General features: G+C 47.0%; 59 protein-coding genes (1 of these 59 only partly in view). 41 read left to right on the forward strand and 18 right to left on the reverse strand.

All coding sequences use genetic code 11. The features are described from left to right. The 3 genes from recC to recD form a co-directional block, all read left to right on the forward strand. Positions 1-2,147 carry the 3' portion of an exodeoxyribonuclease V subunit gamma gene (recC, locus tag LY387_RS03670; protein WP_234495358.1) on the forward strand. It extends 1,348 nt beyond the left edge of the window, so only the last 2,147 of its 3,495 coding nucleotides appear in the window; its start codon lies off the left edge, out of view; the stop codon is at positions 2,145-2,147. Positions 2,148-2,359: 212 nt separating this feature from the next. After that, positions 2,360-6,028 carry an exodeoxyribonuclease V subunit beta gene (gene recB / locus LY387_RS03675; RefSeq protein ID WP_234495359.1) on the forward strand — a complete coding sequence of 1,223 codons (3,669 nt, stop codon included), beginning with the start codon at positions 2,360-2,362 and terminating at the stop codon, positions 6,026-6,028. After that, positions 6,028-8,190, forward strand: a complete 2,163-nt coding sequence (gene recD / locus LY387_RS03680; RefSeq protein ID WP_234495360.1) for an exodeoxyribonuclease V subunit alpha — start codon at positions 6,028-6,030, stop codon at positions 8,188-8,190. Before recB ends, recD begins: the two co-directional genes overlap by 1 nt. 53 nt (positions 8,191-8,243) lie before the next feature. Here the strand turns inward: recD and LY387_RS03685 are convergent, their stop codons facing one another. Next, positions 8,244-8,423 (reverse strand): hypothetical protein, encoded by a 180-nt coding sequence (locus LY387_RS03685; protein ID WP_128649996.1) that lies wholly within the window; start codon positions 8,421-8,423, stop codon positions 8,244-8,246. Positions 8,424-8,636: 213 nt separating this feature from the next. After that, positions 8,637-9,974 carry an amino-acid N-acetyltransferase gene (gene argA, locus LY387_RS03690; RefSeq protein WP_042477546.1) on the reverse strand — a complete coding sequence of 446 codons (1,338 nt, stop codon included), beginning with the start codon at positions 9,972-9,974 and terminating at the stop codon, positions 8,637-8,639. Between the two features lie 145 nt (positions 9,975-10,119). Here argA and LY387_RS03695 point away from each other — a divergent pair, with 145 nt between their 5' ends. From LY387_RS03695 to csdE, 4 genes are all read left to right on the forward strand, one after another. Then, positions 10,120-10,575, forward strand: coding sequence for a DUF2850 domain-containing protein (locus LY387_RS03695; RefSeq protein WP_234495361.1), 456 nt, complete (start codon positions 10,120-10,122; stop codon positions 10,573-10,575). A 70-nt stretch (positions 10,576-10,645) separates the two neighbouring features. Beyond that, complete coding sequence (gene mltA, locus LY387_RS03700; RefSeq protein WP_234495362.1) at positions 10,646-11,770, forward strand: murein transglycosylase A; 1,125 nt, start codon at positions 10,646-10,648, stop codon at positions 11,768-11,770. A gap of 90 nt (positions 11,771-11,860) precedes the next feature. Next, on the forward strand, positions 11,861-12,673 hold the full coding sequence (gene tcdA / locus LY387_RS03705; protein WP_128649994.1) for a tRNA cyclic N6-threonylcarbamoyladenosine(37) synthase TcdA: 813 nt from the start codon (positions 11,861-11,863) through the stop codon (positions 12,671-12,673). Positions 12,674-12,682: 9 nt separating this feature from the next. Continuing rightward, entirely contained in the window at positions 12,683-13,111 is a 429-nt protein-coding gene (csdE, locus tag LY387_RS03710; protein ID WP_234495363.1) for a cysteine desulfurase sulfur acceptor subunit CsdE, read from the forward strand. Between the two features lie 75 nt (positions 13,112-13,186). On the opposite strand, the gene csdA is transcribed toward csdE, so the two are convergent. From csdA to LY387_RS03730, 4 genes are all read right to left on the reverse strand, one after another. Then, positions 13,187-14,386 carry a cysteine desulfurase CsdA gene (gene csdA / locus LY387_RS03715; protein ID WP_234495364.1) on the reverse strand — a complete coding sequence of 400 codons (1,200 nt, stop codon included), beginning with the start codon at positions 14,384-14,386 and terminating at the stop codon, positions 13,187-13,189. Beyond that, on the reverse strand, positions 14,379-14,984 hold the full coding sequence (locus tag LY387_RS03720) for a DJ-1 family glyoxalase III (protein ID WP_234495365.1): 606 nt from the start codon (positions 14,982-14,984) through the stop codon (positions 14,379-14,381). Before LY387_RS03720 ends, csdA begins: the two co-directional genes overlap by 8 nt. Beyond that, a complete protein-coding gene (panE, locus tag LY387_RS03725; RefSeq protein ID WP_234495366.1) occupies positions 14,977-15,870 on the reverse strand; it encodes a 2-dehydropantoate 2-reductase in 894 nt (297 codons plus the stop codon). Before panE ends, LY387_RS03720 begins: the two co-directional genes overlap by 8 nt. Positions 15,871-16,005: 135 nt before the next feature. After that, the gene (locus LY387_RS03730; protein WP_234495367.1) at positions 16,006-16,791 is read right to left on the reverse strand and encodes an outer membrane protein OmpK; all 786 of its coding nucleotides are present in this window, start codon (positions 16,789-16,791) and stop codon (positions 16,006-16,008) included. A gap of 302 nt (positions 16,792-17,093) precedes the next feature. Between LY387_RS03730 and LY387_RS03735 the strand changes: the two genes are divergently transcribed. From LY387_RS03735 to LY387_RS03745, 3 genes are all read left to right on the forward strand, one after another. Continuing rightward, on the forward strand, positions 17,094-17,690 hold the full coding sequence (locus LY387_RS03735) for an LON peptidase substrate-binding domain-containing protein (RefSeq protein ID WP_234495368.1): 597 nt from the start codon (positions 17,094-17,096) through the stop codon (positions 17,688-17,690). A gap of 89 nt (positions 17,691-17,779) precedes the next feature. Continuing rightward, positions 17,780-18,358: an RNA polymerase sigma factor gene (locus tag LY387_RS03740; RefSeq protein WP_234495369.1), complete on the forward strand. Its 579-nt coding sequence runs from the start codon at positions 17,780-17,782 to the stop codon at positions 18,356-18,358. Position 18,359: 1 nt separating this feature from the next. Further along, positions 18,360-19,040: a ChrR family anti-sigma-E factor gene (locus LY387_RS03745; RefSeq protein WP_234495370.1), complete on the forward strand. Its 681-nt coding sequence runs from the start codon at positions 18,360-18,362 to the stop codon at positions 19,038-19,040. A 39-nt stretch (positions 19,041-19,079) separates the two neighbouring features. On the opposite strand, the gene LY387_RS03750 is transcribed toward LY387_RS03745, so the two are convergent. From LY387_RS03750 to LY387_RS03765, 4 genes are all read right to left on the reverse strand, one after another. After that, positions 19,080-20,453, reverse strand: coding sequence for an AmpG family muropeptide MFS transporter (locus tag LY387_RS03750; protein WP_234496048.1), 1,374 nt, complete (start codon positions 20,451-20,453; stop codon positions 19,080-19,082). Positions 20,454-20,550: 97 nt separating this feature from the next. Beyond that, entirely contained in the window at positions 20,551-21,099 is a 549-nt protein-coding gene (locus tag LY387_RS03755) for a peptidylprolyl isomerase (RefSeq protein ID WP_128649990.1), read from the reverse strand. Continuing rightward, a complete protein-coding gene (locus LY387_RS03760) occupies positions 21,099-21,668 on the reverse strand; it encodes a YajG family lipoprotein (RefSeq protein WP_128649989.1) in 570 nt (189 codons plus the stop codon). The genes LY387_RS03755 and LY387_RS03760 overlap by 1 nt, the downstream gene beginning before the upstream one ends. Positions 21,669-21,803: 135 nt before the next feature. Next, a complete protein-coding gene (locus LY387_RS03765) occupies positions 21,804-22,937 on the reverse strand; it encodes a methyltransferase (RefSeq protein WP_234495371.1) in 1,134 nt (377 codons plus the stop codon). Between the two features lie 154 nt (positions 22,938-23,091). Between LY387_RS03765 and LY387_RS03770 the strand changes: the two genes are divergently transcribed. The 13 genes from LY387_RS03770 (at position 23,092) to LY387_RS03830 (ending at position 35,497) form a co-directional block, all read left to right on the forward strand. Beyond that, entirely contained in the window at positions 23,092-23,400 is a 309-nt protein-coding gene (locus LY387_RS03770) for a BolA/IbaG family iron-sulfur metabolism protein (RefSeq protein WP_234495372.1), read from the forward strand. A 502-nt stretch (positions 23,401-23,902) separates the two neighbouring features. Next, a complete protein-coding gene (locus LY387_RS03775) occupies positions 23,903-25,243 on the forward strand; it encodes a Na(+)-translocating NADH-quinone reductase subunit A (RefSeq protein ID WP_128649988.1) in 1,341 nt (446 codons plus the stop codon). Between the two features lie 4 nt (positions 25,244-25,247). Continuing rightward, the gene (locus tag LY387_RS03780; protein WP_234495373.1) at positions 25,248-26,489 is read left to right on the forward strand and encodes an NADH:ubiquinone reductase (Na(+)-transporting) subunit B; all 1,242 of its coding nucleotides are present in this window, start codon (positions 25,248-25,250) and stop codon (positions 26,487-26,489) included. Next, entirely contained in the window at positions 26,479-27,261 is a 783-nt protein-coding gene (locus LY387_RS03785; protein WP_112478265.1) for a Na(+)-translocating NADH-quinone reductase subunit C, read from the forward strand. Before LY387_RS03780 ends, LY387_RS03785 begins: the two co-directional genes overlap by 11 nt. Continuing rightward, complete coding sequence (locus LY387_RS03790; RefSeq protein WP_128649987.1) at positions 27,261-27,893, forward strand: NADH:ubiquinone reductase (Na(+)-transporting) subunit D; 633 nt, start codon at positions 27,261-27,263, stop codon at positions 27,891-27,893. The genes LY387_RS03785 and LY387_RS03790 overlap by 1 nt, the downstream gene beginning before the upstream one ends. A 7-nt stretch (positions 27,894-27,900) precedes the next feature. Further along, positions 27,901-28,497, forward strand: a complete 597-nt coding sequence (nqrE, locus tag LY387_RS03795) for an NADH:ubiquinone reductase (Na(+)-transporting) subunit E (protein ID WP_042477581.1) — start codon at positions 27,901-27,903, stop codon at positions 28,495-28,497. A 17-nt stretch (positions 28,498-28,514) separates the two neighbouring features. Continuing rightward, positions 28,515-29,738 carry an NADH:ubiquinone reductase (Na(+)-transporting) subunit F gene (gene nqrF, locus LY387_RS03800; protein ID WP_112478264.1) on the forward strand — a complete coding sequence of 408 codons (1,224 nt, stop codon included), beginning with the start codon at positions 28,515-28,517 and terminating at the stop codon, positions 29,736-29,738. Between the two features lie 151 nt (positions 29,739-29,889). Further along, positions 29,890-30,915 carry an FAD:protein FMN transferase gene (locus LY387_RS03805; protein ID WP_128649986.1) on the forward strand — a complete coding sequence of 342 codons (1,026 nt, stop codon included), beginning with the start codon at positions 29,890-29,892 and terminating at the stop codon, positions 30,913-30,915. 12 nt (positions 30,916-30,927) lie between these two features. Continuing rightward, positions 30,928-31,161, forward strand: a complete 234-nt coding sequence (gene nqrM, locus LY387_RS03810; RefSeq protein ID WP_234495374.1) for a (Na+)-NQR maturation NqrM — start codon at positions 30,928-30,930, stop codon at positions 31,159-31,161. Between the two features lie 117 nt (positions 31,162-31,278). Beyond that, positions 31,279-32,346, forward strand: a complete 1,068-nt coding sequence (gene dinB, locus LY387_RS03815; protein ID WP_234495375.1) for a DNA polymerase IV — start codon at positions 31,279-31,281, stop codon at positions 32,344-32,346. A 95-nt stretch (positions 32,347-32,441) separates the two neighbouring features. After that, entirely contained in the window at positions 32,442-32,918 is a 477-nt protein-coding gene (locus tag LY387_RS03820) for a GreA/GreB family elongation factor (protein WP_234495376.1), read from the forward strand. Positions 32,919-32,935: 17 nt separating this feature from the next. After that, positions 32,936-33,700, forward strand: a complete 765-nt coding sequence (locus tag LY387_RS03825) for a YggN family protein (protein WP_234495377.1) — start codon at positions 32,936-32,938, stop codon at positions 33,698-33,700. Between the two features lie 435 nt (positions 33,701-34,135). Beyond that, entirely contained in the window at positions 34,136-35,497 is a 1,362-nt protein-coding gene (locus LY387_RS03830) for a sodium-dependent transporter (protein WP_234496049.1), read from the forward strand. 78 nt (positions 35,498-35,575) lie between these two features. On the opposite strand, the gene LY387_RS03835 is transcribed toward LY387_RS03830, so the two are convergent. The 3 genes from LY387_RS03835 to LY387_RS03845 form a co-directional block, all read right to left on the reverse strand. Continuing rightward, on the reverse strand, positions 35,576-35,767 hold the full coding sequence (locus LY387_RS03835; protein ID WP_234495378.1) for a DUF4250 domain-containing protein: 192 nt from the start codon (positions 35,765-35,767) through the stop codon (positions 35,576-35,578). 10 nt (positions 35,768-35,777) lie between these two features. Next, on the reverse strand, positions 35,778-35,984 hold the full coding sequence (locus LY387_RS03840; RefSeq protein ID WP_042477592.1) for a YaeP family protein: 207 nt from the start codon (positions 35,982-35,984) through the stop codon (positions 35,778-35,780). Between the two features lie 137 nt (positions 35,985-36,121). Next, positions 36,122-37,591: an aminoacyl-histidine dipeptidase gene (locus tag LY387_RS03845; protein ID WP_234495379.1), complete on the reverse strand. Its 1,470-nt coding sequence runs from the start codon at positions 37,589-37,591 to the stop codon at positions 36,122-36,124. Between the two features lie 892 nt (positions 37,592-38,483). Here LY387_RS03845 and LY387_RS03850 point away from each other — a divergent pair. The 6 genes from LY387_RS03850 (at position 38,484) to LY387_RS03875 (ending at position 44,822) form a co-directional block, all read left to right on the forward strand. Further along, positions 38,484-39,776 (forward strand): NCS2 family permease, encoded by a 1,293-nt coding sequence (locus LY387_RS03850; protein ID WP_042477594.1) that lies wholly within the window; start codon positions 38,484-38,486, stop codon positions 39,774-39,776. Positions 39,777-39,807: 31 nt separating this feature from the next. Then, on the forward strand, positions 39,808-40,272 hold the full coding sequence (gpt, locus tag LY387_RS03855; protein WP_042477599.1) for a xanthine phosphoribosyltransferase: 465 nt from the start codon (positions 39,808-39,810) through the stop codon (positions 40,270-40,272). A gap of 227 nt (positions 40,273-40,499) precedes the next feature. Continuing rightward, the gene (gene frsA, locus LY387_RS03860; RefSeq protein ID WP_234495380.1) at positions 40,500-41,747 is read left to right on the forward strand and encodes an esterase FrsA; all 1,248 of its coding nucleotides are present in this window, start codon (positions 40,500-40,502) and stop codon (positions 41,745-41,747) included. A gap of 129 nt (positions 41,748-41,876) precedes the next feature. Continuing rightward, a complete protein-coding gene (crl, locus tag LY387_RS03865) occupies positions 41,877-42,266 on the forward strand; it encodes a sigma factor-binding protein Crl (protein ID WP_234495381.1) in 390 nt (129 codons plus the stop codon). A 151-nt stretch (positions 42,267-42,417) separates the two neighbouring features. Continuing rightward, positions 42,418-43,554 (forward strand): glutamate 5-kinase, encoded by a 1,137-nt coding sequence (gene proB / locus LY387_RS03870; RefSeq protein WP_042477608.1) that lies wholly within the window; start codon positions 42,418-42,420, stop codon positions 43,552-43,554. A 17-nt stretch (positions 43,555-43,571) separates the two neighbouring features. Continuing rightward, a complete protein-coding gene (locus tag LY387_RS03875) occupies positions 43,572-44,822 on the forward strand; it encodes a glutamate-5-semialdehyde dehydrogenase (protein ID WP_234495382.1) in 1,251 nt (416 codons plus the stop codon). Between the two features lie 81 nt (positions 44,823-44,903). On the opposite strand, the gene LY387_RS03880 is transcribed toward LY387_RS03875, so the two are convergent. Both LY387_RS03880 and LY387_RS03885 read right to left on the reverse strand, forming a co-directional pair. Next, complete coding sequence (locus LY387_RS03880; protein WP_042496907.1) at positions 44,904-45,377, reverse strand: YaiI/YqxD family protein; 474 nt, start codon at positions 45,375-45,377, stop codon at positions 44,904-44,906. Continuing rightward, a complete protein-coding gene (locus LY387_RS03885) occupies positions 45,370-45,657 on the reverse strand; it encodes a hypothetical protein (protein WP_112462179.1) in 288 nt (95 codons plus the stop codon). Before LY387_RS03885 ends, LY387_RS03880 begins: the two co-directional genes overlap by 8 nt. 828 nt (positions 45,658-46,485) lie before the next feature. Between LY387_RS03885 and LY387_RS03890 the strand changes: the two genes are divergently transcribed. Next, positions 46,486-47,064, forward strand: a complete 579-nt coding sequence (locus LY387_RS03890) for a GNAT family N-acetyltransferase (protein ID WP_234495383.1) — start codon at positions 46,486-46,488, stop codon at positions 47,062-47,064. Here the strand turns inward: LY387_RS03890 and LY387_RS03895 are convergent. Next, a complete protein-coding gene (locus LY387_RS03895) occupies positions 46,955-47,254 on the reverse strand; it encodes a DUF3301 domain-containing protein (RefSeq protein WP_112462101.1) in 300 nt (99 codons plus the stop codon). The two genes, LY387_RS03890 and LY387_RS03895, sit on opposite strands and share 110 nt — an antisense overlap. A gap of 9 nt (positions 47,255-47,263) precedes the next feature. Continuing rightward, positions 47,264-48,313: a DUF3549 family protein gene (locus LY387_RS03900; protein ID WP_234495384.1), complete on the reverse strand. Its 1,050-nt coding sequence runs from the start codon at positions 48,311-48,313 to the stop codon at positions 47,264-47,266. A gap of 134 nt (positions 48,314-48,447) precedes the next feature. Between LY387_RS03900 and LY387_RS03905 the strand changes: the two genes are divergently transcribed. From LY387_RS03905 to LY387_RS03955, 11 genes are all read left to right on the forward strand, one after another. Then, a complete protein-coding gene (locus tag LY387_RS03905; RefSeq protein WP_234495385.1) occupies positions 48,448-48,744 on the forward strand; it encodes a YqcC family protein in 297 nt (98 codons plus the stop codon). Next, complete coding sequence (gene truC, locus LY387_RS03910; protein WP_234495386.1) at positions 48,741-49,526, forward strand: tRNA pseudouridine(65) synthase TruC; 786 nt, start codon at positions 48,741-48,743, stop codon at positions 49,524-49,526. Before LY387_RS03905 ends, truC begins: the two co-directional genes overlap by 4 nt. A gap of 82 nt (positions 49,527-49,608) precedes the next feature. Beyond that, a complete protein-coding gene (gene nrdR / locus LY387_RS03915; protein WP_128649373.1) occupies positions 49,609-50,058 on the forward strand; it encodes a transcriptional regulator NrdR in 450 nt (149 codons plus the stop codon). Positions 50,059-50,093: 35 nt separating this feature from the next. Continuing rightward, complete coding sequence (ribD, locus tag LY387_RS03920; protein ID WP_234495387.1) at positions 50,094-51,203, forward strand: bifunctional diaminohydroxyphosphoribosylaminopyrimidine deaminase/5-amino-6-(5-phosphoribosylamino)uracil reductase RibD; 1,110 nt, start codon at positions 50,094-50,096, stop codon at positions 51,201-51,203. Positions 51,204-51,206: 3 nt separating this feature from the next. After that, the gene (locus LY387_RS03925; protein ID WP_234495388.1) at positions 51,207-51,860 is read left to right on the forward strand and encodes a riboflavin synthase; all 654 of its coding nucleotides are present in this window, start codon (positions 51,207-51,209) and stop codon (positions 51,858-51,860) included. Between the two features lie 46 nt (positions 51,861-51,906). Further along, the gene (gene ribBA, locus LY387_RS03930; protein ID WP_042477632.1) at positions 51,907-53,016 is read left to right on the forward strand and encodes a bifunctional 3,4-dihydroxy-2-butanone-4-phosphate synthase/GTP cyclohydrolase II; all 1,110 of its coding nucleotides are present in this window, start codon (positions 51,907-51,909) and stop codon (positions 53,014-53,016) included. 175 nt (positions 53,017-53,191) lie between these two features. Continuing rightward, the gene (ribE, locus tag LY387_RS03935; protein ID WP_004415274.1) at positions 53,192-53,662 is read left to right on the forward strand and encodes a 6,7-dimethyl-8-ribityllumazine synthase; all 471 of its coding nucleotides are present in this window, start codon (positions 53,192-53,194) and stop codon (positions 53,660-53,662) included. Next, positions 53,662-54,129 (forward strand): transcription antitermination factor NusB, encoded by a 468-nt coding sequence (gene nusB / locus LY387_RS03940; protein WP_006069876.1) that lies wholly within the window; start codon positions 53,662-53,664, stop codon positions 54,127-54,129. The genes ribE and nusB overlap by 1 nt, the downstream gene beginning before the upstream one ends. 91 nt (positions 54,130-54,220) lie before the next feature. Next, positions 54,221-55,192, forward strand: coding sequence for a thiamine-phosphate kinase (gene thiL, locus LY387_RS03945; RefSeq protein WP_234495389.1), 972 nt, complete (start codon positions 54,221-54,223; stop codon positions 55,190-55,192). Next, positions 55,189-55,692 (forward strand): phosphatidylglycerophosphatase A, encoded by a 504-nt coding sequence (pgpA, locus tag LY387_RS03950; RefSeq protein ID WP_042477635.1) that lies wholly within the window; start codon positions 55,189-55,191, stop codon positions 55,690-55,692. Before thiL ends, pgpA begins: the two co-directional genes overlap by 4 nt. Before the next feature lie 128 nt (positions 55,693-55,820). Next, positions 55,821-56,705, forward strand: a complete 885-nt coding sequence (locus LY387_RS03955) for an acyltransferase (protein ID WP_234495390.1) — start codon at positions 55,821-55,823, stop codon at positions 56,703-56,705. 128 nt (positions 56,706-56,833) lie between these two features. Here the strand turns inward: LY387_RS03955 and LY387_RS03960 are convergent, their stop codons facing one another. Continuing rightward, complete coding sequence (locus LY387_RS03960) at positions 56,834-57,082, reverse strand: hypothetical protein (protein WP_234495391.1); 249 nt, start codon at positions 57,080-57,082, stop codon at positions 56,834-56,836. Positions 57,083-57,241 lie beyond the last annotated feature (159 nt).

Consider the following 57,241-nt stretch of genomic DNA (forward strand, 5'->3'; position numbering starts at 1 on the left):
CGATCTCTGACCGTACGGCGGATAAAGAAAGTCCGTTGCTGAATGCGTTCAATCAACTTTTGCAGTTGCCAGAGCTGCGCTGCACCAGCAGTGAAGTGTTGGAACTGCTTGAAGTGCCTGCCATTATGGCTCGTTTCGACATTAATGAGCATGAATTTTCAACCTTGCGCGCGTGGGTCGAAGAGGCTCAAATCCGTTGGGGGATCGATGCTCACACTGCCAGTGAGTTTGACCTGCCAGAATTTGGGCAAAACTCGTGGATGTTTGGTATCTCACGCATGCTAGCTGGCTATGCAATCAGCGAGCAAGCAGGACTCTTAATGGTGGGCGGTGAAGGTATTTCACCTTATGAGCAGACTCAAGGCATGCAGGCGGAAACTGCCGGCAAACTGGCGCAGTTCATTGACAAGTTGGCACACTATCGCAGCGCACTCACTCAAACTATGTCGATATCAAGCTGGCAGCAACACATTAATCAGCTGGTGGATGACTTTTTTGCCGTCGACATTGAAGGCGAGGTCGTCGTGAAGTCGATTCGCGATACCCTGTCCGGGCTCAGTGAGCAGCTTGCAGACGCCCGCTATGATGAGCCGCTATCGCCGAGGATTATTCGCCAGTATTTTCTAGATAAACTTTCGGGCTCTCGAGTCAGTCAACGATTCTTGGCGGGGCAGGTAAACTTCTGCACACTCATGCCAATGCGCTCGATTCCGTTTAACACGGTGTGCCTGTTAGGTATGAATGATGGCGTTTATCCGAGAAGTGTACCGCCAGAGAGTTTTGACTTAATGACGGGACGCACCAAGCCAGGTGACCGCTCCAGACGCGATGACGACCGATACCTCTTTTTAGAGGCGATGTTGTCCGCTCAGCAAACCCTATATATCAGCTATGTAGGACGCTCAATTCAAGACAATACCGAACGTGTTCCCTCTATTTTGGTCTCAGAGTTATTAGAATACTGCGAGCAAAACTATTGTTTGGTGGGTGATGAGGCGCTCGATGTGGATACATCAGGAGCAAAACTCACCGAATCACTTTGCTATGAATACCCTATGGTGCCCTTTAGTGCTGCACACTTTGATTACAAGTACGGTATTCAAAGCTACGCAGCGGAATGGCTGCCTTCGGCATGGCAAACCACACAAGTCGCGGCACAACAAACCAGTGCGCCATTCCATCTAGATCCTATTGATCGGGTTGAGGGTGAGAGAATCGAACTCGATCTCTCTGAGTTGCAGCGTTTTTGGCGCTTGCCCGTGCAGTATCTGTTCAACCGACGCCTACAGGTCAATTTTGATGAAAGCTTACTGGGTATCGAAGATGAAGAGCCGTTTGCATTAAATGGACTAGAGAGCTTTGGCTTACGCAAATCGCTGCTGGATGTCTTGATTGAGCCGGAAGATCAAGCGAACAAGCTGGCTCAATTCAAAGCGCAACAGAAAGCGCAGGGCTACCTTCCTGTGAACCAGTTCGGAGAGCTCGAGTTTGCCTCCAACGTGGCTCAGACCCAAGATCTTGCTGAGGCGATAGTTCCGTTAACATCCAATGAACTCGACGGCATCGAAATCGATATCTCAATTCCTTTGAAAAAAGTGTCAGTGACCCTACAAGGTTGGGTGACCAACTGCTATCAGAGTGGACTGGTGCGCTATCGAAGCGGAAGATTGCGCGCCAGTGACTACATGGCAGCCTGGATCGATCATCTGCTGGTCTCGGTCTCCGGTCATCAGACGCGTACCCACATGCTGGCATACGACAAAAAAGAGGGCGTGGTGCACCGCATCTACCCTGTTATGTCCGCAGATGAAGCGATGAACTATTTAACACAGTTAGTCAGCCTGTTTGTCGATGGCTTAGATAGCCCGTTGAGCTATTTCCCAGAAACCGCATTAGCAGGTATCGAAGCCAACTACAGTCGCGGTCAATGGAGCCCTAACGATGACAAAATGCTCAGCAAAATGCAGGCACGTTTTGTAGGGGGCTACATGCAGACAGGTGAAGGGGAAAACGCGTACATTTCTCGCGTATGGAGTGAGTGGAGCGATGCGCTAGCTAACGATGCCAAGCAGTTGGCACATTTGGTGTTAGAGGCGCCGAGAACAAAGAGTGTGAGTGCTGAGGAATATTACTCGCAGGGTACCTGACAAAGAGGGAGTGGCCGCCAGTCTTTATAATAGTGTGTAGGGAGAGTGCTGGGCGGCCGATGAGGGTCAGAGGGACCCGTATTTCTGCGAAGAATAGTAGGCGTAGCGGGTGATTAAATCCGTGAATAAGATCGCAACTTACATACTAATTAATTATATCTACTTGTTTTGAATTGGATTTTAAGCGTTGGATCACACAGTTGAGTTTGAACATGCAGCCAGAGAATAAAAAGCCAACAGCCCTAGACACCATGACCTTTCCTTTGCATGGTGCTCGTTTGATTGAAGCATCAGCGGGAACAGGCAAAACCTTCACCATAGCGGGTCTTTACTTGAGGCTGCTGCTTGGTCACGGTAATGATGGCAGTCAGCATCGTCAGTCACTCACGGTCGATGAGATTCTCGTGGTAACCTTTACTGAGGCGGCGACTGCTGAACTTCGTGATCGCATTCGTGCACGCATACATCAAGCACGTATTGCCTTTGCCCGTGGAGAAAGCAATGATCCTGTTATCCAGCCACTGCTGGAAGAGGTGACTGACCACAGATACGCCACAGAGACCTTGCTTCAAGCCGAGAGGCAAATGGATGAAGCCGCGGTGTATACGATTCACGGCTTTTGTCAGCGAATGTTGACGCAAAACGCCTTTGAGTCCGGAGCTCGATTCAATAATGAGTTTGTGACAGACGAAAGCCGTCTAAAAGCTCAAGTAGCTGCCGATTTTTGGCGAAGTCAGTTTTATCCATTGAACCTAGAGATGGCATCAGAGGTTCGCAAACTGTGGGCGACACCGAGTGCACTGCTTAGTGATATTAGCCGTTACTTAACTGGTCCTGCGATTACCATGCAGGGCGTTGAGGGCAGCGTCGATATTGCCGCTTTGCACCAAGCCAATCTAGACCGAATCAAGACGTTAAAAGCGAACTGGTTGGCAGTATCCGATGATGTCGTGCCTTGTATCTCGCAATCCGATGTGAATAAACGCAGCTACACCAAAAAATCGCTTCCTAGTTGGGTTGAAGGCATTACTTATTGGGCTCAGCAAGAGACTCTCGATTATGGTTTGCCAAGTGCATTAGAGAAGTTTTCTCAATCGGTACTGATTGAAAAGACACCGAAAGGTGAAGCGCCTTCGATGAGCGTTTTTTCCGAGATAGAAGCGTTCTTGGCCACGCCTCCTGAGCTAAAAACGCCTCTGTTGGCAATGGCGATTCATCAGTGCCGGACGCGTCTCGCGCTGGCGAAAGAGCAGAAACAAAGGTTGTCATTTGATGACCTACTGACTCAGCTTTCAGCCGCGCTGGATCTGGAGTCTGGTGACATGCTCGCTGAGAAAATTCGCACTCAATTTCCAGTTGCGATGATTGATGAGTTCCAAGATACCGACCCGCTTCAGTATCAGATTTTTAGCTCAGTCTATTTAAGCCATCCAGAGTGTGGTTGGTTTATGATCGGTGACCCAAAGCAGGCGATTTATGGCTTCCGTGGGGCGGATATTTTCACCTATATTCAAGCCAGAAATCAGGTGGTTGATCACTACACTTTAGGGACCAACTGGCGCTCCAGTGAGCGTATGGTTAATAGCGTTAATACGCTTTTTGATCGCGCGGATTCTCCGTTCCTTTATGACAGCGATATCCCATTTTATCCTGTGAATGCGAGTCCGAATGCGGGTGGTCGCCAATGGCAAAAAAGTGGCGAAGCGCAGCCAGCACTGCAGTTTTGGCTCCAAGAAGCGGAAGCGCCACTACCAAAAGGTGACTACCAGCAGCACATGGCTGCCGCAACAGCGCAACACATCAAAATGGTGCTTACCGAATCGCAAACCAGCGATGTGGTGTTGGCGGATGGCGATAAGCAGCATCCGGTCGAGGCGGGTGATATTGCCGTGCTGGTAAGAACCGGTAGCGAAGGGCAACTTATCAAACAAGCTCTGGCGGAGCGAGGCATTGCCAGCGTCTATTTATCCAATCGCGACAGTGTGTTTGGCAGCCCAGTTGCTGAAGATATGCTGCGCTTAATGCAGGCGATATGGTATCAAGACGATGAGCGCCTGTTAAAAGGGGCATTAGCATCTGAGCTATTTGCACTGCCCGCAAATGAGCTAGACGGCCTCAACAATGATGAAAACCTGTGGGAGCAGGTAGTTGGTGAATTTCGCGATTACCGACAGCTGTGGCAATTGAGGGGCGTATTGCCGATGCTGCGCTCAGTGCTGTTTAAGCGTGAGATGTCGAATCGATTATTAGCCACGGTAGGGGGCGAACGCCTACTGACCGACTATTTGCACCTCGGTGAGCTGCTGCAAGCGGCGCGACAAGATGTAGAGAGTGATACAGCCTTGCTGCGCTGGTTTGCTCAGTCTATTGAAGATGCCAAGCAAGGTCTTGGTGGGGGCGATGACCACATTCAGCGCCTCGAGTCAGAGCGAAATCTCGTTCAAATCATCACCATACATAAATCTAAAGGGTTGGAATACGACCTCGTCTATTTGCCGTTTGCTGTCAGTTATCGTGAGGCGATGGAGGCGAAGTACTATGATGAGCAGGCTAAGCAATCCATTCTCGATCTAAGAAAGTCAAAAGAGGCACTGGCTCAGGCAGACAAAGAGCGCTTAGCGGAAGACCTGCGACTCATCTATGTGGCCCTCACCCGCGCCGTTTACGCTTGCTTTATCGGTATCGCACCGCTTAGAAGTGGACGTTCAACCAAAGAGCCAACGGGCGTTCATCACAGTGCGCTGGGTTATCTGGTTCAAAATGGTCAAGAGCTCGGTGTCAGTGAGCTAGGCGCCATGCTTGCTGAGCTGGCGAACCAGTCCGGTGATATTGCGGTGACAGCGCCGCCAGAGCCTGATGACTCACGCTACCAAGCGCCTCAAGCTGAGCTTTCAGAGCTAAGCGCGAAAGAGCAAACGCAAGACATTGACCGCGATTGGCGTCTCACCAGTTACTCGGCCCTAGTGAAGCAAAGTAGCCACGGCAGTAGCGATGAAGTCTTTATAGAAGAGTCAGGCTTGGATATTGACTCTTCCGATGATGAGCAGCTTGACCCACTGCTAGAGCCAGAGAAAACCATCTTCCATTTCCCGAAGGGAGCGAGGCCCGGTACCTTCCTCCACACGGTGTTTGAAGAGATTGAGTTTACTGAACCTGCTGGCTCTGAAGGCAACTCGCAAATCATTGCTGAGCTACTTGAAAAAGAACAGTATGACCCTGAGTGGCTGGCTGTACTTACAGAGCTGGTGGATCAAGTGATGAACACGGCATTGGATGGCGATGCACTGTTTTTAAGAGATAAGGGCATTGATAAGCGCTTGGTTGAGATGGAGTTTTTGCTGCCCATTGATGTTTTGGATGCGCCATCCCTCAACCGAGTCATCCAAAGGCATGATAGCCTGTCAGCAAGAGCTCATGAGCTTGGCTTCTACACCGTAAAAGGCATGCTTAAAGGCTTTATCGATTTGGTGTTTGAGCATCAAGGTAAGTACTTTGTACTCGATTGGAAGTCGAACTATCTGGGCGATGATGTGAGCTGTTATCAACGCTCCCAGCTTGAGCATGCCATGGTCGACCATCGCTACGACTTACAGTATCAAATTTATGCTTTAGCTCTGCATCGCTTTTTGAAAACACGTATTCCAAATTATGACTACGACACGCATGTAGGCGGGGTTTACTATCTGTTCTTGCGAGGTATCGAGCCTAATTCGGATTCGGGGATATTCAGTGCTCGCCCAACAAAAGCCATGATTGAGGCGTTAGATGGTTTGTTTTTCGGAGCGCAACCTTCTCACAATCAAGGTATGGAAAGCGCAGAGAGTAATGAAACTGACGCTACTACCGATGGAGAAAATCAACAAATGGGGCTTGGATTTTGATGACGACTAGCCGGACGTTCGCACAGTGGATCGAGGATTTAGTGGCGAAGAAGTGCCTTAGACCACTCGATTATCAATTTGCAAAGTTTGTTGCCTCGATAGAGACCCAATACCCTGATGAAGTGATGTGGTTGGCGGCATTGGTAAGTGCTCAACTAGGTCAGGGGCACATATGTGTCAACTTAGACAGTGACCTCACAGAGCAGGCGTTGATGCCTTCACCGGATTTGATAGGTCTCTACGGCGCGGCAGCAGTCCCTCTAGAGGATAAAGTTGCCAAGGTTGATTGGTCGCTAGTCATTGATAAGGCATCAACCATTAGCCAGCTTGAGGCAGAGAATGCACAGTTGGCGACAGTGACGCCTTTAGTTTGGCAGCATCATCGTCTCTATTTGCAGCGCTATTTTACGTACGAACAGACCATTGCCGAGCGTTTGCTTGCCATGGCCACGCCTATTGAGCTTTCAACTTCGCAGATTCAATCTGCGGCGACCATGCTTGACCAGCTATTCGCGCGCGAGTATCACTACCTCTATTCTGCGCTAGTCAATCAATCGAAAGGGTCGAGTAATCAGGTCTCGCGCCAGCAGATCGTTTGTGACTTTCTCGATGTGATAGACGAGCAAGCCATAGATTGGGAGCGAGTAGAAAGTACTCTAAGTGCTGCGCGCTCAGCATCCGACTTACAGCCTCTAGACAGCGTGATACCTCTAACCGCTTGCCTCAACTGGCAGAAAGTGGCCGCTGCGGTGGCACTGACTAGGCGTTTTGCGGTGATTTCTGGTGGGCCTGGAACGGGCAAAACCACCACTGTCACCAAATTGCTCGCCGCTATGGTCAATCAGGCGAATCAACAGGGAGAGTCGCCGACGATTAAGCTGGTAGCGCCAACGGGTAAGGCAGCCGCGCGATTGACGGAGTCTATTGGTAAGGCCGTTGACTCATTGGCATTAGACCCTGAGCTTAAGGCGAGTATTCCGACCGAATCGAGTACACTGCATCGTTTATTAGGCGCTATTACTGGACGAGTTGAATTTAGGCACAATCAATCCAATCCATTGCATTTGGATGTGTTGGTGCTTGATGAAGCCTCCATGGTCGATCTGCCGATGATGCATCGACTGTTGGATGCACTGCCGTCTCATGCGCGGCTGATATTGCTAGGTGACAAAGATCAGCTCGCGTCAGTAGAGGCTGGGGCCGTGTTGTCTGATATCTGTGATTTTTCATCGCATGGCTACAGTGCAAAACAGAACGATCGTATCCGTGCGCTTACTCAGTTTGACTGTCAACGTGGCGAGGTGGCAAAAACGTCGGTTTCGCCATTGGCAGATAGCTTATGTGTGCTGCAAAAAAGCTATCGTTTCGATGCGCGCTCTGGCATCGGACAACTTGCTAAGCAGGTGAACGCTGCGAGCAGCAGAGGCTTTGAGCAAGTTTGGCAAAAAGGGTTCGATGATATTGAGTGGATGGCGCTAAGTGGAGATAGTTATCAAAAGCTCATCGATCGTTTGGTGCGCGCCTATCAGCCCTACTTGACGGATGCGAGAAATGCTTCGCCCGCGAGTGAGTCGTTAGCGAGTCACGAGGCGTTAGTGAATTGGCAACAGTCGTTAGCTCGTTCGGTTTTGAATGCCTTTGCAAAAGCTAGATTGCTCTGCGCGGTTCGTGATGGTGATTTTGGGGTGACAGGACTAAACCAGCGCACGGAATCTCGCTTGAAACAGCGCGGATTGATCCCCCGTGGTGAGGAGCTTTGGTATATTGGCCGACCACTAATGGTGACAAAAAACGACCATGGTCTTGGGCTCTATAACGGTGATATTGGTATTTGTTTATGGGACTTTAGTGCTGATACACCAAGGCTTAAAGTGTTCTTTGAACTGCCTGATGGAAGCATCAAGTCAGTACTGCCAAGCCGAATGCCAGAGCACGAAACGGCATACGCAATGACCATCCATAAGTCTCAGGGCAGTGAATTTGCTCATACCTTTATGATTTTGCCAGCTGATTTTAGTCCGTTGTTGACCAAAGAGCTGATCTATACCGGTATTACGAGGGCGAAATCGCGTTTTAGCTTAGTCGCAGATGGCAAAGTCGTCGGTAAAGGTATTCGTCACAAGACATTAAGGCACAGTGGGTTAGCGCTGAGGTTGAGGTAGTTTGGTAAGGCGAGAAACAATGCCTACCTTCCATGGTAGTGCACTCTCGACGTCTAGTTAAAGACTTCGGAATAGGTGATGTGGTTGATCCGATACTGCTCTTGGTAAACCTTCATTAGTGATTTGACCTTTTCGGATACGGGGAAGACACAATGGACATTGTGTCCTTCTAGGAAGTGGTTTTCTGCCATGTCCCAGAAGCTTTGAATAGAATTGCAAATAACTGTTCGCATAGATGTCACTCTTAGAGTTTTGGTGTTCACCTAGCAATCCTTGCACTGCCCGCCAGCTTGTTGCTTTTTGGGAGTCCTGTCACACTTACTGCTGTAACTTGGGCGAATTTTAGACAGTTATTGGCGAGTTGTAAAACAATTTGTGCCAATTAATGACAGCAATCGATTTCATACAACCAATAGTCGTCATCAATGGAATCTGAGCGCAATTTACTACACGGTAACTGAAAGGATTTTCGAGCGACGCTGCAAATTGTATAAGTCCTGTTTCGCCATCGGCAGCGACTCCACGCCCACCTCAAAGAAGCCTTGTTCCCTAAACCAGTGCAAGCTATGAGTGGTGAGCACGAAGATATGCTCTATCCCCTTCATTTTTGACTGCTGCTTCATATGGTTAAGTAATAATACGCCTCGGTTACCATCACGATAGTCGGGGTGAATGGCAACGCAGGCCATCTCTGCCATTTTCTCTTGCAGATAAGGGTAGAGGGCGGCGCAGCCAATCACTAAGCCATCTTTTTCTATGATGGTGAATTGGTGTATCTCTTGCTCGAGTTGTTCTCTAGAGCGGCGGACCAGTATCCCTTTTTCCTCGAGCGGCCTAATGAGTTCAAAGATGCCGCCGATATCATCAATATCGGCTTGTCTGACTTGCTCAGCGCTCGCCATGACGATTTGAGTACCGATACCATCGATAGAGAAGAGTTCTTGGATAAGGGCTCCGTCAATTTTGTAACTGATCAGGTGGCAACGTGGAATACCCGCTCGGCACGCAGACTGCGCACCGCGCAGAAAGCGCAGCGTACCACTGCTTTGACCTTCGTCAGCAAGTTCATTGGCTTCAAATTTCTCAATAAGCTCATTGACTTCGCTTGGAAACAGCTCAGCAATGGCATTGCCTGCTTCATCAAGTACACCTTGCTCAGAGCAAAAGCCAATCAGTTTATCAGCATTTAATTTGATCGCGACTTGGGTCGCCACTTCTTCAGAGAGAAGGTTAAAGGTTTCTCCGGTCACGGAGCCAGCCACAGGCCCTAGCAGCACGATAGAGCCCTGGTCGAGAACTTGGTTAATGCCTTGAATATCGATACGGCGAACACGACCGCTGTGGCAATAGTCGATGCCATCATCGACGCCCAGCGGTTGAGCAATAACGAAGTTGCCGCTGACCACGTTAAGTTGATTGCCCGCCATTGGGGTGTTATTGAGGCTCATAGAGAGGCGTGCGGTGATATCAAGTTGAAGACGTCCCGTGGCCTGCATAACGTAGTCGAGACACTTCTCCGTCGTGACTCGAATCCCTTTGTGATAAGGGCAATGGCAATCGTTGTTCTCGAGTAGTTGATTAATTTGAGGGCGAGCGCCGTGTACCAATATCAGTTTGACACCAAGGCTGTGCAGCAATGCAATATCGCTCACAATATTCGTGAAGTTTTTGTCAGTGAATGCTTCACCGCCCAGCATTATAACCATGGTTTTGTTGCGGTGTGCATTAACGTATGGAGTGGACTGCCGAAATCCTTTTACTAAGGCGGTACTACGGATCTTCACAATAATTACTCTTAGATTATTTATGTTGAAATAATGACTTTTTATTCAAGGACGTGCAAGGAAAATTTTGATTAAGCGTTGAGATGAGGTTGCTCATGCAAACCATAGGTGACAATATGAGTAAGGAAGCACAAGAAGGCAGATTATGAGTGACGGCAAAGAGAGTAGTATTGTCAGCGGCGTGAACGTGAATGTCGCTCAAAAGAGCGCAGTCAAACCCAATAAATGGCTGGAGCGAACATTAATCTTGCTCGCGCTGGTGGGGACTTTTGCAGTGGTTGGCCTGTATCAGGATCTATTTGGTCGCGTTCATCAACAGATTAACCCTAAAGCGGCGGTGTATGGTTTGTGGCAGGAGAAAGATGTCGCTCCGTTTGCCAGGGAGTCGTTTGAGCTCCGAGAAAATCGGGTGGTGATCAACAACAGAGTTGTGGCAACGTCATTTGAGGTGTCTTCATCAGAGCTTTGGTTTAACGTTGGCGTCACTGAATATCGTTATCAGTTTCTCGATAGAAACAAGACAGAAATTCGCCAACTGTCACCAGCGCACTACAAGCCCACGTTTGTTTTGTCAGGAAAACACAAAAAAGACCTGAGATAACCCTCGGTTTTATTGCGATTTATTATAGAGTTTGCCATTCTGAAAGCACGATACATAAGGAATGACTAACTTGATCAAACGTATTTTGCCTCTAGCTTCCGTTTTACTGGTTTTTGGTTGTGCGCAAACAGAACGAGCGCAGCAATATCAGGACGGAGAGTTCACTAGCCTTCTCAATAAAACCGAGCAGATTGAATCCAACAAGCCTCGTAATTTTCAAACCTTTGCTGCGCAAGCCGATGAGGTGGTCAAAGCCTCTCCTTCGATGGCGGAAACCTATCAGCCACTCTATGAACAGCTTGAAGCCTGGGCGGTTCAAAGCGGCGATCCCAAGCAACTTGCTAACTATGGTGTACAAGCTGCTCAATTAGGCGGTGGAGATAATAAAGGCAATGTGCTGTTTACCGGTTATTTTTCACCGGTTATGGAGCTTAGACACAAACCTGATGAAACCTTCAAGTACCCAGTTTATTCACTTCCAGATTGCCAACAAGAGTGTCCAACGCGCGCTGAAATCTATGGTGGTGCGCTCAATGGTCAAGGGTTAGAACTTGGCTATGCAGACAATCTTATCGACCCATTCATCATGGAGGTGCAAGGCAGTGGCTTTGTACACTTTGGTGATGACGACACGCTGGAGTATTTCGCTTACGCAGGTAAGAACAACAAAGCGTATGTGAGCATTGGTCGAGTGCTTATCGAACGTGGAGAAGTGCCAAGAGAGCAGATGTCACTCAAAGCGATCAAAGATTGGGTGATGAAGCAAGATGAAAAAACGGTACAAGCACTACTCGAGGAAAACTCGTCGTTTGTATTCTTTAAGTCATTAGACGCTGCTCCAGTGCGCGGCACTGCAGGCATTCCTTTATTGCCGATGGCGTCGGTCGCGGGCGATCGCTCTGCGTTTCCAATGGGGACGCCAATCCTAGCTGAGGTTCCTTTGTTAAATGCAGATGGAACATGGAGCGGTGCACATGAGCTGAGATTGCTGATTGTTCTCGATACCGGTGGTGCCGTTAAAGGCAATCACTTTGACCTTTACCACGGCATAGGCGATTTTGCTGGCACTCAGGCGGGGCACTACAAACACTTTGGCAGAGTATGGAAGTTAGGGCTTGAGAACTCGGCAACGGAAAATCCTTGGGGCGATTCAGAAGAAACCCAATCCCCTCAGGCTGACCCTGCGACGAATTAGCGTCTGGAGTCTCTGCCGTAGTTGATCTTTTCTAAAAGAGTGCGTATAAATCGCACTCTTCTTTTTTACTCGGAAAATGCAAGGTAACCCATGCGCGAACTGAACCAACCAGCCTCTGACAGCTATAACCAACGCTTTGGTGGCACTCGTCGACTTTATGGTCACAGCGAGGTCGATATCTTACGAGCGGCACATGTCTGTGTTGTCGGTATTGGTGGGGTTGGATCGTGGGCGGTAGAAGCATTGGCGCGTACGGGGATTGGAGAGCTAACACTCATCGATATGGATGACGTCTGTGTCACCAATATTAACCGTCAGATCCATGCGATGTCGGGTACGGTGGGCCAAAGCAAGATTGAAGTGATGGCTGAGCGAGTCAAACTTATCAATCCTGAGTGCAAAGTGAATCTGGTCGATGACTTTATCACGCCGGATAACGTTGCTGAGTATATCTCTAAAGATTTCGACTATGTGTTGGATGCGATTGACAGCATCAAACCCAAGGCGGCTTTGCTGGCGTATTGCCGCAGCAATAAGATCAAGGTGATCACTACTGGTGGTGCGGGTGGACAGGTTGATCCGACTCAGATCATGGTCGCGGATTTAACCAAGACGATTCAAGACCCATTAGCGAAAAAGCTCAAAGATACCTTGCGACGTCATCATAACTTCAGCAAGAACCCCGCTCGAAAGTTTGGCATTGATTGCGTATTTTCAACAGAGCAGCTGAAATACCCACAAGCGGATGGCAGCGTGTGTGGTGTGAAATCAACCGCTGAAGGACCCAAGCGTATGGATTGTGCGAGTGGATTCGGCGCGGCTACCGTGGTGACAGCGACCTTTGGTTTTGTCGCGGTGTCTCGCATCGTAGAAAAAATTCTTCAAAAATACGCAGCGAAGTAAGGACTGATTATGGCAAGCAATCCGTTTGGTACTGATATTCACGCTGAAGATGTTGTTGCTGTAATGGCAGAGCTGAAAGGTTGGGAAGATCGCTATCGTCAGGTTATCCAGTGGGGTAAGAAGCTTCCTGTCATGGAAGAGGCTTTAAAGCAAGAAAAGGTGCTGGTATCGGGGTGTGAAAGCTCAGTATGGTTGGTGCTTAACTGTGACAATGGACACTGGGACATTCAAGCTGACTCTGATGCACGTATCGTTCGTGGTTTGATTGCGATTGTTCTTGCCGCGTTTAATGGTAAAACGTCACAGCAAATCGCTGAATTTGATTTGCCACACTACTTCGAGCAACTAAATCTTATTAATCACCTCAGCCCATCTCGAGGCAATGGTCTGCAAGCCATCGTGGCAACCATTCGCGAGCGAGCAATGAGCGAACTCTAGCGCTTACAATACCAATAAAAAAACGGTGAACGCCTCGGGTGCTCACCGTTTTTTGTATTCCGTTAAATGATACGTCTAGAGCATATCGACGGCTTTCTTTACTGCTGCGACAAATCTCTCAACGTCTTCCACCGAGTTGTAGATAGCAAAAGAGGCGCGAACGGTACCTTTTACCCCAAGCGCATCCATCAACGGGTGAGCACAGTGGTGACCTGCGCGCACGGCAATGTTTTGTTGATCCAGCAGCGTCGCCAAATCTTGATGATGAACACCATCCATGACAAAGGTGATGACGCTTGCTCCGGGTTGAAAACCGATGATCTCTATGTCGTCGAGTTGACTTAAGCCATCGAAAGCGAGCTGTTGAAGCTGATGAATATGCTGCTCGAGTTCACTATAAGGATATTGATCAAGCCATTCTATCGAACAAGCAAGCGCTAGTGCTCCGGCAACATTTGGCGTGCCGGCCTCAAACTTCCCTGGAAGCTGACTGAATGTTGTGCCTTCAAACGAGACTTTTTCAACCATCTTACCGCCGCCATGCCAGGGCGGCATCGCTTCGAGGATGGCGAGTTTTCCGTAAAGGACGCCAATACCCGCAGGTGCGTAGAGCTTGTGTCCAGAGAAAACGTAAAAATCCGCATCGAGATCTTGAACATCTGTTGGCTGGTGGACGATGCCTTGAGCGCCATCGACGATCACAATCGCCTGACACTTGGCACGAGTCATGGCGACGATATCTTTGATTGGCAGGGCAGTACCGGTTACGTTGGTCACCTGTGCGACAGCGACAATTTTGGTATTGCTATTAATCAGTGAGTCAAATGCTGTTAAGTCAAACTGGCACTGCTCGCCGATAGGCACTTTTACTACTTTCGCACCTGTCTGCTCAGCCACAATCTGCCAAGGGACGATGTTCGCGTGATGCTCCATTTCAGACACCAGAATCTCATCACCCGGCTTGAGTGTGCTGCGCGCATACGTTTGAGCGATGAGGTTCAGGGCTTCGGTTGCGCCACGCGTCCAGATGATCTCTTTAGCACTGTCAGCGTTGATAAAGCGAGCAACTGCCTCGCGAGCATTCTCAAATCGTGTTGTCGCCATCGCTGTTAGTGAGTGAGAGCCTCGATGGACATTGGCATTTTGATTGCGATAGTAGTCAGTGATGCAATCAATGACGACTTGTGGCTTTTGAGTGGTGGCTGCGCTATCTAGATAGACAGTTTCTCCGTCGATAGCCGGAAACTGAGCGCGGATAGACTGCATATCAAGCATCGCTTTTTCCCATCTTGTGGTAATGCAGGGTTGGGTTAGTCACCATAGGCTCAGCCACTTCCCAGGCTTTTTCTTTGCCGCAAAGGGCGATAATGATTTCGACGGCGAACTCAAGTGCCGTACCCGGACCCTGACTGGTAATCAGGTTGTGGTTGATGTCCATGGTGACGCGCTTGTCACGCCAACGGTTTTCAGGGACATGGGATTTGAAACTTGGGTGGCAAGTCATCAAGGCATCTGGGTAAAGCTTATGGTGCTGCAGAACAAGAGCAGGCGCGGCGCAAATAGCTGCCATGAGTTTTCCATCGTACTTGTGCTGGCGAACCATCTCGACTAGTAGTGTGCTGTCACGAAACACTTCAGAACCGCCGACGCCACCGGGCAATGCGATAACATCGAACTCATCGTCGGCCACATCAACTAATTTACAGTCAGCGGTTAGGGTTACTCCTCGAGAGGCTTTCATCGTTAATGCGCCATCAAAGTCGGCGCTAGCTACGGTAACCTCAAAACCAGCGCGCACCATAATATCGATAATGGTAATGGCTTCCATTTCTTCTGTGCCTGGGGCGATAGGGACAAGTACCTTTTTAGTCATGATGACTCCAGCTCGCTTCTATTTGCTTAATTTTTTGATACAGAGATAAGTTATTCGGTACATCGATTTTGTTTTTTGCAGCAATATTGACCACATAACCGTTGATAAAATCGATTTCACTTTGTCTTTTATTATAAATGTCTTGGTGCATAGACGAGTAGTTTTGTGCCGTAGATTGTGCCACATTCACAACGGTGTCGAGCATCGTAGATGCCTCTAACTTGACCCCATCAAAGTTCGCGCAAAAAACGGCTTCATCAACGATACCAGTTAGCTGTGCTCGGTACTCTTCGTTCGTTAGTTGACCATTGCGACAGTCAAGTATTGCGGTCAATGGATTGATGGCACAGTTGATGACCAGTTTAGTCCATAGCGCTTGCTGGATATTGCTATGCCAATGCGTTGGTGAAAAAGCATGGTCAAAGACCTCAGCGACAAACTGGCACTGCTGACCTTTTTGGTTCCAAGCGCCAATGAGTGTTTGCCCGTTTCCTGTGTGGTGAACGGCATTGGTATTCACCTTGAGAGCACCGTGTGTGCTGGTACCCAGTAGTACAGGTCGCTCGGTCAGTTCATCTGCAAGCGTATCGACCGTGCCCATTCCATTGTGCAAAAACAGGATAATAGCGTCATTATCGAGATGAGTCAGCAACGGCAGAAGCGCGCTTTGTACCTGCCAGGCCTTTAAGGTAACAATCAAAAGATCACAGTGTTTTAGATCTTCAAGGCTCTGATTATTGAATGCTATGTTTTCCCCATCACCGAGAGTTATTTCGATTTTTTGAGACGGTGTGCGTCCCCACAGAGAAACAGCATGGCCAGCGAGATGAAGTTTGTAAGCGTACAAGGAACCAACGGCACCAGGACCTAGAATGGTAATGTTCACAATTATCTACGAGTAATGAGTGAAGCGAGAAGGATAGCAAACTTAGCTAGGTTGGTCGAAAGCTTAGTACGTGATTTTTAGGTACAAAAAATGGCGCCTGAGCGCCATTTTTTCGAACATCTAATACGAAGAGAATTAGAAGTTGTACTGTAGACGGTAGATGATAGCGTCACCGTAGTGTTGTTGGTTGCTACCTGATGAACCGTATACACCAAGTTTGTTGTTGAAGTAACGGTATTGAATAGCAGCAGTTAGGTGCTCAGTTGCGTGCCAGTTGAATAGCAATGCACCGTTAAGACCGTTTTTACCGCCTTGGTTTTGAGCGTACTCGTCATTGCGGTCGAACTCGATCTCGTTCCAGTTAACGAATGAGAAGTTTTGACCACCTAGATTGAACGCGTAGCGCGCTGTCCAACCAGCCATGTAACCGTTGTTACCGTTCACATTCTGGTTTGGAGAGAATGAATCCCAAGAAGTGATGTCATGAACACCAACCCATGGCTTGAAGAACCAGTTGTCACCTGAAAGCGCAGTGTAGCCAAGACCTAGAACGCGGTTAGTTTCGCTCTGGAATGGGTTGTCGTGGTGGTAAACCTGGCCGTATAGAGAAACGCCAGTGTCACCAAGATAAACGTGAGCAGAACCTTTAAAAGAGTTCTTCTGCTCAGAAGAGTTTTTCTCTACGCTCTCACGATCGTAAAAACCGTATAGCTCACCCCAAGTGAAACCTGCACCACCTTCGATACCTAGAACGAATTGGTTACGACCTTTACCGTCTTGGCCATCTTGGATAGCGTTAGGACCGTGGTTCCAGCTCTGGTGATCAAGATAAACACCACCAAAACCGTATAGATATTCTGCTGAAGCTGGCACTGCAGATACTGCTGCAACAACGCCAAGAGCTAAAAGTGATTTGCGCATAGTGAGAACTACTCTTCAAGTTGTACTGTAAATTGATCGCTTTCCGTGCGAATTCATCCGATGGGTGGGCATGATAGCGATTTGTGTCGCAAAGTAAATGTGCAACATCGCAAACGTTTACTAAAGTTTGTGATAGATATCACAAATAAAGAAGGTTCAAGGGAACTTCTATAAAACGTACACAAAACAGTCAATTTTGTGTTGTGAATGGTTAACAACTGATCTATCTAGTTAACAAAGTCCTGCTGATCGGTTTGTTTTTGATGGGCGTAGAAGCATCTGTAGTTAAAAAGGGAATGAAAATGAAACAGATAATGCTTTTTCCACTGCGTTCGGTGGTGCTGCCAGAAGGGAAGATGCGTTTGAGGATATTTGAACCACGCTATAAACGCATGGTGACTGAATGTCTGAAACGAGAATCAGGATTCGGTGTCTGTCTAATTAGTAGCGATGCAGGTGCGGTGCCTAAAAATGTTTCTGCGGTGGGAACGTTTGTAAGTATCGTTGATTTCGAGACATTGGATGACGGCATGTTGGGCATAACCGTGTCTGGCATCAAGAAGTTTCGAGTAAAGCACGTTGAAGCCGATGACGATGGGTTAAGGCAAGCGACCGTAGATTGGTTAGAAGGTTGGGAGACGGCAGAGCTCAGTGATGAAAATCAGTTCCTCGGGGAGCGTTTGCAAGATGTCTACAAGAAATTCCCGCAGATCGGTGAGTTATACCTGCACCGCTTTTTCGACGATGCGGCCTGGGTAAGCCAGCGCTGGCTAGAGGTGTTACCCTTAGATTGTAACCACTTTGAGCACTTAGTGACGCAACCCGATTGCTCTGTGGCGGTCGATTTTTTGGCTCAGGCGTTCAAAGCCGGCGACATTGAAGAAGAAACGCGACATTAAGCGTAACTCGCGGTGATCGCTAACAAAGTTTATGGCGTAAAATGTAAGGTTATGGAGCAATACGGCATTTCAATCCAAGGGACATAAGCATGATAGTAGAGAGTCCAGAAGCGCTCACCAAGCAAGAGTGGGCAGAGTGTATGGAGAAGATAAAGCAGCGTGACAAGCGCGCCTTCGCCACTGTGTTCAGTTACTTTTCCCCTAGGTTAAAGCAGTTTACGTTCAAGCACATGGGGAATGAGCAAGTCGCTATAGAGATGGTTCAAGAGACTATGGCTACGGTTTGGCAAAAAGCGCATCTGTTTGACGGGAGCAAAAGCTCTCTATCAACTTGGATTTATACCATAGCTAGGAATCTTTGCTTCGACATGCTGAGAAAGCAAAAAGGCAAAGAGCTACACGTGCATGCCGACGATATCTGGCCAACGGATTACTGTCCACCAGACTTTGTCGAGCATTATTCTCCAGAGACTGATCGACTCAAGGAGCAGATATTGAAGTTCATGGAAGAGCTACCCAAGGCTCAAAGGGAAGTGGTAAGAGCCGTCTATTTAGAAGAGTTACCGCACCAGCAGGTCGCCGATATGTTCGACATACCACTGGGGACCGTGAAGTCCCGTCTCAGACTTGCAGTAGAAAAATTAAGACATTCAATGGAGGCGGAATAGTATGAGCTACCACCCAGAACAAGAATTACTCAAGCAATTTGCAACGGGCGACATTGATTCAGCTCATGCTGCTGCTGTTGCAACGCATTTAGAAACATGCTCTCACTGCCGTCAACTTGTGGCCAAGTTCGAGGAAGAGGCTGCCGACGATTTGGTTGCGACCGGTACTGAGGGCGCCATTTCCGACAATGAGCTAGCGTTGGTGTTCGAGAACATGATGAACGACATCACAACGTTAGACGCGGATTACAGTCAACCGAGAGCGCGCACCGCCGCTTCGATTGAGGTGAACGGCAAGACATTCAAAGTTCCCGCAACACTCAAACCCTTCGTGGAGCGAATGGGCGAGTGGAAGAGTTACGGGGGCAAAGTGTTTACATCCAATATAGACCTGGATGAAGACTGCAAGGTGAGCCTACTTTATATCAGTGAGGGGGTTCAGGTGCCTCAACATACTCACAAAGGTTTTGAATCGACTCTCGTGCTTCACGGCAGCTTTAGCGATGAAAATGGCTTTTACGCAGAGGGTGATTTCATCCGAGAAGACGGTGAGACGAAGCACGCCCCGCAAACATCGGCTTCGCAAGATTGCTTGTGTTTATCGATTCTGACCGAGCCAATGATATTCACTCAGGGTGTGGCACGTATCTTTAACCGATTTGGTAAAGGGATGTACCCGTAAGATTCGCTGTATAAAAAAGCCCGCAATTGCGGGCTTTTCTTAGTTGGAGCTTTCCGTTTTAGTTTCTGGTGCTACAGATTCGTCGCTGTGTTTCGCTTTGTCGAGTAGGTCGCTGAAATAGTGACGCAGTGAGTAGAGCATCATTAGGCTCGGTATCACCATCAGAGATGTGATGATGAAGAACAAACTCCAATCATTGAGCGCGTCCACCATTTCTCCACTAAATGACGCTAGGGTTGTTCGTCCGAAGTTACCCAAGGAAGCCAATAATGCATATTGAGTGGCAGAGAAGGCTTGCCCCGTCAAAACGGTGAGGAAGGAAACAAATGCCACAGTTGAGAATGCGGTTGTGAAGTTATCAACGATGATAGTCGCTAAGAACAATTGCTCACTCGGGCCCACTTTCGCAATCCAAGCAAACATCAGGTTACTCGCACTCATCGCGATACCACCTATCATCAACCCCTTAACGATACCGAATCTGACGTTAACCATACTGCCTAGTAGTGTAAAGGCGATCGTTGCACCCCAGCCGATGAGTTTGGAGTAGTAGCCAATCTGCTCGTTGCTGAAACCAATCTCTTTGTAGAAGGTAATCGACATGCGCCCAAGGAAGGCTTCGCCAATCTTAAACAAGAAAACAAATAACAATAACGTGATTGCGACTTGTACACCGTTGCGGCGGAAGAAGTCCAAGAAAGGCTCCACGACGGTTACTGATAACCAGCTAGTCACTCGATTTGATACCACTTTACTGTGGCGCGCTTCTGCGGCAGCTTGCAGCGCTTCACGATCAGTTTTTGGCTCGCCCACGAGCAGAGTGAACAGCATCAAAATGACGACGATACCCGCCATACCATAGTAAACGCCATTCCAACCCATTGAGTCCGCGTTGATAAACGCTAAGTAGCCAGGCAATGAATAACCAGTCCACCATCCAATCACTGCCATTGCAGAGGCTTGAGGTAGTTTGTTTGACTCTGATTTTGGGAAGGTATCAATACGAAATGCGTCAATCGCGATGTCTTGCGTAGCGGAAGAAATCGCAATACATAACGCCAGCATCGATGTGAACATCAAGTTTTCGGCTGGGTTGACGCCGGCAATAAACAGTGTGCCGACTAAAATGAAGCTTTGGCACAAGAATATCCAACTTCTGCGCTGTCCAAGAGAGCGGTGAAGTAGGGGAAGTTTAACCCTGTCGACTAAGGGAGCCCAAAGGAAGTTAATTGCGTAGACGGCAAATACGGAGCCAAAATAGCCGATAGCTGCACGAGTGAGCCCTGCGTCTTTGAGCCAGCCAGACATGTTGGAGCCAATCAGCACCCATGGGAAGCCGCTTGAGCAGCCCATCATAAAGACCCAAAGCAGTCTTTTGTCCCAGTAGCTTTTGACTGTGTCCAGCCAGGTCATTTTTTGTTCCACGTACGGGCTCCTTGTGAGTTTGGCAGGTGGGGAAAAGCAGGTAAGAAACAAACGAGAGAGGCATGCCTCTCTCGTTTGTTAGGGATTAATCTGCTAGTCGTTCTACTTTAGTGATAATGATAGGGTCCAAAGGTACATCGCTCATGCCACGCGTGCTGCGAGTTGGCTTTTGTCCCATCTTCTGAACTACGTCGAACCCTTCAACAACTTTACCAAACACCGCGTATCCTGGGTTGGTCACGCTGTAATTAAGAAAGTCGTTATCGACAAAGTTGATAAAGAATTGGCGAGTAGCCGAGTTTGGATCGCGGGTGCGTGCCATAGCGATCGTCGCTGTGTCGTTATCTAGGCCATTTGAGGCTTCATTCTCAATTGGTGAGTAAGTCGGAAGGCGCTTGAACTCTTTGTCAAAACCACCGCCTTGTGCCATAAAGCCCGGAATAACTCGATGAAATTGGCTGTTCACGTAGCTGCCATCATCCACGTACTTCAAAAAGTTCTCGACACTAATCGGTGCTTGCTCTTGATTGAGTTCGATAACAAAGCTACCAAGGTTGGTTTCGACTTCAACCTTAGGTCCAGCAAACACGCTGGTGGCGACTAGAGCAAGGGTTGCGACAATTGATCTAAGCATTAGAAACGCTCCTTCATGTAATCTTGAAGTTCTTTATCATTGGCAATTTCTTTAAGTACCAAGTTGACGGTGTCATTTAGTACTGTTTCGATGTCATCATTAGATGCGCTCATCAAACCAGAACGATTCGCTGTTCCAGTATAGGTCTTTACTAACTTACCTTTTGCATTTTCTGCCGTCAGCTCCAGAACAACGTTCGCGGTCATGTCATTTTCCATAACGGTGTGTTTTACAGACACCAGCGCTTCTTGCACTTCTACGTTCAGTGCGTTTTCACTGTTGACAGTCACTTGGAAACCTTGAGATGAGAATTGATTTACGAGCGCATTCTCAATGCCGATACGAAGATTCTGACGAGTGTGGACTGGTGTGATGTTAGAGCGACCGTTATCAAGCAGAGCAACATATTGCGCAGTTCGGACATCTTTGCTCGATAAAGACATCGACTTGTTTTCTACGACCTTAGCGGCGCTTGTTGTCGCTTTTGGAGCAAAGTTCACTTGTTCTTGTTGAGGGCTTGCACATGCGGCAAGCAAAACGACGGAAGCCGCTAAAACGAGCTTTTTCATTAATGATTCCTTTTCACACTCTAAATTTTCTTAAGCTTTTATCTTTGCTGCGGTCGACGCGAAACGTGCCTGCACCGCATCATATCTAATTCTTATTTCGTGCACGATTTGTATAGGGCAACTATGACCCAAACTTTACTTAGTTGCCTGTAAAATAACAAATTTGGCGTTGGAAGCTACACGCTTAACGTTATGCTTGCCAAATAGACGTGCCAATTTTTTATCGTAGCCCAGGTGACGATTACCGATAACCATTAATTCCCCTTGAGAGCGAAGAACATGCTTTGCATCACAGAACATCTGCCAAGCGATATGGTCGGTGACCGCTTGCTGCTGATGAAAAGGAGGGTTGCAGACCACCAGGTCTTGAGATTCAGCATTGAACCCATCAAGACAGTTGTTGGTGATAAATTGGCAATCAGAATCTGGCAACTGGTTTATCTCAAAATTGTTTTTCGCTGAAGCCGTTGCCATGTAGCTTTCATCTACAGCGGTGATTCGTGCTTGCGGAAATGTCTTCTTTAACTTCAAAGAAAGCACGCCATTACCACAGCCAAGGTCGACAACATCCTTGCTATTAGCGTCGAGCGCAGAGAGATGCTCTAGGATGAAGCGAGCGCCCAAGTCGAGACTTTCTCCAGAATACACGTTAGGTAGGTTGGCTAGAGATAACCCATGCTCGGGTACTTGCCAGCTTGTGTATTCGTCTATAGCAGTTCCACTTTTTTTAGATAGTGCAGTAAACACTAGACGATGCTTTTTCCATGCCAGCGATGTTGTGGTGGTGCCACCAAACTTTTCGAACAGCTTGAGTGTAGAGGTATGGATCTCTTTTGCTTTGTTCACTGCGATGAGCTGACAACGGTCTCCATACGTTTGTGCTAACTGGTTTAGCTGCCATGTGAGATAGCGGTTGTTGCGAGGTATTTGCATTAGAACAATATCGATGTCTTCCGGTAAGGCATCGGTAGAGCGTAATAGCTTTACACCATCAACTTGGTTATTCGCGAGGTTACTTAGGATTCCTTGTGTAGAGATAAAGGAGTCGGTCACCGTTGTCACATTGTGTTTATCAGAAAACCAGCAACTCAAGGCTCCAAAACTGTCATTGAGGATCAATATGTTGGATGAGCTAGGTAACGCGAGGTCTTCGACGTGCTGAATCAAGTATTCGTCGCCAGCATCCCACGCTTGCAGTTGCTCATTAGCAAGCTTTGGGTAGCGAAAAAGTGAGTAGCTGCGTTCCAAGAGGTTAAGTTCTGTTTTCATAATTTCTTGATTTGGTGACAATGGTTGTATTTTGACAAAATCCCAGTGGTTCCGCCAAGCAGAAAGTCATTTAAGGGGAGATTATTGATTAAGTAAAGTATATACTTTACCGACTATATAAAAATAAAAGTCGGTAAATACCCAAGGAAGTAAGATGATTCAACAAGCCATCGAGCAAAAGCTCCATCAAGCTTTCCATCCAACACATCTTGATGTTCGCAATGAAAGTAATATGCATAACGTACCACCGGACTCAGAGAGTCACTTTAAGGTGATTGTCGTCAGTGACGTATTTGCTAATGAGCGTCTGATATCGCGACATCGTAAGGTCAATACGGTTCTAGCCGACGAGCTAGCAGGACCTGTTCATGCGTTAGCGATCCACACCTATACACCCGAAGAGTGGACACAAGAAAATCAATTAGCACCAGCCAGCCCGAATTGCGCTGGTGGTGGCAAGTAACAAAGAAACAGTTTTACCAGTGCGGCTAACACACCTTTGAGTAACAAAGTCAGGAAAGACTGATAAACGCTGTCTATCCTTGTAGGAATGGCTAATAAATGCATACCTCTTTAGGGGTAAATTATTAACAGCGTGTCAACATATAATGTTATGTGTTTTTGTTAACAGAGAATGTGTCAGGATGTGAATGAGCTAATCGCTTATTTTTAATAGCGTTAATAGTGCTTTGTGCGATCGGTCAAAGTTATACATATTCACAACCCCAGATGTAGCAAAAGTTTCGAAATAATGACGCTATAGCTGGGATTCGTCATGGCATCCCCTTTGTAAAAGATGCTAAACTACCGCACCAGAAAAATCTCGCATCGATTCTATGACGAGATTGTTAAAGTGATGTTGCTGCTTTGGTCTTTAAAAAGCCAAAGCCAGACACTCAATGTCGTGTCTAAATGTTACGCAAATTAAAAGAATCTTTTTCCCGATAAAAGTAGTGCAAGTGCGTATGATTACAATAAAGAAGGGCTTGGATCTTCCTATCGCAGGAACTCCTTCCCAGGTGATTAATGATGGTAAGTCCATCACTAAAGTCGCCTTGCTTGGCGAAGAGTACGTGGGTATGCGTCCAACGATGCATGTTCGCGTGGGTGATGAAGTGAAGAAAGGCCAGGTTGTTTTTGAAGACAAGAAGAACCCAGGTGTTAAATTTACTTCTCCAGCAAGCGGTAAGGTTATTGAAGTTAACCGTGGCGCGAAACGTGTCCTACAATCCGTCGTGATTGAAGTGGCAGGTGACGAGCAAGTTACTTTCGATAGCTACACAGCTGACCAACTAGCGGGTCTTGATCGCGATGTGATCAAAACTCAACTGGTTGAGTCTGGTATGTGGACTGCATTGCGTACTCGTCCGTTCAGCAAGGTTCCGGCGATCGATTCTACGACTCAAGCGATTTTCGTGAATGCTATGGATACTAATCCACTAGCAGCAGAGCCTGAATTGATTATCAACGAGCAAAAAGACGCGTTTGTTGCAGGTCTTGACCTACTGTCGAAACTGACAGACGGTAAAGTGTATGTCTGCAAAACAGGCACTAGTCTTCCTCGCTCAACTCAATCCAATGTCGAAGAGCATGTCTTCAACGGTCCGCACCCAGCGGGTCTTGTGGGCACTCACATGCATTTCCTATATCCAGTTAACGCGAACAGCGTTGCTTGGAGCATCAATTATCAAGATGTGATTGCATTCGGTAAGCTTTTCACCACGGGTGAATTGTACACGGATCGTGTTGTGTCTCTTGCAGGCCCAGTTGTGAATAACCCTCGCTTGGTTAGAACACAGCTTGGCGCTAGCCTAGAAGACGTAACGGATAACGAGTTGATGCCTGGTGAAGTTCGAATCATTTCTGGTTCTGTTCTTTCTGGTACACATGCTACTGGTCCACACGCCTACCTAGGTCGTTATCACCAGCAAGTTTCTGTACTTCGTGAAGGTCGTGACAAAGAGCTGTTTGGCTGGGCGATGCCTGGTAAGAACAAGTTCTCAATCACTAAATCATTCCTTGGTCACCTATTCAAAGGTCAGTTGTTCAACATGACAACCACAACCAATGGTAGTGATCGTGCAATGGTTCCAATCGGCAACTACGAAAAAGTAATGCCACTTGATATGGAGCCAACGCTATTACTTCGTGACCTATGTGCAGGCGATCAAGACAGCGCTCAGCGTCTTGGTGCTCTTGAACTAGATGAAGAAGACTTGGCGCTATGCACCTTTGTTTGTCCAGGTAAGTACGAATACGGTCAACTCCTTCGTGAGTGCCTAGACAAGATTGAGAAGGAAGGGTAATCCCATGCTTAAGAAATTCATTGAGGATATCGAGCATCATTTTGAGCCAGGTGGCAAACATGAAAAATGGTTTGCACTGTACGAAGCAGCGGCAACGCTATTCTACACGCCAGGTCTTGTAACGAAGCGCAGCTCGCATGTCCGTGATAGCGTTGACCTAAAACGCATCATGATCATGGTTTGGTTCGCAGTATTCCCAGCAATGTTCTGGGGTATGTACAACGCGGGTAACCAAGCGGTTATGGCACTTAACCATCTTTACACTGGCGCAGAGCTAGCGGGTGTTATCGATGGCAACTGGCACTACTGGCTAACTCAAGGTCTTGGCGGCACGCTGGGCACCGACGCGGGTTGGGGCAGTAAGATGATCTTGGGTGCAACTTACTTCCTACCTATCTACGCAACAGTGTTTATTGTTGGTGGTTTCTGGGAAGTGTTGTTCTGTATGGTGCGTAAGCACGAAGTTAACGAAGGTTTCTTTGTTACTTCTATTCTTTTCGCATTGATCGTTCCGCCAACACTTCCACTTTGGCAAGCAGCACTGGGTATTACCTTTGGTGTTGTTGTTGCTAAAGAAATCTTTGGTGGTACTGGTCGTAACTTCCTTAACCCAGCGCTTGCTGGCCGTGCTTTCCTATTCTTCGCTTACCCAGCGCAAATCTCGGGTGACTTAGTATGGGTTGCAGCTGACGGCTACTCAGGTGCTACGGCTCTTAGCCAATGGGCACAAGGTGGCGAAGGCGCACTAATCAACAACATCACTGGCCAAACAATCTCTTGGATGGACGCGTTCATAGGTAACATCCCAGGTTCGATTGGTGAAGTTTCAACGCTAGCACTTATGATTGGTGCGGCAATGATCGTTTACATGGGTATTGCGTCTTGGCGCATCATCGCCGGTGTAATGATCGGCATGGTTGCAGTAGCAACTCTGTTTAATGTTGTTGGTTCTGACACAAATGCTCTGTTTGCTATGCCTTGGCACTGGCACCTAGTACTAGGTGGTTTTGCATTCGGTATGTTCTTCATGGCAACAGACCCAGTTTCGGCATCGTTCACTAATAATGGTAAATGGGCATACGGCATTTTGATTGGCGCAATGTGTGTCATGATTCGTGTAGTCAACCCGGCTTACCCAGAAGGTATGATGCTAGCAATTCTATTTGCTAACCTGTTCGCACCTCTATTCGACCACTTTGTGATCGAGAAGAACATCAAACGGAGAGAAGCTCGCTATGGCAAGTAATAACGATAGCATTAAAAAGACGCTGTTTGTTGTTATCGCGTTGAGCTTAGTGTGCTCAATCGTTGTATCGCTTGCAGCAGTAGGTCTGCGTGACAAGCAACGCGCGAACGCGGTTCTAGATAAACAGTCGAAAATCATTGAAGTAGCGGGTATCGAAGCGGAAGGTACAGTTGCTGAGCTTTACAGCCAGTACATTGAGCCTCGTCTTGTTGACTTCAACACTGGTGAGTTTGTTGATACGGCGCCAGATGGCAGCGACGCAAACAGCTACGATCAACGTAAAGCGGCAAAAGACCCATCTGAGTCTATCCGTCTTACAGCTGACCAAGATTTTGCTAAGATTCTTCGTCGTGCAAACGTTGGTACTGTGTACCTAGTTAAGCAAGACGGTGAAGTGAGCAGCATTATCCTACCAGTACACGGTACAGGTCTATGGTCTATGATGTACGCGTTTGTTGCGGTTCAAACAGACGGTAATACTGTGAACGGTATTACATACTACGAGCAAGGTGAAACTCCTGGATTGGGTGGCGAAATCGAAAACCCATCTTGGCGTGCACAGTTTGTTGGCAAGAAACTGTTTGATGAAAACTTCAAGCCAGCGATTGCAATCGTGAAAGGTGGCGCACCTGAAGGTTCTGAGCACGGTGTTGACGGTCTATCTGGTGCAACACTGACAGGTAACGGCGTTCAAGGTACGTTTGACTTCTGGTTGGGTGACATGGGCTTTGGTCCATTCCTAGCTAAAGTTCGTGACGGAGGTCTGAACTAATGGCTGATGCTAAAGAAATGAAGAAGAGCCTGATGGCACCGGTGTTGGATAACAACCCGATCGCTCTTCAAGTTCTTGGTGTGTGTTCTGCTCTAGCAGTAACCACAAAACTAGAGACAGCATTTGTTATGACGCTGGCGGTAATTTTCGTTACTGCACTGTCTAACTTCTTCGTATCTCTAATTCGTAACCATATCCCAAATAGCGTTCGTATCATCGTACAGATGGCGATCATTGCATCTTTGGTAATCGTTGTTGACCAAATCCTGAAAGCGTACCTTTACGATATCTCTAAGCAGCTTTCGGTATTCGTTGGTCTAATCATTACTAACTGTATCGTAATGGGTCGTGCGGAAGCATTTGCTATGAAGTCTGCGCCACTACCATCGCTTATCGACGGTATTGGTAACGGTCTAGGCTATGGCTTCGTTCTTATTACTGTTGGCTTCTTCCGTGAACTGTTTGGTTCAGGCAAGCTATTCGGTCTGGAAGTACTTCCGCTAGTAAGTAACGGTGGTTGGTATCAGCCAAACGGCATGATGCTGCTAGCGCCTTCTGCGTTCTTCCTAATCGGCTTCCTGATCTGGGCAATTCGTACAATTAGGCCAGAACAAGTAGAAGCGAAGGAGTAAGGCTGTCATGGAACATTATATTAGCTTAATGGTTAAGTCGATTTTCATCGAAAACCTTGCGCTTTCTTTCTTCCTAGGTATGTGTACATTCCTAGCGGTATCGAAAAAGGTTAAGACCTCTTTCGGTCTAGGTGTTGCGGTTATCGTTGTACTGACAGTGGCAGTACCGGTGAACAACCTGCTTTACAACCTAGTTCTTAAAGAAAATGCATTGGTGGCAGGTGTCGACCTTAGCTTTCTAAACTTTATTACCTTTATCGGTGTAATCGCAGCACTAGTACAGATCCTTGAGATGGTACTAGACCGCTTCTTCCCACCTTTGTATAACGCACTGGGTATCTTCCTACCGCTAATCACGGTGAACTGTGCGATCTTTGGTGGCGTATCATTCATGGTACAACGTGATTACAACTTTGCAGAATCTGTCGTGTACGGTTTTGGTTCTGGTGTGGGTTGGATGCTAGCTATCGTTGCGCTAGCAGGTATCCGTGAGAAGATGAAGTACTCTGACGTTCCTCCTGGTCTTCGTGGTCTTGGTATCACGTTCATCACGGTAGGTCTGATGGCACTGGGCTTCATGTCATTCTCTGGTGTTCAACTGTAAGGTATAAGGAATAGTCAATGGACATTATTCTAGGTGTAGTGATGTTTACGCTGATTGTTCTAGCCCTAGTTTTGGTGATTTTGTTCGCCAAATCTAAGCTAGTACCAACAGGCGACATCACGATCTCTGTAAACGAAAACCCTGATCTCGCGATCACCACACAACCAGGTGGCAAATTATTGAATGCACTAGCTGGCGCTGGCGTATTCGTATCATCTGCTTGTGGTGGCGGTGGCTCTTGTGGTCAGTGTCGAGTAAAAGTGAAATCTGGCGGTGGTGACATTCTACCAACTGAGCTTGACCATATCTCAAAAGGTGAAGCGCGTGAAGGTGAGCGTCTAGCGTGTCAGGTAGCAATGAAGACTGACATGGACATCGAGCTTCCAGAAGAGATCTTCGGCGTTAAGAAGTGGGAATGTACTGTTATCTCTAACGATAACAAAGCGACATTCATCAAAGAGCTTAAGCTACAAATCCCAGATGGCGAATCAGTACCTTTCCGTGCTGGTGGTTACATCCAGATTGAAGCACCTGCTCACCACGTTAAATACTCTGACTTCGACGTACCAGAAGAGTACCGTGAAGATTGGGACAAGTTTAACCTGTTCCGCTACGAGTCAGTCGTTAACGAAGAGTGCATTCGTGCATACTCAATGGCTAACTACCCAGAAGAAGAAGGCATTATTATGCTGAACGTGCGTATCGCTACGCCGCCGCCTAATAATCCTGATGTACCACCTGGTATCATGTCTTCGTTCATCTGGTCACTGAAAGAAGGTGATAAGTGTACGATCTCTGGTCCATTTGGTGAGTTCTTCGCGAAAGATACTGACAACGAGATGGTCTTCATCGGTGGTGGTGCTGGTATGGCACCAATGCGTTCGCACATCTTTGACCAACTTAAGCGTCTGAAGTCTAAGCGTAAGATGTCATTCTGGTATGGTGCTCGTTCTCGTCGCGAAATGTTCTACGTGGAAGATTTCGATGGCCTACAAGCTGAAAACGACAACTTCCAGTGGCACGTTGCACTGTCTGACCCAATGCCAGAAGATAACTGGGATGGTTACACAGGTTTCATCCATAACGTAATCTATGAGAACTACCTCAAAGATCACGAAGCGCCAGAAGATTGTGAATACTACATGTGTGGTCCACCAATGATGAACGCGGCTGTAATCGGCATGCTGAAAGATCTTGGTGTAGAGGATGAAAACATCCTTCTAGATGACTTCGGTGGTTAATCTTCCTTGAAGTAATGAACATGGCTGGCTCATGTGAGCTGGCCATTTGTTTTTAGAAATTGAGCAAAATAAAGAGTGCTTTCTTTTACAGGAACATCATTCAAGATGTTGTAAACGTGAGTATTTTTAAATTCATTAGGTGAGTAAAGGCATGTTTCATCTAACCAAACAGTTAAAGGTTATCGTTGTCAGTTTGTTCGCAGCTTTTGTACTGACGGCTTGCGGCAACAGTCGTGAACAAGTGCACTTGAGCGGTCCGACGATGGGCACCATATACAACGTGAAGTACATTACGGTTGATAATGGTCCAAAACCTGAGAAAATTCAGGCGGAAATTAATCGCTTGCTTGAACAAGTCAATGACCAGATGTCGACCTATCGACAAGATTCAGAGCTGAGCCGCTTTAACCGCTTTTTCGGCACAGAATCGTTTCCTGTGTCTAAGCAAACGGCGATTGTGGTAAAAGAAGCCATCAGACTGAATGAAGTGACGTTAGGCGCGCTGGATGTGACGGTTGGTCCTTTGGTCAACTTATGGGGTTTTGGCCCTGAAGCTCGCCCAGAAGTCGTGCCTTCTGACGAGGAATTAGCCAAGCGTAAAGCTCAGACAGGTATTCAACACCTATCAGCGACGGATACAACATTGAAGAAAGATCTGCACGGTCTTTATGTCGATTTGTCGACGATTGCGAAAGGCTGGGGTGTGGATGTTCTTGCTGATTACCTTGATCGCGTAGGTATTGAAGATTACATGGTTGAGGTAGGTGGTGAGATGCGCCTTAAAGGCCTCAATCGTGAAGGTGTAAAATGGCGTATCGCCATTGAGAAACCATCTATCGACGAGCGCAGTGTTCAAGAAATCATTGAGCCTGGCGATATGGCGATTGCCACATCAGGTGATTATCGCAATTACTTCGAAAAAGAAGGTGTGCGCTACTCACACATCATCGATCCATCAACGGGTAAGCCAATCAATAATAAGGTGGTTTCAGTCACGGTATTGGATAAGTCGTCAATGACGGCAGACGGTCTTGCGACGGGTTTGATGGTGTTGGGTGAAGAGAAAGCATTACAAGTAGCAGAGCAACATAGCATTCCTGCACTTATTATTGTAAAAACAGAAGATGGCTTTAACGAGATTGCTTCAGAAGCATTTAAGCCTTACCTAAACAAATAACGGGTGACCAATATGAGTACATTTCTAATTACCTTCGGAATTTTTCTAACCGTTATTGTTGCAATGTCGGTTGGCTACATCTTCCAAAAGAAAGTCGTAAAAGGCAGCTGTGGTGGCCTAGGTGCGCTAAGCATAGATAAAGTGTGTAACTGCCCAGAGCCGTGTGATGCACGTAAAAAGCGTGAAGCGCGTGAGCAAGCTCGTGCGGAGAAGCTTGCAGCTTGGGAAAAAGATCGCATCGCGTAATCCGAGTTCGGCATAGAATTAACAGCAAAGACCAGAGTAACCCTCTGGTCTTTTTTGTTGGTCTGATGAACAAAACGGCGTATACTTTAACTGTATAAATAAACAGTTCAATAAGCCGTGTCCGATTCCATTCGAAAATTTATTCATGTAGATATGGATTGCTTTTACGCAGCCGTAGAGATGCGTGACAATCCACATTATCGTGGCAAACCACTGGCTGTAGGCGGCAGTGAACGTCAGCGAGGCGTGATCAGTACCTGCAATTATGAAGCGCGCAAATTTGGTGTTCGCTCTGCGATGCCGACTGCGCAAGCACTCAAATTGTGTCCGAACTTGCTGTTGGTTCCAGGAAGAATGGAGGTATACAAAGAGACCTCCAAACACATTCGAGAGATCTTCTCTCGTTATACTTCGCTTATTGAACCGCTTTCCCTTGATGAAGCCTACTTGGATGTCACCGAGTCTCTACACTGCCAAAATTCAGCAACTCGTATCGCACAGAGTATTCGCAATGATATTTGGAATGAACTCCAATTAACGGCTTCGGCGGGCGTTGCACCGCTAAAGTTTCTCGCCAAAATCGCATCGGATTTGAATAAGCCAAATGGTCAGTGCGTTATTCCTCCTGACAAGGTACAAGAGGTTGTCGATGGTCTCGATCTCGGCAAGATACCTGGTGTGGGAAAGGTGAGCCTAGAGAAGCTTAATAACGCCGGGCTATTTACCTGCCACGACGTGCGTACCAGTGATTATCGAGAGTTAATCATGAAATTTGGTCGTATGGGGGCGTCGCTGTGGAAAAAAAGCCACGGGATAGATGAGCGCGAGGTTGTAGTAGAACGAGAGCGTAAATCGATAGGTGTCGAAAGAACCTTTTCTCAAAACATCAGCCAGTACGATGAATGCTGGCAAGTGATTGAAAACAAGCTTTTCCCAGAGCTGAAACAGCGTCTAGAGAGAGCACAGCCGAAACGTAACGTTATCAAACAAGGCATCAAAGTGAAGTTCGCTGACTTCAAACTGACCACCATTGAGCATGTCCATAATCAGCTCGATCTCGAATACTTTAAAGATCTATTGCGTGAAGTTCTTGAACGGCAAAATGGGCGTGAAATTCGCCTTTTGGGCTTAAGCGTCATGTTAGAGCCTCTCGAAAATGCACGCCAATTGACGATGTTTGAGTAAATTCCAGTGACTAACCATCGATTGTTTGCGTGGCAACCCACGGCTCGATATAGTGAGCGAGTTTAATTTGTCTCGATATGCCGAGTAGGAGAAACATGGATAAGCAGGTACTCATTGACGAACTCATTGAACAGCTCGAACAGCAAATCACCACCTTAAACTCTGCGATGGAGCAGACAGTAGATGCGGCGACGAACGAAGAAACGGTGCCTGAGCATAAATACGACACGCTAGCATTAGAGGCGTCTTATCTTGCCCACGGACAAGCGATGCGATTAGAAGAAATAAGGCGCGACATCTCAACGCTAAAGGCGTTTTCGTTGAATGATTTTACCAGTGATAGTGCAATATCTTTGGGGGCATTGGTCGAGTTAGAAGACGTCAATGAAGAACACAGCTACTATTTTCTGTTGCCTACAGCAGGTGGCGCTAGGCTAGCTAACGAAAGCGTGGTGGTAGTGACACCGCACTCACCTCTGGGTAAAGCGCTTAAAGGCGGTGTTGTAGACGATGAGGTTAGTGTCCTCATCGGAGACCAGCGCCGCGGCTATGATATTATCTCAATTTGCTAGTAGGGAAGGGACATCAAATGAACATTAAAACCCGTTTTGGTATTGTTGCTACGAGCCTATTTTTCACCGTTCCTAATGCCTATGCGTTAGGGCAGTGTGGAGTAGATATAAAGAATGAAGTTCATTTAAATGGTGAACAAGTCGAAGTGGTTAACGATGCTGCCTCGTCTCGCGTGCTGATTGATGAAAACAACAACCTGTTTATCAATGGTGAGCAAGTTACCCTAGATTCAGCTCAGCAAAAAGCGCTCGATAGCTATCGAGAGAACATGAACACCTATGTACCTAAAGCAAAAGAGCTAGCGGCAAGTGGTTTAGCCATTACCAACGATCTTATCGATGATGTTGCCGCAAGTTTTGATGACTCCGAAGCGTTCAATAATGTTAAGACCGCACTCGCTGAGTTTTTTGCCGATGTTCAATCGCGTTACCAGCAAGGTGATGAGTTTGTTTTACAGTCAGATGCGTTTAGCTCGTTTATGGATAACTGGGAGCAGGACCTAGCGAAAGCAAAAGAAGTGTTCAACAAAGAATTTATGAGTAGCGCATTCACTGCACTTCAAGAAAAGATGCAGCAAGAAGGTAGCCTAAATCTGACAGAACTGTCTAAGCAGTATAATGAACTCAAAGAGCGTATGTCGGGCACGCTAGAGCAGCAATCTGAGTCTCTTCAAAAACAAGCTAAGGATTATTGCGACTCACTAAATGATGTTGCTGAGGAAGAGCAACAGCTTCACAAAAAGATTCCTGAGTTGAAGGATTATCAGGTTTTTACTATTTAGATTTTAAGCCTGCACCAAGCCTTGAGTAGATTCCTGCCTGCGCAGGAATGACGAATCTCTAGAATGAATGCACTCAAAATGGCCGTCACTCCAAAAACTGCCGTCACCCCACTAGCCGTGCGCCTGCGCACGCAGGGGTCTTCGCAAAGCGATCTCCAAGTCTCAAATAGATTCCTGTCTGCACAGGAATGACACGAGCTGTCCACTGATGGTCACATAAGTAACACTTTAAACCGGGCACATAGGTAACAGTGTGATCCCAAAAAAGATAGCAATAAACAACGAATCGAACTTGTCCTAACTAATGCTCGTAAATTAATACTTACGGTCGCAAATCTCATCAATATTGGCCGATCCAACTAAATAAATTGCTATATCCAAACTTTTATCTTATCGTACCAGCAAACTAGTACGTAAGAATAAATTGCAGTGGATATTTCAAACTCAACGACAGCTCCAAGAGAGCATTTTGGATCTCGATTAGGCTTTATTCTGGCTGCTGCGGGTGCAGCGGTTGGTTTGGGTAATATTTGGGGATTTCCTACTCAGGCAGCGAGCAATGGCGGCGGCGCATTCTTGCTTGTCTATTTAGTCATGATATTGGTGGTTGCATTTCCGATGCTGGTGGTCGAAATGGCGATAGGTCGTCATGGTCAAGCGAACCCAGTAGACAGTATGAAATCACTGACTAATCATCCGCTAGGCAAACGACTGGGCGGTTTAGTCGGTTGGATTGGCTTGATGGTGCCTTGCGCGGTACTAGCATTCTACTCAATCGTTGGCGGTTGGTTAATTTGCTTTCTCTTTGGTGCGCTGGCTGAAATCGTTGGTGCGAATGGACTTGCGGATTGGTTCAAAGGCTTTAGCGTCGAGCGTAATGTATTTGGTACTGTCCTTTTCTATCTTCTGACGGTATTGATTGTCCAAGGTGGCGTGAAAAAGGGCATTGAGAAGTGGTCGACTCGCTTAATGCCATCGCTATTCATTCTTTTCGCTTTGCTGTTCGTCTACATCATGATGCAGCAAGGTGCGATGGAAGGTTTAAAGCACTATCTTATCCCTGATTTTGAGAAGGTATGGGATAGAAAGCTAATCCTAGCAGCGATGGGACAGGGCTTCTTTTCACTGACAATCGGTGGCTGCTCGATGCTTATTTACGGCTCTTACTTATCTAAGAAAGAGAATCTTCCGAAGATGGCGATGAATGTGACCTTGGTAGATACCTCAGTCGCCTTTATTGCCGGACTTGTTGTCATGCCAGCGATGTTTGTGGCGATGCAGAAAGGCGTTCAGATTTATGCTGAAGATGGTGCTTTATTGAGCTCAGATACGCTCGTGTTTACGGTATTGCCTTTAATGTTTGAGTCCTTAGGCCTACTTGGTCTTGTATTCTCGGTGGTGTTTTTTCTTCTTCTAACGATCGCGGCGCTTACGTCTTCTATCTCTATGCTTGAGTGCCCAGTGGCACTGGTAGATGAGCGCTTTAACACAGGACGTAAGAAGACCAGTTGGGTGTTAGGCGCTGCTATCGCGCTGTTTAGCATTTATATCGTGTTTAACTTCGGCGAACTTTTTGGTTTGGTTGCAATGATTGCGACACAGTACCTGCAGCCTATAGCGGCATTGTTGTTCTGCTTATTTGGAGGTTGGGTTTGGAGCCGAGCTGGCAAAGTCAAAGAGCTAGAGCAGGGTTGTCCAGACTTTCAGTTAGGTTGGTTTGGAAAGGTTTGGCCTTTCTACGTTAAATTTATCTGTCCGGTATTAGTGGTAACCGTTATTTGGGCATCATTTGGCTAGGCGCTAATGAACCCTTAGAGCAAAAGAAAAACCGCCAAGCATAACTTGGCGGTTTTTGTATTCTCCGACCGAGGAGCTCTAGCGGAACTGACCCGCTTCTGGTAAGAAATCAAAACCAGCGCTCGCCAGTTTCTCTATCAAGGCTGATTTACTGATATCGAAGTAATTCACCAGCTTATCCAAATCGCCACCAAAGTCATCTCTCAACTTCATGTTGACGATGCTCATCAGCATAACCGGATCCATCGTTTCAAAATTGGCTAGATTCATGGTGAGTTCTCTATTTGTCTTCGAAATCTGAAATCAGAAGGTTAGCGGCAGCAAAAGCGGCTTTTTCACGAACGTCTTTCGGTAGATTTTCATCTGCTGCGACATCATTAAGCGCACGAACCGCGCAAGAGATCGCTTGAGGGATGTAAGCCTGATCGCCACTGCCAATCTGAGCATAAATTTCACGAACCAATTCGCAACAACCGTAAACTTGCATAGTGTCTTTCTCTATAAATGATAACTGGTCTCAATATACACAGGCTGTATTCGAAACACAAAACTGGCGTTTGATATGAAACAAAAAAGCCGATGTTTTGGTTAAACATCGGCTTTATATTGGCTCAGTAGATTGGATTATGCTTTTGCTGGAATCGCTTCAAGCAGTGCAACCATTTGGTTCCAGAATAGCTCAACCGTATCGATCTTCACCTTCTCGTCAGGAGAGTGCGGGAACTTGATAGTTGGACCGAAAGAGACCATGTCCATGTTTGGATAAGGTTCTTTAAACAGACCACATTCTAGACCAGCGTGGATCACCATGATGTTTGGTTTATGACCGTAGATACCTTCGTACATATCGCGGAAGATAGCCATGATCTCTGACTCAGGATCGGGTTTCCAACCTGGGTAAGCACCCGAGCACTCAATCGTCGCACCTGCAAGCTCAGCGACAGACGCCAGCATGCCTTCTACTTGAGAGCGACCAGAGTCGATAAGTGAACGGATCAAGCAAAGCACTTCAACTTTATCTGTTTGGGTCGTGATGACGCCAACATTAAGAGACGTTTCTACAACGCCTTCGATGTCATCGCTCATGCGGATAACGCCATTTGGACATGCGTTAAGTGCTGCGATGAAGCGCGTTTCAGATTCAGAGGCAAACACATCAGCGAGATCCGCAGCTTCGTTGAATGACACGATGTCAGTCTCAATAGCACCAAGCTCAGATTTTAATAGCTCAGTGTAGAAGCTGTATAGTTCATCTAGCTTAGCTAGGTTCTCTTCTGGTAGCGCAAGAGTAACGAAACCTTCGCGTGGGATTGCGTTGCGAAGGCTGCCGCCGCGGAACTCGATAAGACGAGCGTCAAGCTCTTTTGCATGACCCGCTAGGAAGCGACCTAGTAGTTTGTTAGCGTTACCACGACCTGTGTGGATATCACAGCCAGAGTGACCGCCTTTTAGACCTTTTAGTGTTAGTTGGCGAGCAACATAACCTTGCGGTGCAGATTCACGTGCGATGTCAAAGGTAAGCGCTGCGTCGATACCGCCAGCACAGCCCATGTAGACTTCGCCTTCTTGCTCTGAGTCAGTGTTTAAAAGGATATCGCCTTCAAGCCAACCCGCCTCAAGACCAAACGCACCCGTCATGCCTGCTTCTTCGTCGATGGTTAGTAGCACTTCCAGTGGGCCGTGTTTGATATCGTTAGACGCAAGAACAGCTAGGCACGTAGCCATACCGATACCGTTATCAGCACCCAAAGTCGTGCCCTTTGCCGTTACCCACTCGCCATCAATGTATGGCTGGATAGCATCAACAGTGAAGTCGTGATCGGTATCTTCGTTTTTCTGAGGAACCATATCGATGTGGGCTTGTAGAACCACACCTTTTTTGTTTTCCATACCAGCTGTTGCTGGCTTTTTGATGAATACGTTACCCGTTGTGTCACGTTTAACATCAAGACCTTGCTCTTTTGCCCAGCCAATAATGTACTGTGCTAGTGCTTCTTCATGTTTTGATGGATGAGGGATTGAGCAGATTTTGTCGAAAAATTGCCATACTGGGGCTGGTGACAACTTACTGATTTCAGAGTGGAATTCAGACACAGAACTCTCCTTTATTCGGGCTTTGCTAGGTTGTTCTTCGTCAGATGTTTAAATTCACGGTGTGAACATCTGGATTTCTAGCTTATTAAAGACAAAGCAAAGGATACCACTAGTTGTAAACATCTAGTAGTGAAACCGAAGAGATAATGTAATGGGTCATGTCAATTTTCGTGACTAGCATAGTGTGCGCCAATGCATACTAATGATATTAATATCCGTAATAAAATTACAGAAATTACGGTTTTTGGTAGGTTGAAAGAAATATTTGTGACTTTGATCGTCTTTATGGTTGTAATTTTAATCCGATATGGTATTCTTTTCACCAGTTGAGAGAATCAACACAATGCTCACGGACAGAGCCCGATTTATCGCCTCCAAGGAACCGAGACTCAAAGCAACGTTTTTCCACTATTTGTTTTGTTAGAAGGTGATGTTATGAAAGGTTTAGCAAGCGCGATGTTTTGGACGAATCAAAACGTATACACAAAAGACTTCGCGTACAACGTCTACTACGGTAGATAAGCGATACGTTTTCCCCCTATTTTGAAGAATTTATAGTTGGTTACATACCCCAATTGATGACCAAATTATTCTACCGCCACTCATATGAGTGGCGTTTTTTTTGCCTTTTTTCCGTGAAATGCCGTCTTTATCTCAAAAAGTGTGGCTACTTTTTGCGCAGTTGTCTTGGTTAGTCGCTATGATGGAAAGGGGCGCTTTCTCGGTAACTATTTCAAATTGTTAGTGATCGTTACCATATAAGTTTCATATCAAGAGGATAATTCGCTGTTTAGAGTGAAAATTCTAGCTGGAATTTGCGTTTTGATAACCTTATAATTCGCGCCAATCGTTTACGCAACCGTTTACTTTTTACACTTTTAGGGATTCGATTATGCTCGAAAGGCTGTTCAAGCTCAGTGAAAACGGCACAACAGTGCGCACTGAGATTATCGCAGGTATCACTACGTTCCTGACGATGGCTTACATTATTTTTGTTAACCCAGCAATTCTTGCTGACGCAGGCATGGATCGCGGCGCAGTATTTGTTGCAACCTGTTTGGCAGCAGCTATCGGCTGTTTCATTATGGGTTTTGTAGCAAACTACCCAATCGCACAAGCACCAGGCATGGGCCTGAATGCTTTCTTTACCTACGCAGTAGTACTGGGTATGGGTTACACATGGCAAGTGGCACTGGCGGCAGTATTCTGCTCTGGTATCTTGTTCATTCTTTTGAGCGTGTTTAAGATCCGTGAGTGGATCATTAACTCGATTCCGATGTCGCTTCGAACGGGTATCTCAGCAGGTATCGGTTTGTTCCTAGCGCTTATCGCGCTGAAAAACGCAGGTATTGTGGTTGATAACCCAGCGACACTTGTGTCTCTAGGTCACATCACTTCTCTTCCTGCAACACTAGCGGCTGTTGGCTTCTTCATTACTATTGCTCTTGTTCACCGTGGCGTAAAAGGTGCGGTAATGATTGCGATTCTAGCAGTAACGGGTCTTGGTCTGATTTTTGGTGACGTTCAGTGGGGCGGCATCATGTCTACACCACCAAGCATCGCGCCAACCTTCATGCAGCTTGATTTCTCGGCAGTGTTCGAAATCGGTATGATTTCTGTTGTGTTTGCTTTCCTATTTGTTGACTTGTTCGACACGGCGGGCACGCTAGTTGGTGTAGCACAAAAAGCTGACCTTATTGGTAAAGACGGCAAAATCCCACGTCTAAATAAAGCACTACTGGCTGACTCAACAGCAACATCAGTAGGTGCGCTACTAGGTACATCAAACACCACTTCTTATGTAGAAAGTACTGCCGGTGTTGCAGCAGGTGGTCGTACTGGTCTTACTGCAGTAGTTGTTGGCATTTTGTTTGTACTTGCATTATTCTTCTCGCCTTTGGCGGGTATGATCCCAGCTTACGCAACTGCGGGTGCGCTATTCTATGTAGCAATTCTAATGATGTCAGGTCTAGTCGGTATTGACTGGAGAGACATTACTGAAGCGGCACCGGTTGTTGTGACTTGTTTGCTGATGCCTTTCACATTCTCAATTGCAGAAGGTATCTCACTTGGCTTCATCGCTTATGCTGCTATTAAAGCACTGAGTGGTAAAGGTCGCGACGTATCCATGAGTGTTTGGGTAATGTCTGCAATCTTTGTCATCAAGTACATTGTGGCTGCTTAAGTCTCGAATACGGTTTAATTAGGTTATTATTATGGCTAACAAATTCATCATCACTTGGGACAATATGCACGCATATTGCCGTCAACTCGCTGAGCGTCAAATGCCAGCGGAACAGTGGAAAGGCATTATCGGTGTAAGTCGTGGCGGTCTAGTACCAGCAGCGATTCTAGCTCGTGAGCTAGGTATTCGTTATGTAGATACAGTATGTATCTCTAGCTACGACCACGATCACCAACGTGATATGACTGTACTTAAAGCTCCAGAGCACGACGGTGAAGGTTACCTAATCGTTGATGATCTTGTGGACAGCGGTGACACAGCACGTAAAATCCGTGAAATGTACCCGAAAGCTAAGCTAGTAACCGTGTGCGCTAAGCCAGCTGGTGTAGAGCTAGTTGACGAGTACATTGTTGATATCGACCAAGATTGTTGGATCGAGCAGCCATGGGATATGGCGCTGTCTTACGTTGAGCCAATTAACCGTAAGCAAAAGTAAACAGTGATGTTTAAAAAAACCGCAACTTTTCCAAGTTGCGGTTTTTTTTTGCTCGAAATCCAGCATATTTGCAATCAACCGTCGTCAACCCTGAAACATGGATTTCAGATATTTAACAAACCAAGTCACTAACAGCGATAGAACCACGTTAAAATGTCGATAAAACCCCTGAATAATGATGATTATTCGATTATATTGATGCTGTAATCGTAATAGTTGGTGCGCGTATGTCTGAAGAAGTCAGTAAAAATATCTCTGAAACCTTGTTTGAAAAGAACAAACAAGCAAAGGAAACCTCCCATCTCATTCGATATATGCCAAGTAGCATGGAAATTCTTGAGCGCCGCCGCGCTGAGAACCCGAGTTCTTGGTACCGGAACCTGTTGCGTCTGCAATGGGCATGGCAAGGTATTGACCCTATCGAGTTGGAAGAGACACTTGCCAAAATTGCGTCTTCTGATCACTCAAGAACGATAGATGAGTGGCTCGATACGGTTATGGGCTACCACGGCGGTAACTGGAACTATGAGTGGACCAAGCTTGGGATGCTTCACCAGAAGCGAGCCAATGACCTTACAGGTGATGCTGCAGCAGAGGAGCTATTTAAGGCCTCATTGAGCTTTAGTATCGCTGGCTACCCACACCTGAAAAATGACAACCTAGCCTTGCAGGCTCAAGTGTTGGCGAATAACGCTTACAACGAAGCGGCCAAACACACCAGTCATATTATCAAGCAGGTAGAGGTCCCATATAAAAATAAGCGGATTACCGCCAACCTCCACTTGGTGAGCACTGAAAAACCCCAACCTGTTGTGATCGTGAGTGCAGGCCTTGATTCTCTGCAAACAGATATGTGGCGTTTGTTCCGAGATTATCTAGCGCCGGCGGGTATCGCTATGCTGACTGTCGATATGCCATCAATAGGGCACAGCTCTCATTGGCCGCTGACCGAGGATACGTCATGTCTGCACCAGGCTGTGTTAAATGAGCTTCCTAATATTCCTTGGGTCGACCATTTCAAAGTAGGGGTGCTGGGTTTCCGATTCGGTGGTAATGCTATGGCTCGCCTCTCATTTCTAGAGCCAGAAAAAATCAAAGCCTGCGTCACACTGGGAGCGCCAATCCATCACTGCTTGGCTTCTCCGCAAATCATCCAATCTATGCCAAAGATGTACCTAGATATGTTGGCATCTCGCATTGGTAAAGATGCAGTGGATATTAATAGTCTGGCAGGGCAACTCACTGCCTGGTCACTGAAAGTGCAAGGGTTCTTGTCGTCACGTCGCACTAAAGTGCCTATCTTGGCGATGAGTATGGAAGGCGATATCGTCTCGCCGATATCAGACAACCGCTTGCTTGCTATGTTTAGCCAGTATGGAAAGTCGAAAGAGATTCCGTCGAAGGGCATTGCAAAAGGGTATGCGCAATCCCTCGAAATGGCGATTAAGTGGTTGGAGGACGAACTTTTAAGGTGACATTTGTGTGGAATTAGTTAAATATGAAATCAGTATGTAATCAAGCATATGATAAAACTATAATTATCCTATAAGAATTATCGCTATTTCATCTTTACAACTATTTTCATATAGAAACGGAGTTTCACTATGTCAGAAGCGGCTAAAAACCCTACTCATTATCGCTTAGTTGCAGCCTTAAAAGCTATCGGCCCTTACTTGAGAGAAACCTTATGCAAAGACGGCGCGTATCACTTTGACTGCCTGTCTGTGTGCGTTGATGACACCAAGTCTCCAGAAGATCGAGAGTTTTGGGGCTGGTGGTTAGACTTAACCTTAGTTGAAGACCAGTTTGAAGCGACGTACCAGATCGGCCGTTACAATCAGACGGGTGAATGGATTTTAGAATCTGCACCAAAATCGGCAGTTAGTGAGATAAATCGAACGCAAGAAGTGTTTCATGAAAAATTGGTGAAGACACTCAGTGAGAAGTTCGAGCTGAGCGTATCAATTCACGATGATTCAGTAGAGTTCGTTTAGTACTAGAAATCCGGTCTCAATGCCTATCAAATCAGCATTGAGACCTTTTTTGCGCCTCTTTTCCCTTCCTACCGCTTTTTTACTTGTACAAATGATGTTTGATTGCTAAAACATCACTCCCTATTAAACTTTTCACGTCAAACAAGCAGAGATGACAACGGATAATACTCGTCAATCTACCGACAAAAAAACGGTAGTGGTGAAGTTAGGTACCAGTGTCCTAACAGGTGGTTCCCTAGCGCTTAACAAAGCGCATATGGTTGAACTCGTCAGACAATGTGCTGAGCTTAAAAAGCTTGGCCACTCAGTAGTGATGGTATCGTCAGGTGCTATTGCGGCTGGTCGCGAGCACCTAGGTTACCCCGAGCTTCCCAAAACGATGGCGAGCAAACAGCTATTAGCAGCCGTTGGTCAAAGCCAACTTATTCAGGTTTGGGAGTCTTTGTTTGCTATCTACGGGCTTAAAATCGGACAAATGCTGCTAACGCGCGCCGATCTTGAGGACCGTGAACGCTTTCTCAATGCACGTGACACGATCAACGCTTTGGTTGAAAACGACATCATCCCTGTCGTCAACGAAAACGACGCGGTAGCAACCAGTGAAATCAAGGTTGGCGATAACGACAATCTATCGGCATTGGTCGGCATCTTGTGCGGTGCAGATAAGCTGTTGTTGCTTACTGACCAGCGTGGTTTGTTTACAGCTGATCCTCGCAAAGACCCAAATGCCGAACTGATTCGCGAAGTGACGACTATTGATGAAACGCTTCGCAAAATAGCGGGTGGTAGCGGTACGACGCTTGGCACAGGTGGTATGGCGACGAAGCTGCAAGCGGCAGATATTGCGCGTCGCGCAGGCATCGAAGTTATCATTGCAGCAGGTAGCGCAGAAAACGTGGTATTTGATTCGTTATCTAATGAACCTCAAGGCACTCGTTTCCTACCTTTGCCAGAGGCATTAGAAAATCGTAAGCGTTGGATACTCGCAGGTCCTGCGGCAACCGGTAACATTGTTATCGACTCAGGCGCGGTAAATGCAGTGATTGGCAAAGGCAGCAGCCTACTTGCCAAAGGGGTAATAAAAGTTTCAGGCCGCTTCGCTCGTGGTGAAGTGGTACGTGTGACGACTAATGACGGAGCTTTGGTGGCAAAAGGAATTTGTGGCTACTCCGATGCAGACCTGTCCAAAATAGCAGGCAAGCACAGTAAAGAAATCGCGGATACGCTCGGCTATGATTATGGTGCAGAAGTGATTCATCGCGACGATATGGTCGTCATTCAAGATTAAGAATAAAGGGAACCGTTATGGATATGATTAAACTAGGCCAAAACGCAAAGCAAGCTAGCTTTGCTTTGGCGACCGCGTCAACGGCGCAAAAGAATCGCGCACTGCAAATCATCGCCGATGAACTCGAAGCAAACGCTGACGTTATTTTGGCTGCGAATGCGAAAGATATCGACCTAGGCCGTGAAGCCGGTCTGACAGAAGCACTACTTGATCGCCTACTGCTGAACGAACAGCGATTGAAAGGTATCGCTGATGACGTTCGTAACGTTATCACCCTGTCTGATCCTGTAGGCAGTGAGATTGATAGTAAAGTGCTTGAGAATGGCATGAGCCTTTCACGTCGCCGTGTACCACTTGGTGTGGTTGGCGTGATTTACGAAGCGCGTCCAAACGTGACTATCGACATTGCAGCACTATGTTTGAAGACGGGTAATGCTAGCATCCTACGTGGTGGCAAAGAGACGTTCTTCTCTAACATGGAACTGGTTAAAGTGATTCAGTCTGCGCTCGATAAAGCGGGTCTGCCTGCGGCATCAGTACAGTACATCGAAAAACCGGATCGTGAACTTGTCTCGCAGCTGCTTAAACTGGATGACTACGTGGATATGATCATCCCGCGTGGTGGTGCTGGCCTACACAAAATGTGTAAAGAGAACAGCAACATCCCAGTTATCATTGGCGGCTTTGGTATCAGTCATATCTTCGTGGATGACAGCGCTGATCTCACTCGCTCTTTGGATGTGGTTGAGAACTCAAAAGTGCAACGCCCTTCAGCATGTAATTCATTAGATACTCTGCTTGTGCACGAGAACGTTGCAGCTGAGTTCCTACCAATGATTGCAGAGCGCTTGAAAGGTAAAGTCTCACTGGTCGCAGAGCCAAAAGCGAAAGCGATGTTGGCAGGCTTTGATGACTTGCGTGATGCCGGTGAAGGCGACTTCGACACTGAATGGCTAAGCTTCACTCTAGGCGTGAAAGTCGTGGCAGATGTTGAAGAAGCCATTGACCACATGCGCGTTCATAACGCTAGCCACTCAGACGCTATCATGACCAACAGCCTAGTGAACTCAGAGAAGTTCATTAACTCTGTTGGTTCAGCCGCGGTCTACGTGAATGCCTCTACACGCTTTACTGACGGTGCTCAGTTTGGTCTTGGTGCCGAAGTCGCGGTATCGACTCAAAAACTGCACGCTCGCGGCCCTATGGGCTTAGAAGAGCTGACTAGCTATAAGTGGGTGGGTAAAGCGGATTACTTACCGCGTCCTTAACGCTTGAATACGCCCAAATATAAAAAGAGTCAGTCGAATATCGGCTGACTCTTTTTTTTGTCTGGAGATAGTCGACTTCGCCTAGCGCGTTGCTCTTGCCAGAAATCTATCTAAATGATTCGCAAACTCGCGGCGCTCTGTCTGCCCAAGGGGCGCAGGACCGCCAGTTTGAACGCCACTTGAGCGCATGGTGTCCATAAAGTCACGGATATTGAGGCGAGCCTTGATCGTATCTTTGGTGTAAAGCTCACCGCGTGGGCTGAGTGCCACAGCGTTTTTGGTGATGACTTCATCTGCCAAAGGAATATCAGAGGTAATCACCAAGTCACCGGCGTTGACTCTTTTCACGATTTCATTGTCCGCAATGTCAAACCCAGCAGGTACGGTCAGTGAGTGGATATTGTCTCGCTTTGGCACAGGGACACTGTGGTTAGCCACAAAGGTGCAAGTTAAGCCCGTACGCTCGGCGGCGCGACACAGTGTTTCTCGAATCACTTTTGGGCACGCATCGGCATCGACCCAAATCTTAACAGCTTGTTTTAACGGCTCAGTCACGAGATTGCTCCAAAGCTGTTAGTCGCTGAGTTAGTACGGCAACTTGTTGTTCTAGTTCTTTCACTCTTAGCTCAAGAGGTTGCTCGGCCTTTTCTGCCGCGATTTCTACTTTAGGCACGTGCTGACTGCTCTTCCAAGATTTGATCACGGTGATCAGCGCAGGCATTGGTACTTTAGTCTTCAATCGCGCCTTTACGAGTGCAACGGTTGGCTCTTTTCCCTCGGCGTGCAATGAGCTGATTGCAGCTTCAATCTCTGCGGAGACATCTTTGGTAATCATGGTGGTTATTCCATTAAATAGGCTTTCCATTAATAGTACCTTCGAATCTAAGGGAGGTACAGGCGGAGCTTATGTGACGGGCATCACCAGTGACTTTAAACGAGTAAATCTAAGACATTAGCCAATTTGGAAACGCACTGTGCGAGATCTCTCACACGAGCTGTGAGATAAAGAGAAAAGATCGCCAGAAATTTGGAAGAAAAAATAATTAAGTATATGTTTAATATGGAAATTAACCTTATTTTAACAGTGTCGATGCAAAAAAAATTGTATTGGGTAGATTGTCCAGAATCGCCATTAGGGTAAATTAGAACCTGTCGGAAGGATGCTGACACGGAACAGGAATGACATTGGAAGGTCATCTTCAGGAAGAAGATTTGGTTACCAAGGGAAACGTAACCAGCAAGGAAGTTAGGATAGCGCGGGAAGCGAACAATCATCAGGACGGTGATTTTTAAGGAAATGGACACGCTCAGGAAGAGTGCAGGAACCCCATCAGGATGATGGTCAAGGACACCGCTCAAGGAACAAGTGAAGCGAGCTGACTGGGATGGTTAGCGTCATTGGATGAGATGGACACCGCTAGGACGGCGACGAATGGATATAGCTGAAGGATTCAGCCACTATTACGGATGATGCATGGAGCATTTTTAGTAGCCGGACTGCTGCGAGTAAGACTATAGCCCCAATACGCAAGTGTTGGGGCTTTTCTTATTTATAAACCCTAACTTTCATACTTCTCATGCAAGTGTCGCACTTAATCTAAAGAACACAGAGTCTAAAGCCTATGTCAGGTTACTTGGGTATTTAGTTACGAAAAGGAAGTCAATGACAATAGTTACTCGCAGAACCATTCTCGTCCCCTATACCGACTATTTAGAGTCGGATTTTCTGATGCTTAACGTGTGCGCGAAAAATCGTAAACACATGAATGGTCCTCATACCTTAGCCACTGCGCGCCAATTGTTTCAATCCATACTGAGCGATTCAAAGTTCTATGCGATGGCGGCACTGGATCTGCGTACGCGCGATTATATGGGGCATATTTTCATTGAGCGTGGAGCGGAAGGTGAAGGAGAGATAGGCTATATCTTTGATAAGCAATACTGGAACAAAGGGATTGCAACAGAGGTATTAAGAGCGTTTATTCCCGATGCTGTTCATACATTAGGACTTAAGAGGCTTGAAGCGAACGTCGATACTGACCACGCTTCTTCGATTCGATTGCTAAGTAAACTCGGGTTTGAGCAGTACGGACAAGCGGAAGATGAGCATGGTCCGTACTATCAGTTCCAATCTACATTCGGTGTGCCGGAAAGTGAAAATTCAGCACATGGAAGCCTTTCATCACCAGCTTTCCTTGATAATAGTCATCACCAAGCGCTGAAAACTCAAACTCATAAATAGTATGCCAACCGAATCGGCCGTTGGCATCTCTTAGCCTGTGAGCGCCAAACGAGACGCTCAACATTTGCAGATCTAACTCCTTACAGCGACGTGTCACCGCCGCCTTGGCAATCTCAGATTGACGCCGCTGCTGCCAAAATACAAAGCAGAACATACTCAGCGCCAATATCATCAAAAGATTATCGATCATTTCACCTTCCTAGTGAGTTTTTCCTTGTGTCGCTGCCTGTTGCAGCGCGACCAGTGCGTTAGCGAGCTCGGGTGATGGGCTAGAGTGCAGCAATGGCAGAAGCACCAAACGCAGGCTCGGCATCATCACCAGATCGGCAAATAACTGATTAAACAAGCCTTGGTTACCCGTTTGTGCTAAACGTACCAAGAACTTCTCGGCTATGGCTGGAGTAGTCAGAGGCTGCCACGCACGACCTGCAATGGCGATCAGCACTTCTTGATGACTCAAACGCGCACTGGCCAAAATCTCAGTCACCAATGACTCAAGTTGCTCTGGTTTGCCTCCCGATAGCGCGCGAGCATAAGCCGCTAATAAGAACAGATCCGGCTCATCGGACTCACATTCAAATTGAGCAAGTTCGCGCAGCGTTGTAGAGAGCTTTTCTGGCAACGCCACATGTTCAAGTGCGCCAAGTAGAGCATAGCGGGGCTCGCTCGCAAGGTGACGTAAACTAGTGCGGAACAAACGGCCATTTTCTTCTTGCCCAAGCCTCGCTGCCATATCCGTGATGCCTTGCAGTCCAACCGTTTGCCAGTTATCCCAGCCTAGGTCGCCACGGAAGTAGTCACGTGCATGCTGATAGTATTGGCTGGTGGTCAGATCCAATTCTGCTCTCAATAGGCTATGGAAGACGGCTAACTTGTCGTCTGTTGGCTTAAACGTAAATGGGTTGTTTGAGAGCTTTTGTTGTTGCTCTTCATTCATCTCTTTACCAAGACGCGTCCCCATTGCTTCCAGAACGTATTTTAGAAACTGGCCGACATCGCCTTGGCTTAGCAAACCACGTTCATCAAGCTGGAACTTAAGGAACCAAATCCAAGGCTGTTTCTCTTCATTCCAGTAGGCGATGGCAAACTGAGCCTGTCTTTGAATCGGATACGGGTAGGGCTGACTGGCACGCTCAACGGCGGCGAACTGTTCATTATCAATCAGTTGTACGCGTCGAGAGATATCGTAAATATGATATTGGCAGCCACTGTTGACCAACAGATCCGTCAAAGTATGAATGGTTTCCATGGAGGGGTTCCTAGTACGGTTTGGGTATAGAACAATAAATGGTATTCTATCGCCAATTTTCAAGTCATTAACGAGCATTTTCAATACCGATAAGTGAAAGTCGTGAATTTGTTCGTCTCGATCCCCATAGAATTATGAAGTTATTACTTATTGAGCTGAAACAGCTGCTTAAAAAGCACTCACTGTGGCAACAGCAATCCCCAGATGTGGCAGCACTGAGCAGTCAACAACCGTTTGCCGTAGACACATTGGAGCCTCACGAATGGCTGCAATGGATTTTTATTGAACGCATGGAAGTGCTGCTCCAATCGGGAAGTGACTTGCCCAAGGGTTTTGAGATCACCCCTTACTTCGAAGAAGTTTGGAAGCAGCGCAGTGAACTGAATGAGATCTTATTGGTGTTAAAGCAGATAGATGAGGCAGCAAAATGAGTGGATCCATTGAATCGGTTCAAGAAGAAACTCAAATAGAGCCTCTTGAAATCGTGTATCGCGATGACTATCTGATTGCCGTCAATAAGCCTGCTGGTATGTTAGTGCATCGCTCATGGCTCGATAAGAATGAAACTCGATTTGTGATGCAGACCTTACGCGATCAGATAGGGCAGCACGTTTTTCCTTTGCACCGTTTAGATAGGCCAACGTCAGGCGTGTTGCTATTCGCTTTATCAAGTGAAATCGCCTCAAAAGCGATGCCAATGTTTGCTGAGCACAATATCCAGAAGACCTATCATGCGATTGTCCGCGGCTGGATTGAAGAAGGGGATGTGTTGGATTACGCGCTTAAGGTTGAGCTGGATAAGATCGCCGATAAATTTGCTGATAAAGACAAAGAAGCACAGCCAGCCGTCACCGCTTATGAGCCGCTTGCCAAGGTTGAGGTTCCTCACTCAACAGGGCGCTTCCCAACCAGTCGATACTGTCTAATGGAGATGAAGCCAAAAACAGGTCGAAAGCACCAGCTACGTCGCCATATGCACCACTTGAGTCATCCGATTATCGGTGACACTACTCATGGTGATGGCAGACACAATCGTTTGTTCCGCGACCATTATGACGCGCGTCGATTGCTCTTGCACGCGTCTTGTCTTGAGTTCGAACACCCAATTACGCAAGAGCCGGTAGTCATCAAAGCGAGTTTCGATTCCGTGTGGCGCAGCTTGGTTCGCGAATTTGATTGGCAAGAGTGTGACGCCATCCAAGATTACACCTAATTGCGTTACCTGACTGGTCAAATAGTAGATTTCTTAATAGGTTAAATTTCGCTAAACTGTGGTCTAAACCATAGGAGGTGTTATGCATTGTCCATTTTGTTCTGAAAATGACACAAAGGTCATCGATTCCAGACTGGTCGCTGATGGCCATCAGGTGCGTCGTCGCCGCCAATGCTTGGCGTGTAATGAACGTTTCACCACCTTTGAGAGTGCTGAACTCGTGATGCCAAAAGTGATCAAATCCAATGGTAACCGAGAGCCTTTTAACAAAGATAAAATGGTAGGTGGCATTCAGCGTGCTCTAGAGAAACGCCCAGTGAGCGCTGACTCTATTGAACTGGCCATCAGCCACATTGAATCTCAGCTTCGTGCCACGGGTGAGCGCGAAGTGCCGAGTGAGATGATTGGTAACTTAGTGATGACTCAACTGAAAGAGTTAGACAAGGTCGCCTATATTCGCTTTGCATCCGTATACCGTAGTTTTGAAGACATTCGCGAGTTCGGTGAAGAGATCGCTCGCTTAGAAGATTAACGGTTTACCCCACTCAACGATAGGTATGGATCACTATGAGTCAGTTTAGCGCTATCGACCATCAAATGATGAGTTTAGCGATAGACCTTGCGAGAAAAGGACGCTTTACCACAGCGCCAAATCCTAACGTGGGCTGCGTGATTACGCTCGGCGATGAGATTGTCGGTCACGGCTACCATAAAAAAGCCGGTGAGCCACATGCCGAAGTGCATGCGATGCGTATGGCTGGTGACAAAGCCAAAGGTGCAACGGCCTATGTAACCTTAGAGCCTTGCTCACACTATGGTCGCACACCACCTTGTGCCGAAGGTTTGATTAAAGCGGGCGTCGCGAAAGTGGTGTGCGCTATGTCTGATCCTAACCCACAAGTTGCGGGCCGAGGTTTTGCCATGCTTGAAGAAGCAGGTATTGAGGTGCACGTTGGCTTGCTTGAGCTAGATGCTCGTGCGCTCAACCCGGGTTTTCTCAAGAAGATGGAAACCCAGCGTCCCTTCGTTCAGCTAAAAATGGCAGCCAGCCTCGATGGTCAGACTGCACTTGCGAATGGCAAAAGTCAGTGGATTACAGGGCCAGAAGCAAGAAAAGATGTGCAAGCATATCGAGCGCAAGCTGGCGCTATCCTATCAACGAGCAAAACCGTCATTGACGATAATGCGTCGCTAAACGTTCGCTGGGATGAACTACCAAGCCAGGTAAAAGAGACGATAGAGCGAGAGGAGCTTCGCCAACCAACGCGTGTGATTTTGGACCGACATCATCAGCTCACCGAAGAACTGAAACTGTTTCAATCGACAGGTCCTATCATCCGAGTCGCTAATCAGGGTGGTGATCTTGATATCTCACTGACTAGCGATGAGCAGCTTGATCTCGCGAAAACGCTAGACGCCTTGGCAGCGGTGCACCAGATTAATCATGTTTGGGTCGAAGCGGGTGCAACGCTGGCGAGTTCAATGATGCAAGCGCAACTTGTCGACGAGCTTATTGTTTATTTAGCGCCTAAGCTTATGGGTGCAGATGGTCGAGGACTGATCGGTGCGCTCGGTCTTGAAGAGATGCAAGACGTTATCGACCTCAATATTAAAGATATTCGTATGGTGGGCAAGGATATCCGTATCGTTGCTACGCCACAGCTAACAAAGAATTAGAAGATGTTTACAGGAATTATAGAAGCCGTTGGCACGTTAAAAGCCATTACACCGAAAGGTGAAGATATCAGCGTGACTGTCGAAGTCGGCAAGCTGGACATGGGCGATGTAAAGCTCGGCGATAGTATTGCTACCAATGGCGTTTGTCTGACGGTTACTGACTACTCAGAGACGAGTTATCACGCTGATTTGTCGGTAGAAACACTTAATAAAACCGGTTTTGCTGACTATCGTGTAGGCGATAAAGTAAACCTTGAGAAGGCGATGCTGCCAACAACTCGATTTGGTGGTCATATTGTATCGGGACACGTCGATGGTGTCGGTGAGATTGTTGACCGACAACACGTGGGTCGCGCTATTGAGTTTTGGGTTCAAATGCCTTCTGAACTGAGTAAATATGTTGCGGAAAAAGGCTCCATTACTGTGGATGGTATTAGCCTGACCGTGAACGATTTGCGCAAAGATGCTTTTAAGCTCACCATAGTGCCACACACGACTGAAGAGACGACGATCGACCACTTCCAGGTAGGAAGAAAAGTCAATCTAGAGGTCGACGTTCTAGCGCGCTATATGGAGCGTTTACTCAATGCTCAGGCGCAAAGTGAGCCTGAATCTCGACTCACTATGGAATTCTTACAACAAAACGGTTTTGCGTAATATTGCCAAACCAATATAACAACGAGCGCAACAACAGGAACGTGAAATGCCAATTAGTACGCCGCAAGAAATCATCGAAGATATTCGTTTAGGAAAAATGGTCATCCTTATGGATGATGAAGACCGTGAAAACGAAGGCGACCTTATTATGGCCGCTGAGCAGATTACCCCTGAAGCCATTAACTTTATGGCGACACACGGTCGTGGTCTCATCTGTTTAACTATGACCAAAGCGCGTTGTGAATCATTGGGTCTGCCACCTATGGTGCAAGACAACAACGCTCAATACACCACAAACTTCACTGTGTCTATTGAGGCAGCCGAGGGCGTGACGACCGGTATCTCTGCCGCAGACCGCGCTCGCACCGTGCAAGCTGCTGTTGCTAAAGATGCAAAGGCTGCAGACCTTGTTCAGCCAGGTCATATCTTCCCACTTGCTGCGCAAGATGGTGGCGTTCTGACCCGTGCAGGTCACACTGAAGCGGGTTGTGACCTTGCTAAGCTTGCGGGCTTTGAGCCAGCGTCGGTGATCGTTGAGATCCTAAACGACGATGGCACCATGGCGCGTCGCCCAGACCTTGAAGTGTTTGCTGAAAAACATGACATCAAGCTTGGCACGATTGCGGATCTAATCGAATACCGTAACAACAACGAGACCACCATTGAGCGCGTTGCAGCATGTCATTTGCCAACTGAGTTTGGTGAGTTCGAGCTTGTTACTTATCGTGACACGATCGACAACCAAATCCACTATGCGATGTGTGCAGGAGATTTGACAGCGAAAACGCCGTTAGTCCGTGTTCACTTGCAAGACACATTCACCGATATTCTGCGCTCAAACCGTAACTCTGACCGCAGCTGGACGCTAGATAAAGCGATGAAGCGTATTGGTGATGAAGGTGGTGTGTTGGTTATTCTTGGTAACGAAGAGAGTACTGAACTCCTGGTTCATAAAATCAAGATGTTTGAGCAGCAAGACAGCGGCACTGCGCCAACAATGGCGAAAAAGCAGGGCACATCACGTCGCGTAGGGGTTGGTTCGCAAATTCTGGCTGATCTCGGCGTCCACGAAATGAAGCTATTGTCGTCGGCTGATAAAAAATACCACGCATTGGGTGGCTTCGGTCTGACAGTAACGGAATACGTAACTGAGTAATTTATTAAGCCTTTGCTTCTGATAAGCAAAGGCTTTTTCTCATTGAGTCCGCACCTCGTTTTTAAACGCTTTGCTAAAGCCTTGTTTGAGCAAAGTTAGCGGTAGATATTAATAAATGACTTGTGCTAGAATCCGTCGATTCTCGCGCGATGAACATAGTTTATAAGGAAAGCATATGAAAGTTATCGAGGGTGGCTTCCCAGCACCGAACGCAAAGATTGCTATTGTTATTTCTCGTTTCAATAGTTTTATCAATGAAAGCCTATTATCGGGTGCTATCGATACTTTGAAACGTCACGGTCAAGTGAGCGAAGACAACATCACGGTTGTACGCTGCCCAGGTGCAGTTGAGCTACCTCTTGTTGCTCAACGTGTTGCAAAAACAGGCAAGTTTGATGCAATCGTATCGCTAGGTACAGTCATTCGTGGCGGTACACCACATTTCGACTATGTTTGTAGTGAGTGTAATAAAGGTCTTGCACAAGTGTCTCTGGAATATAGCCTACCAGTAGCATTTGGTGTATTGACTGTTGATACCATCGATCAAGCTATCGAGCGTGCAGGAACCAAGGCTGGTAATAAAGGTGCAGAGGCTGCACTAAGCGCGCTTGAAATGATCAACGTTCTTTCTGAAATCGATTCCTAATGGGGGCCAGTGTGAAACCAGCCGCACGTCGTAATGCACGTCAATTTGCTCTGCAAGCAATTTATTCTTGGCAAATTACTAAAGAAAATGTTGCCACTGTTGAAGAACAGTTCTTATCAGGTGGTAAGTATGATGAAGAAGAGCATCATGCTGCTGAGCCTGCATTGACTGCGCCAGAGACTGACGTTGTATATTTCCGTGACCTACTCACGGGTGTCGCGTTGAATCACACGGAACTAGACAGCAAGCTACGTCCATTTGTTTCTCGTCCAATGCAAGATCTAGATATGATGGAACTCGCGCTACTTCGCCTAGCGATGTACGAGATGACAAGCCGTGAAGACGTACCTTACAAAGTGGTTATTAACGAAGCTATCGAACTTGCAAAAGTATTCGCAGCTGAAGACAGCCACAAATTCGTTAACGGTGTGCTAGATAAAGCCGCACCGCACGTTCGTAAGAAGTAACGAAACAAAGTTTGTCTATTCGTAAAAAGGTCAGCAATTTGCTGGCCTTTTTTATATACTCTTTCCACCTTTTCAGTACGAAATCGACACGATGTCTGGTGAATTTAGCTTAATCGACAAGTACTTTGCTCATAAGCAGCAAAGCCGAAAGGACGTTGTCCTGGCTCAAGGCGACGATTGCGCCATCGTTGCACCCTCAAACGGCTCCCACATTGCCATTAGCACTGATACTCTAGTTTCGGGTACTCACTTTCTCGCCGATGCGGATCCGGCACATATCGCCCATAAAGCGCTTGCTTCCAATATTAGCGACCTTGTCGCAATGGGCGCCTCTCCGGCTTGGGTATCTATGGGCATCTCGCTTCCGGAGATGAACGCGTCTTGGCTAGAGCGTTTCTCTTCTGCCTTCTTCAAGCTTGCGGATTACTACGGAATTCAATTAATCGGCGGAGATACCACGAGAGGACCATTGACGATTACCCTGACAGTCCAAGGGCTAGTGCCAGAAGGCAAAGCGCTAACGAGACACGGTGCTGAATCTGGTGATTGGATATACGTGACCGGAAAGCTGGGCGATGCGAAAGCGGGTCTGGATGTGATTCTAGAGAAGAACATCAGCGGTGACCAAGAGCTTAATAGCGAACTGCAAAGACGCCATTTTGAAGCGACACCTCGTGTGCTCGCTGGTCTAGCGCTGCGCGATATTGCCTCATCCGCTATCGACATTTCAGATGGCCTTGTTTCTGACTTGGGACATATCCTTAAGCGTTCAAACGTCGGCGCAAGATTGAATGTTGCTGAATTGCCGTTCTCAGATGAATTGGTGCGATTCGTCGGTGGAACGGAAGAAGCACAGCAATACGCATTAACCAGCGGTGAAGAGTACGAGCTATGCTTTACAGTGCCTGAAGCAAACCGTGGGCAGTTAGAAGTCGCGCTGAGTACCACGCCATTCACCTGTATTGGGCAGATCACCGGGACTGGTCAGTTAGAACTGCATAACAATGACGCGCCAGTGAGCTGGCAACTTGATGGCTTCGATCATTTTAAGGGAAATCAATGAGCAATCCTCTCGACCTAATCTCACTTAAAAATCCATGGCACTTGCTGGCAACTGGCTTTGGCAGTGGTTTGTCACCAATTATTCCAGGCACCATGGGAACCCTTGCTGCGATTCCGCTGTATTTGCTGCTAGTTCAACTGCCTCTTAGTGTATATCTCATTGCGGTCGTACTGGCATGCATCATAGGTATCAAGATCTGCGATGTGACCTCTCAAGATATGGGCGTGCATGATCACGGCTCCATCGTGTGGGATGAGTTCGCGGGCTTCTGGATTACCATGGCAATCGTCCCTGCGCTTAAGCTGCCTGTTGACGATTGGAAATGGCTGATTACTGGCTTCGTATTATTCCGCTTTTTTGACATGGTAAAACCGTGGCCGATAGGGTGGTTAGATAAGCGCGTGCATGGCGGTCTCGGCATCATGATCGATGACATTGTCGCGGGTGTGATGGCTGCAATTGCGCTCTACCTGGTCGGACATCTCGCGGGCTGGCTTTAGTAACCTACTGTTATAAAATGAATTATTCGTGGAGCTTGTCCAAGCTCCACGCAAATGACAAAGCATTACTATACGTTTGACAAAAAATTGCTATTATTGCCCTCCCTTTTTCAGATGTAACAAAATGTATGCTTGGTAATCTACGACTGGTCATTTCCTCTCTTTTGGTAATCCTCAACACAGCGGTGACCGCGGTTGTTGTGTGTACATTTTCCATTATCAAACTTGTCTTACCTTTGAAGCCGATCCAAACCTTGATGACGAGTTTGTCAAACAAACAGATGTGGTTATGGGCGACGCTCAACCTTTGGCTTCTCAACATCAACAATAATATTGATTGGCAAGTTGAGGGTGGGGAAGAGTTATCTCCAGAGCAGTGGTATATGCTGTTGTCTAATCATCTGAGCTGGACGGACATCGTGATCATTACCTCGGTGATGAAAAACAAAATCCCGATGTGTAAGTTTCTTTTGAAGCAAAGTCTGCTTTACGTACCGTTTGTAGGGTTAGCGTGCTGGGGGCTGGATATGCCGTTTATGAAGCGTCATTCTCAAGCCTATTTGGTCAAACACCCTGAGCGTCGTAATGATGACTTCAATGCCATACGTAAAGCGTGCCGTAAGTTTGAACACGTCCCGACCACAATGATCAGCTTTGTTGAGGGTACTCGAGCTAACGCAGACAAGCTAGCGACGGTAAAGACACCTTATCGCCATCTCCTTAAGCCGAAAACAGGCGGAGTAGCCTTTACGTTGAATGCGATGAATCACTTGCTCGATGGTGTCGTTGACATCACTTTGGCGTACCCAGAAAACCGTGAAAAGCCGTTTGAAGATATGCTAAAAGGAAAACTCACCAAAGTCGTGGTGAAGATAGACGTGTATGAAATGGATGAGAACCTGACCGGCGACTATTTCAATGACAAAGTATTTAAGCGCCGTTTCCATCACTGGCTAAACGATGTATGGAAGCGCAAAGACGAAACACTCGAAGGTATCTATTCACAAGGCTAGTGAATTACAAGGCTAGCTATTTGTGAGATTAGGTCACGTCGAGTGGCACAAAAAAAGGTCTACCCTAGGGTAGACCTTTTTAATGAGACTAAGACAGTTTTGATACAAACTGAATACTATTAGCAAACTTAAAGCCGTTGGGCTAACTGTCTTGGTATGACTCTGCAGCACTTTTCTGCTTCGTTAATAAGCACGGATACTGCATGAGTATGGTAATCATCGCCGCTCTTCCAAACGGTTTCTCCGAATATCTGACACAACTCAAAATCAGAAATAGTTCCCTTCATTTCCTTGTAGGCGACGGCTGAGATGATCTTTTGCTCTAAAGCTTCAGGACAAGATTCAACACGCCAACGACTCACTTGAATATTCGGCAAAGCACACTCCTTGTGGTCACATTTTCGTCATCCAAACCACGATAACACTATGAAAATGTACGATCAAGGTGATCTCACTCACATTTTTAGTGGGGCAAAAGTGTGCTAGAGCTAACTGTCTGTAAATCATAAAAGTTCTGAAGTGAAGCTAGAAAAATA

Origin of the sequence: Vibrio maritimus (assembly GCF_021441885.1) — a bacterium.
Taxonomy (GTDB): Bacteria; Pseudomonadota; Gammaproteobacteria; order Enterobacterales; family Vibrionaceae; genus Vibrio; species Vibrio maritimus_B.

What these genes read in the sequence shown, in the direction of transcription:
- recB (WP_234495359.1), top strand. Translation starts at nt 2,360, where the DNA reads ATGCAGCCAGAGAATAAAAAGCCAACAGCCCTAGACACCATGACCTTT.
- recD (WP_234495360.1), top strand. Translation starts at nt 6,028, where the DNA reads ATGACGACTAGCCGGACGTTCGCACAGTGGATCGAGGATTTAGTGGCG.
- LY387_RS03685 (WP_128649996.1), bottom strand. Translation starts at nt 8,423, where the DNA reads ATGCGAACAGTTATTTGCAATTCTATTCAAAGCTTCTGGGACATGGCA.
- LY387_RS03695 (WP_234495361.1), top strand. Translation starts at nt 10,120, where the DNA reads ATGAGTGACGGCAAAGAGAGTAGTATTGTCAGCGGCGTGAACGTGAAT.
- tcdA (WP_128649994.1), top strand. Translation starts at nt 11,861, where the DNA reads ATGCGCGAACTGAACCAACCAGCCTCTGACAGCTATAACCAACGCTTT.
- csdE (WP_234495363.1), top strand. Translation starts at nt 12,683, where the DNA reads ATGGCAAGCAATCCGTTTGGTACTGATATTCACGCTGAAGATGTTGTT.
- csdA (WP_234495364.1), bottom strand. Translation starts at nt 14,386, where the DNA reads ATGCTTGATATGCAGTCTATCCGCGCTCAGTTTCCGGCTATCGACGGA.
- LY387_RS03720 (WP_234495365.1), bottom strand. Translation starts at nt 14,984, where the DNA reads ATGACTAAAAAGGTACTTGTCCCTATCGCCCCAGGCACAGAAGAAATG.
- LY387_RS03730 (WP_234495367.1), bottom strand. Translation starts at nt 16,791, where the DNA reads ATGCGCAAATCACTTTTAGCTCTTGGCGTTGTTGCAGCAGTATCTGCA.
- LY387_RS03735 (WP_234495368.1), top strand. Translation starts at nt 17,094, where the DNA reads ATGAAACAGATAATGCTTTTTCCACTGCGTTCGGTGGTGCTGCCAGAA.
- LY387_RS03740 (WP_234495369.1), top strand. Translation starts at nt 17,780, where the DNA reads ATGATAGTAGAGAGTCCAGAAGCGCTCACCAAGCAAGAGTGGGCAGAG.
- LY387_RS03745 (WP_234495370.1), top strand. Translation starts at nt 18,360, where the DNA reads ATGAGCTACCACCCAGAACAAGAATTACTCAAGCAATTTGCAACGGGC.
- LY387_RS03750 (WP_234496048.1), bottom strand. Translation starts at nt 20,453, where the DNA reads ATGACCTGGCTGGACACAGTCAAAAGCTACTGGGACAAAAGACTGCTT.
- LY387_RS03755 (WP_128649990.1), bottom strand. Translation starts at nt 21,099, where the DNA reads ATGCTTAGATCAATTGTCGCAACCCTTGCTCTAGTCGCCACCAGCGTG.
- LY387_RS03760 (WP_128649989.1), bottom strand. Translation starts at nt 21,668, where the DNA reads ATGAAAAAGCTCGTTTTAGCGGCTTCCGTCGTTTTGCTTGCCGCATGT.
- LY387_RS03765 (WP_234495371.1), bottom strand. Translation starts at nt 22,937, where the DNA reads ATGAAAACAGAACTTAACCTCTTGGAACGCAGCTACTCACTTTTTCGC.
- LY387_RS03770 (WP_234495372.1), top strand. Translation starts at nt 23,092, where the DNA reads ATGATTCAACAAGCCATCGAGCAAAAGCTCCATCAAGCTTTCCATCCA.
- LY387_RS03775 (WP_128649988.1), top strand. Translation starts at nt 23,903, where the DNA reads ATGATTACAATAAAGAAGGGCTTGGATCTTCCTATCGCAGGAACTCCT.
- LY387_RS03780 (WP_234495373.1), top strand. Translation starts at nt 25,248, where the DNA reads ATGCTTAAGAAATTCATTGAGGATATCGAGCATCATTTTGAGCCAGGT.
- LY387_RS03785 (WP_112478265.1), top strand. Translation starts at nt 26,479, where the DNA reads ATGGCAAGTAATAACGATAGCATTAAAAAGACGCTGTTTGTTGTTATC.
- LY387_RS03790 (WP_128649987.1), top strand. Translation starts at nt 27,261, where the DNA reads ATGGCTGATGCTAAAGAAATGAAGAAGAGCCTGATGGCACCGGTGTTG.
- nqrE (WP_042477581.1), top strand. Translation starts at nt 27,901, where the DNA reads ATGGAACATTATATTAGCTTAATGGTTAAGTCGATTTTCATCGAAAAC.
- nqrF (WP_112478264.1), top strand. Translation starts at nt 28,515, where the DNA reads ATGGACATTATTCTAGGTGTAGTGATGTTTACGCTGATTGTTCTAGCC.
- LY387_RS03805 (WP_128649986.1), top strand. Translation starts at nt 29,890, where the DNA reads ATGTTTCATCTAACCAAACAGTTAAAGGTTATCGTTGTCAGTTTGTTC.
- nqrM (WP_234495374.1), top strand. Translation starts at nt 30,928, where the DNA reads ATGAGTACATTTCTAATTACCTTCGGAATTTTTCTAACCGTTATTGTT.
- LY387_RS03820 (WP_234495376.1), top strand. Translation starts at nt 32,442, where the DNA reads ATGGATAAGCAGGTACTCATTGACGAACTCATTGAACAGCTCGAACAG.
- LY387_RS03825 (WP_234495377.1), top strand. Translation starts at nt 32,936, where the DNA reads ATGAACATTAAAACCCGTTTTGGTATTGTTGCTACGAGCCTATTTTTC.
- LY387_RS03835 (WP_234495378.1), bottom strand. Translation starts at nt 35,767, where the DNA reads ATGAATCTAGCCAATTTTGAAACGATGGATCCGGTTATGCTGATGAGC.
- LY387_RS03840 (WP_042477592.1), bottom strand. Translation starts at nt 35,984, where the DNA reads ATGCAAGTTTACGGTTGTTGCGAATTGGTTCGTGAAATTTATGCTCAG.
- LY387_RS03850 (WP_042477594.1), top strand. Translation starts at nt 38,484, where the DNA reads ATGCTCGAAAGGCTGTTCAAGCTCAGTGAAAACGGCACAACAGTGCGC.
- gpt (WP_042477599.1), top strand. Translation starts at nt 39,808, where the DNA reads ATGGCTAACAAATTCATCATCACTTGGGACAATATGCACGCATATTGC.
- frsA (WP_234495380.1), top strand. Translation starts at nt 40,500, where the DNA reads ATGTCTGAAGAAGTCAGTAAAAATATCTCTGAAACCTTGTTTGAAAAG.
- crl (WP_234495381.1), top strand. Translation starts at nt 41,877, where the DNA reads ATGTCAGAAGCGGCTAAAAACCCTACTCATTATCGCTTAGTTGCAGCC.
- proB (WP_042477608.1), top strand. Translation starts at nt 42,418, where the DNA reads ATGACAACGGATAATACTCGTCAATCTACCGACAAAAAAACGGTAGTG.
- LY387_RS03875 (WP_234495382.1), top strand. Translation starts at nt 43,572, where the DNA reads ATGGATATGATTAAACTAGGCCAAAACGCAAAGCAAGCTAGCTTTGCT.
- LY387_RS03885 (WP_112462179.1), bottom strand. Translation starts at nt 45,657, where the DNA reads ATGATTACCAAAGATGTCTCCGCAGAGATTGAAGCTGCAATCAGCTCA.
- LY387_RS03890 (WP_234495383.1), top strand. Translation starts at nt 46,486, where the DNA reads ATGACAATAGTTACTCGCAGAACCATTCTCGTCCCCTATACCGACTAT.
- LY387_RS03895 (WP_112462101.1), bottom strand. Translation starts at nt 47,254, where the DNA reads ATGATCGATAATCTTTTGATGATATTGGCGCTGAGTATGTTCTGCTTT.
- LY387_RS03900 (WP_234495384.1), bottom strand. Translation starts at nt 48,313, where the DNA reads ATGGAAACCATTCATACTTTGACGGATCTGTTGGTCAACAGTGGCTGC.
- LY387_RS03905 (WP_234495385.1), top strand. Translation starts at nt 48,448, where the DNA reads ATGAAGTTATTACTTATTGAGCTGAAACAGCTGCTTAAAAAGCACTCA.
- truC (WP_234495386.1), top strand. Translation starts at nt 48,741, where the DNA reads ATGAGTGGATCCATTGAATCGGTTCAAGAAGAAACTCAAATAGAGCCT.
- nrdR (WP_128649373.1), top strand. Translation starts at nt 49,609, where the DNA reads ATGCATTGTCCATTTTGTTCTGAAAATGACACAAAGGTCATCGATTCC.
- ribD (WP_234495387.1), top strand. Translation starts at nt 50,094, where the DNA reads ATGAGTCAGTTTAGCGCTATCGACCATCAAATGATGAGTTTAGCGATA.
- LY387_RS03925 (WP_234495388.1), top strand. Translation starts at nt 51,207, where the DNA reads ATGTTTACAGGAATTATAGAAGCCGTTGGCACGTTAAAAGCCATTACA.
- ribBA (WP_042477632.1), top strand. Translation starts at nt 51,907, where the DNA reads ATGCCAATTAGTACGCCGCAAGAAATCATCGAAGATATTCGTTTAGGA.
- ribE (WP_004415274.1), top strand. Translation starts at nt 53,192, where the DNA reads ATGAAAGTTATCGAGGGTGGCTTCCCAGCACCGAACGCAAAGATTGCT.
- nusB (WP_006069876.1), top strand. Translation starts at nt 53,662, where the DNA reads ATGGGGGCCAGTGTGAAACCAGCCGCACGTCGTAATGCACGTCAATTT.
- thiL (WP_234495389.1), top strand. Translation starts at nt 54,221, where the DNA reads ATGTCTGGTGAATTTAGCTTAATCGACAAGTACTTTGCTCATAAGCAG.
- pgpA (WP_042477635.1), top strand. Translation starts at nt 55,189, where the DNA reads ATGAGCAATCCTCTCGACCTAATCTCACTTAAAAATCCATGGCACTTG.
- LY387_RS03955 (WP_234495390.1), top strand. Translation starts at nt 55,821, where the DNA reads ATGCTTGGTAATCTACGACTGGTCATTTCCTCTCTTTTGGTAATCCTC.